This is a genomic window from Janthinobacterium sp. GW821-FHT03A03 (genome assembly GCF_059421435.1).
Genome location: NZ_JBWKUZ010000006.1, coordinates 176,794 through 232,069 on the forward strand (window position 1 = coordinate 176,794; position 55,276 = coordinate 232,069).

General features: G+C 60.5%; 56 protein-coding genes and 1 pseudogene (2 of these 57 running past the window's edge). 25 read left to right on the forward strand and 32 right to left on the reverse strand.

From position 1 onward, the window contains the following. Window positions 1-192 carry the 3' portion of a zinc-binding alcohol dehydrogenase family protein gene (locus tag AC07VI_RS14620; RefSeq protein ID WP_492993218.1) on the forward strand. It extends 825 nt beyond the left edge of the window, so the window shows 192 of its 1,017 coding nt (coding positions 826-1,017); the start codon falls outside the window, past its left edge; it ends in the stop codon at window positions 190-192. Here AC07VI_RS14620 and AC07VI_RS14625 read toward each other — a convergent pair whose 3' ends face one another. Beyond that, window positions 193-1,461: a glycerate kinase type-2 family protein gene (locus AC07VI_RS14625; RefSeq protein ID WP_492993216.1), complete on the reverse strand. Its 1,269-nt coding sequence runs from the start codon at window positions 1,459-1,461 to the stop codon at window positions 193-195. 90 nt (window positions 1,462-1,551) lie between these two features. Here AC07VI_RS14625 and AC07VI_RS14630 point away from each other — a divergent pair, with 90 nt between their 5' ends. Then, complete coding sequence (locus tag AC07VI_RS14630) at window positions 1,552-1,905, forward strand: YnfA family protein (protein ID WP_086145802.1); 354 nt, start codon at window positions 1,552-1,554, stop codon at window positions 1,903-1,905. Here AC07VI_RS14630 and AC07VI_RS14635 read toward each other — a convergent pair whose 3' ends face one another. Continuing rightward, window positions 1,906-2,307, reverse strand: a complete 402-nt coding sequence (locus AC07VI_RS14635) for a tellurite resistance TerB family protein (protein ID WP_226936208.1) — start codon at window positions 2,305-2,307, stop codon at window positions 1,906-1,908. A gap of 63 nt (window positions 2,308-2,370) precedes the next feature. Then, on the reverse strand, window positions 2,371-3,330 hold the full coding sequence (locus AC07VI_RS14640) for a TerC family protein (RefSeq protein ID WP_492993213.1): 960 nt from the start codon (window positions 3,328-3,330) through the stop codon (window positions 2,371-2,373). Between the two features lie 156 nt (window positions 3,331-3,486). Here AC07VI_RS14640 and nhaR point away from each other — a divergent pair, with 156 nt between their 5' ends. Next, complete coding sequence (nhaR, locus tag AC07VI_RS14645; RefSeq protein WP_076570497.1) at window positions 3,487-4,386, forward strand: transcriptional activator NhaR; 900 nt, start codon at window positions 3,487-3,489, stop codon at window positions 4,384-4,386. A gap of 3 nt (window positions 4,387-4,389) precedes the next feature. On the opposite strand, the gene AC07VI_RS14650 is transcribed toward nhaR, so the two are convergent. Beyond that, a complete protein-coding gene (locus tag AC07VI_RS14650) occupies window positions 4,390-5,403 on the reverse strand; it encodes a zinc-binding alcohol dehydrogenase family protein (RefSeq protein ID WP_492993211.1) in 1,014 nt (337 codons plus the stop codon). Window positions 5,404-5,498: 95 nt separating this feature from the next. On the opposite strand from AC07VI_RS14650, the gene AC07VI_RS14655 reads away from it, so the two are divergent. Both AC07VI_RS14655 and AC07VI_RS14660 read left to right on the forward strand, forming a co-directional pair. After that, window positions 5,499-6,425, forward strand: a complete 927-nt coding sequence (locus AC07VI_RS14655) for a LysR family transcriptional regulator (protein WP_492993209.1) — start codon at window positions 5,499-5,501, stop codon at window positions 6,423-6,425. Window positions 6,426-6,502: 77 nt separating this feature from the next. Beyond that, a complete protein-coding gene (locus tag AC07VI_RS14660) occupies window positions 6,503-7,825 on the forward strand; it encodes a chloride channel protein (RefSeq protein WP_492993207.1) in 1,323 nt (440 codons plus the stop codon). Here the strand turns inward: AC07VI_RS14660 and AC07VI_RS14665 are convergent. From AC07VI_RS14665 to AC07VI_RS14680, 4 genes are all read right to left on the reverse strand, one after another. After that, window positions 7,822-8,646, reverse strand: coding sequence for a toxin-antitoxin system YwqK family antitoxin (locus AC07VI_RS14665; protein ID WP_492993205.1), 825 nt, complete (start codon window positions 8,644-8,646; stop codon window positions 7,822-7,824). The two genes, AC07VI_RS14660 and AC07VI_RS14665, sit on opposite strands and share 4 nt — an antisense overlap. A gap of 72 nt (window positions 8,647-8,718) precedes the next feature. Continuing rightward, the gene (locus AC07VI_RS14670; RefSeq protein ID WP_253251930.1) at window positions 8,719-9,207 is read right to left on the reverse strand and encodes a MarR family winged helix-turn-helix transcriptional regulator; all 489 of its coding nucleotides are present in this window, start codon (window positions 9,205-9,207) and stop codon (window positions 8,719-8,721) included. A gap of 86 nt (window positions 9,208-9,293) precedes the next feature. Beyond that, window positions 9,294-10,121, reverse strand: a complete 828-nt coding sequence (locus tag AC07VI_RS14675) for a toxin-antitoxin system YwqK family antitoxin (protein ID WP_086145807.1) — start codon at window positions 10,119-10,121, stop codon at window positions 9,294-9,296. A gap of 8 nt (window positions 10,122-10,129) precedes the next feature. Continuing rightward, window positions 10,130-11,263: a toxin-antitoxin system YwqK family antitoxin gene (locus tag AC07VI_RS14680; protein WP_086145808.1), complete on the reverse strand. Its 1,134-nt coding sequence runs from the start codon at window positions 11,261-11,263 to the stop codon at window positions 10,130-10,132. A 77-nt stretch (window positions 11,264-11,340) separates the two neighbouring features. On the opposite strand from AC07VI_RS14680, the gene AC07VI_RS14685 reads away from it, so the two are divergent. Beyond that, a complete protein-coding gene (locus AC07VI_RS14685; RefSeq protein WP_086145809.1) occupies window positions 11,341-11,736 on the forward strand; it encodes a hypothetical protein in 396 nt (131 codons plus the stop codon). A gap of 4 nt (window positions 11,737-11,740) precedes the next feature. Here the strand turns inward: AC07VI_RS14685 and msbA are convergent, their stop codons facing one another. Both msbA and AC07VI_RS14695 read right to left on the reverse strand, forming a co-directional pair. Further along, on the reverse strand, window positions 11,741-13,576 hold the full coding sequence (msbA, locus tag AC07VI_RS14690; protein ID WP_086145810.1) for a lipid A export permease/ATP-binding protein MsbA: 1,836 nt from the start codon (window positions 13,574-13,576) through the stop codon (window positions 11,741-11,743). 108 nt (window positions 13,577-13,684) lie between these two features. Beyond that, window positions 13,685-14,404, reverse strand: a complete 720-nt coding sequence (locus AC07VI_RS14695; protein WP_086145811.1) for a hypothetical protein — start codon at window positions 14,402-14,404, stop codon at window positions 13,685-13,687. Between the two features lie 146 nt (window positions 14,405-14,550). On the opposite strand from AC07VI_RS14695, the gene AC07VI_RS14700 reads away from it, so the two are divergent. Next, entirely contained in the window at window positions 14,551-15,972 is a 1,422-nt protein-coding gene (locus tag AC07VI_RS14700) for an aminotransferase-like domain-containing protein (protein WP_086145812.1), read from the forward strand. A 5-nt stretch (window positions 15,973-15,977) separates the two neighbouring features. On the opposite strand, the gene moaA is transcribed toward AC07VI_RS14700, so the two are convergent. Together moaA and AC07VI_RS14710 are read right to left on the reverse strand one after the other, a co-directional pair. Next, window positions 15,978-17,075, reverse strand: coding sequence for a GTP 3',8-cyclase MoaA (gene moaA / locus AC07VI_RS14705; RefSeq protein ID WP_086145813.1), 1,098 nt, complete (start codon window positions 17,073-17,075; stop codon window positions 15,978-15,980). Between the two features lie 102 nt (window positions 17,076-17,177). Next, entirely contained in the window at window positions 17,178-17,453 is a 276-nt protein-coding gene (locus tag AC07VI_RS14710; RefSeq protein WP_086145814.1) for a helix-turn-helix domain-containing protein, read from the reverse strand. A 197-nt stretch (window positions 17,454-17,650) separates the two neighbouring features. On the opposite strand from AC07VI_RS14710, the gene AC07VI_RS14715 reads away from it, so the two are divergent. The 6 genes from AC07VI_RS14715 to AC07VI_RS14740 are packed head-to-tail and all read left to right on the forward strand — an operon-like array spanning window position 17,651 to window position 25,166. After that, on the forward strand, window positions 17,651-19,963 hold the full coding sequence (locus tag AC07VI_RS14715; protein WP_492993199.1) for an FdhF/YdeP family oxidoreductase: 2,313 nt from the start codon (window positions 17,651-17,653) through the stop codon (window positions 19,961-19,963). A 13-nt stretch (window positions 19,964-19,976) separates the two neighbouring features. After that, on the forward strand, window positions 19,977-21,356 hold the full coding sequence (locus tag AC07VI_RS14720) for a cytochrome ubiquinol oxidase subunit I (protein ID WP_492993197.1): 1,380 nt from the start codon (window positions 19,977-19,979) through the stop codon (window positions 21,354-21,356). Between the two features lie 30 nt (window positions 21,357-21,386). Beyond that, entirely contained in the window at window positions 21,387-22,367 is a 981-nt protein-coding gene (locus tag AC07VI_RS14725; protein ID WP_492993195.1) for a cytochrome d ubiquinol oxidase subunit II, read from the forward strand. Window positions 22,368-22,380: 13 nt separating this feature from the next. Further along, a complete protein-coding gene (locus AC07VI_RS14730) occupies window positions 22,381-23,301 on the forward strand; it encodes a bestrophin family protein (protein WP_492993193.1) in 921 nt (306 codons plus the stop codon). Between the two features lie 12 nt (window positions 23,302-23,313). After that, a complete protein-coding gene (gene fdhD / locus AC07VI_RS14735) occupies window positions 23,314-24,147 on the forward strand; it encodes a formate dehydrogenase accessory sulfurtransferase FdhD (protein WP_492993191.1) in 834 nt (277 codons plus the stop codon). Window positions 24,148-24,194: 47 nt separating this feature from the next. After that, entirely contained in the window at window positions 24,195-25,166 is a 972-nt protein-coding gene (locus tag AC07VI_RS14740; RefSeq protein ID WP_492993189.1) for a ribonuclease Z, read from the forward strand. A 25-nt stretch (window positions 25,167-25,191) separates the two neighbouring features. Here AC07VI_RS14740 and AC07VI_RS14745 read toward each other — a convergent pair whose 3' ends face one another. Both AC07VI_RS14745 and AC07VI_RS14750 read right to left on the reverse strand, forming a co-directional pair. Beyond that, entirely contained in the window at window positions 25,192-25,932 is a 741-nt protein-coding gene (locus tag AC07VI_RS14745; protein ID WP_143450701.1) for a hypothetical protein, read from the reverse strand. A gap of 174 nt (window positions 25,933-26,106) precedes the next feature. Then, window positions 26,107-26,763 (reverse strand): tetratricopeptide repeat protein, encoded by a 657-nt coding sequence (locus tag AC07VI_RS14750; RefSeq protein WP_086145821.1) that lies wholly within the window; start codon window positions 26,761-26,763, stop codon window positions 26,107-26,109. A 164-nt stretch (window positions 26,764-26,927) separates the two neighbouring features. Here AC07VI_RS14750 and AC07VI_RS14755 point away from each other — a divergent pair, with 164 nt between their 5' ends. Both AC07VI_RS14755 and AC07VI_RS14760 read left to right on the forward strand, forming a co-directional pair. Next, window positions 26,928-27,587, forward strand: a complete 660-nt coding sequence (locus tag AC07VI_RS14755; RefSeq protein ID WP_492993186.1) for an XAC2610-related protein — start codon at window positions 26,928-26,930, stop codon at window positions 27,585-27,587. 49 nt (window positions 27,588-27,636) lie between these two features. Next, the gene (locus AC07VI_RS14760) at window positions 27,637-28,113 is read left to right on the forward strand and encodes a GNAT family N-acetyltransferase (protein ID WP_086145823.1); all 477 of its coding nucleotides are present in this window, start codon (window positions 27,637-27,639) and stop codon (window positions 28,111-28,113) included. 73 nt (window positions 28,114-28,186) lie between these two features. On the opposite strand, the gene AC07VI_RS14765 is transcribed toward AC07VI_RS14760, so the two are convergent. Together AC07VI_RS14765 and AC07VI_RS14770 are read right to left on the reverse strand one after the other, a co-directional pair. After that, on the reverse strand, window positions 28,187-28,684 hold the full coding sequence (locus AC07VI_RS14765; protein WP_139842487.1) for a hypothetical protein: 498 nt from the start codon (window positions 28,682-28,684) through the stop codon (window positions 28,187-28,189). Between the two features lie 112 nt (window positions 28,685-28,796). Next, complete coding sequence (locus AC07VI_RS14770) at window positions 28,797-29,414, reverse strand: TetR/AcrR family transcriptional regulator (protein ID WP_492993183.1); 618 nt, start codon at window positions 29,412-29,414, stop codon at window positions 28,797-28,799. Between the two features lie 256 nt (window positions 29,415-29,670). Between AC07VI_RS14770 and AC07VI_RS14775 the strand changes: the two genes are divergently transcribed. Next, window positions 29,671-30,816 carry an MFS transporter gene (locus tag AC07VI_RS14775; protein ID WP_492996276.1) on the forward strand — a complete coding sequence of 382 codons (1,146 nt, stop codon included), beginning with the start codon at window positions 29,671-29,673 and terminating at the stop codon, window positions 30,814-30,816. 8 nt (window positions 30,817-30,824) lie between these two features. Here the strand turns inward: AC07VI_RS14775 and AC07VI_RS14780 are convergent, their stop codons facing one another. From AC07VI_RS14780 to AC07VI_RS14795, 4 genes are all read right to left on the reverse strand, one after another. Then, window positions 30,825-31,319, reverse strand: a complete 495-nt coding sequence (locus AC07VI_RS14780; RefSeq protein ID WP_086145827.1) for a prolyl-tRNA synthetase associated domain-containing protein — start codon at window positions 31,317-31,319, stop codon at window positions 30,825-30,827. A gap of 71 nt (window positions 31,320-31,390) precedes the next feature. After that, complete coding sequence (locus tag AC07VI_RS14785; protein ID WP_086145828.1) at window positions 31,391-31,591, reverse strand: DUF3079 domain-containing protein; 201 nt, start codon at window positions 31,589-31,591, stop codon at window positions 31,391-31,393. Between the two features lie 415 nt (window positions 31,592-32,006). Beyond that, on the reverse strand, window positions 32,007-32,471 hold the full coding sequence (locus tag AC07VI_RS14790; RefSeq protein WP_492993180.1) for an immunity protein RhsI2 family protein: 465 nt from the start codon (window positions 32,469-32,471) through the stop codon (window positions 32,007-32,009). Between the two features lie 29 nt (window positions 32,472-32,500). Beyond that, a complete protein-coding gene (locus AC07VI_RS14795) occupies window positions 32,501-32,908 on the reverse strand; it encodes a GNAT family N-acetyltransferase (protein ID WP_086145830.1) in 408 nt (135 codons plus the stop codon). 432 nt (window positions 32,909-33,340) lie between these two features. Here AC07VI_RS14795 and AC07VI_RS14800 point away from each other — a divergent pair, with 432 nt between their 5' ends. From AC07VI_RS14800 to AC07VI_RS14815, 4 genes are all read left to right on the forward strand, one after another. Further along, window positions 33,341-34,087 carry a hypothetical protein gene (locus tag AC07VI_RS14800; RefSeq protein WP_099375172.1) on the forward strand — a complete coding sequence of 249 codons (747 nt, stop codon included), beginning with the start codon at window positions 33,341-33,343 and terminating at the stop codon, window positions 34,085-34,087. A 432-nt stretch (window positions 34,088-34,519) separates the two neighbouring features. Then, window positions 34,520-35,005, forward strand: a complete 486-nt coding sequence (locus tag AC07VI_RS14805; RefSeq protein WP_139842488.1) for a hypothetical protein — start codon at window positions 34,520-34,522, stop codon at window positions 35,003-35,005. Continuing rightward, on the forward strand, window positions 35,002-35,613 hold the full coding sequence (locus tag AC07VI_RS14810; RefSeq protein ID WP_492993177.1) for a hypothetical protein: 612 nt from the start codon (window positions 35,002-35,004) through the stop codon (window positions 35,611-35,613). The genes AC07VI_RS14805 and AC07VI_RS14810 overlap by 4 nt, the downstream gene beginning before the upstream one ends. 241 nt (window positions 35,614-35,854) lie before the next feature. Beyond that, on the forward strand, window positions 35,855-36,232 hold the full coding sequence (locus AC07VI_RS14815) for a cytochrome c (RefSeq protein WP_216356348.1): 378 nt from the start codon (window positions 35,855-35,857) through the stop codon (window positions 36,230-36,232). A gap of 104 nt (window positions 36,233-36,336) precedes the next feature. Here the strand turns inward: AC07VI_RS14815 and AC07VI_RS14820 are convergent, their stop codons facing one another. The 7 genes from AC07VI_RS14820 to AC07VI_RS14850 form a co-directional block, all read right to left on the reverse strand. Next, the gene (locus AC07VI_RS14820) at window positions 36,337-36,729 is read right to left on the reverse strand and encodes a GFA family protein (protein ID WP_492993175.1); all 393 of its coding nucleotides are present in this window, start codon (window positions 36,727-36,729) and stop codon (window positions 36,337-36,339) included. A gap of 383 nt (window positions 36,730-37,112) precedes the next feature. Then, entirely contained in the window at window positions 37,113-37,724 is a 612-nt protein-coding gene (locus tag AC07VI_RS14825; RefSeq protein WP_086145836.1) for a DUF4274 domain-containing protein, read from the reverse strand. Between the two features lie 190 nt (window positions 37,725-37,914). Further along, window positions 37,915-38,904 carry a PoNe immunity protein domain-containing protein gene (locus AC07VI_RS14830; protein ID WP_492993173.1) on the reverse strand — a complete coding sequence of 330 codons (990 nt, stop codon included), beginning with the start codon at window positions 38,902-38,904 and terminating at the stop codon, window positions 37,915-37,917. 55 nt (window positions 38,905-38,959) lie between these two features. Next, the gene (locus tag AC07VI_RS14835; RefSeq protein WP_492993171.1) at window positions 38,960-39,976 is read right to left on the reverse strand and encodes a hypothetical protein; all 1,017 of its coding nucleotides are present in this window, start codon (window positions 39,974-39,976) and stop codon (window positions 38,960-38,962) included. A gap of 283 nt (window positions 39,977-40,259) precedes the next feature. Further along, complete coding sequence (locus AC07VI_RS14840; protein WP_492993169.1) at window positions 40,260-41,249, reverse strand: PoNe immunity protein domain-containing protein; 990 nt, start codon at window positions 41,247-41,249, stop codon at window positions 40,260-40,262. A gap of 42 nt (window positions 41,250-41,291) precedes the next feature. Next, window positions 41,292-42,932 (reverse strand): hypothetical protein, encoded by a 1,641-nt coding sequence (locus tag AC07VI_RS14845; protein ID WP_492993167.1) that lies wholly within the window; start codon window positions 42,930-42,932, stop codon window positions 41,292-41,294. Continuing rightward, window positions 42,929-46,039, reverse strand: a complete 3,111-nt coding sequence (locus tag AC07VI_RS14850) for a type VI secretion system Vgr family protein (RefSeq protein ID WP_099375175.1) — start codon at window positions 46,037-46,039, stop codon at window positions 42,929-42,931. The genes AC07VI_RS14845 and AC07VI_RS14850 overlap by 4 nt, the downstream gene beginning before the upstream one ends. 1,096 nt (window positions 46,040-47,135) lie before the next feature. Here AC07VI_RS14850 and AC07VI_RS14855 point away from each other — a divergent pair. After that, window positions 47,136-47,885 carry a hypothetical protein gene (locus AC07VI_RS14855; RefSeq protein ID WP_086145840.1) on the forward strand — a complete coding sequence of 250 codons (750 nt, stop codon included), beginning with the start codon at window positions 47,136-47,138 and terminating at the stop codon, window positions 47,883-47,885. A gap of 312 nt (window positions 47,886-48,197) precedes the next feature. Here AC07VI_RS14855 and AC07VI_RS14860 read toward each other — a convergent pair whose 3' ends face one another. The 3 genes from AC07VI_RS14860 to AC07VI_RS14870 form a co-directional block, all read right to left on the reverse strand. Then, entirely contained in the window at window positions 48,198-49,079 is an 882-nt protein-coding gene (locus AC07VI_RS14860) for a hypothetical protein (RefSeq protein ID WP_492993164.1), read from the reverse strand. A gap of 1,113 nt (window positions 49,080-50,192) precedes the next feature. Then, window positions 50,193-50,408: a hypothetical protein gene (locus tag AC07VI_RS14865; RefSeq protein ID WP_086145841.1), complete on the reverse strand. Its 216-nt coding sequence runs from the start codon at window positions 50,406-50,408 to the stop codon at window positions 50,193-50,195. Further along, the gene (locus tag AC07VI_RS14870; protein WP_086145842.1) at window positions 50,405-50,662 is read right to left on the reverse strand and encodes a hypothetical protein; all 258 of its coding nucleotides are present in this window, start codon (window positions 50,660-50,662) and stop codon (window positions 50,405-50,407) included. The genes AC07VI_RS14865 and AC07VI_RS14870 overlap by 4 nt, the downstream gene beginning before the upstream one ends. 549 nt (window positions 50,663-51,211) lie before the next feature. On the opposite strand from AC07VI_RS14870, the gene AC07VI_RS14875 reads away from it, so the two are divergent. From AC07VI_RS14875 to AC07VI_RS14885, 3 genes are all read left to right on the forward strand, one after another. Continuing rightward, a complete protein-coding gene (locus tag AC07VI_RS14875) occupies window positions 51,212-51,406 on the forward strand; it encodes a hypothetical protein (protein ID WP_139842490.1) in 195 nt (64 codons plus the stop codon). After that, window positions 51,407-51,661 carry a hypothetical protein gene (locus tag AC07VI_RS14880; protein WP_139842491.1) on the forward strand — a complete coding sequence of 85 codons (255 nt, stop codon included), beginning with the start codon at window positions 51,407-51,409 and terminating at the stop codon, window positions 51,659-51,661. Window positions 51,662-52,397: 736 nt separating this feature from the next. Then, window positions 52,398-52,931 (forward strand): AAA family ATPase, encoded by a 534-nt coding sequence (locus tag AC07VI_RS14885; protein ID WP_492993161.1) that lies wholly within the window; start codon window positions 52,398-52,400, stop codon window positions 52,929-52,931. 246 nt (window positions 52,932-53,177) lie between these two features. On the opposite strand, the gene AC07VI_RS14890 is transcribed toward AC07VI_RS14885, so the two are convergent. After that, window positions 53,178-54,308: a chromate transporter gene (locus AC07VI_RS14890; protein ID WP_099419949.1), complete on the reverse strand. Its 1,131-nt coding sequence runs from the start codon at window positions 54,306-54,308 to the stop codon at window positions 53,178-53,180. Between the two features lie 37 nt (window positions 54,309-54,345). Continuing rightward, window positions 54,346-54,944 (reverse strand): annotated as a pseudogene (locus tag AC07VI_RS14895) (chromate resistance protein ChrB domain-containing protein); the annotation flags it as partial. 188 nt (window positions 54,945-55,132) lie between these two features. Between AC07VI_RS14895 and AC07VI_RS14900 the strand changes: the two are divergent. After that, a protein-coding gene (locus AC07VI_RS14900) for a hypothetical protein (RefSeq protein ID WP_492993159.1) crosses the window boundary here: on the forward strand, window positions 55,133-55,276 show its 5' portion. Its footprint extends 30 nt past the window's final position; 144 of the gene's 174 nt are visible here — the first part of the coding sequence; the start codon lies at window positions 55,133-55,135; its stop codon lies beyond the right edge, outside the window.

Below are 55,276 nucleotides of genomic sequence, written 5' to 3' on the forward strand. Positions count from 1 at the left end.
TTCCAGACGGCGGACATGATCCAGCAGCACGCCTTGCTGGAGGAACTGGCGCAGCTGGTGGACGCGGTCGTCATCAGGAGCACCGTGGCCGAGCGCTTCGGCACGATCAATGCGGCGAATTTGAAACGCGCGCATGCCCTGCTGGAGAGCAATACGGCGAAGGGAAAAATCGTCCTGGAAGGTTTTAACTGATCAGGTAATCAGGATGGCCCGGAAATCATTGACATTCGTCAAGGTCGGGCCAGTCACCACGCTGTCCCCCAGCGCCTGGAAGAAACCGTGGCCATCGTTGTTGTCGAGGCTGTCGCGGGGCTTGATGCCCAGCGCCCAGGCACGCTGCAAAGTGTCGGGCGCCAGAAGCGCGCCGGCGATCTCTTCCTGGCCGTCGACGCCATCCGTGTCGCCGGCCAGCGCGTGGATGCCCGGCGCGCCATCGAGCGCGAGGCCCAGCGCCAGCAAGAATTCCACGTTGCGCCCGCCGCGGCCATTGCCGCGCACGGTGACCGTCGTTTCGCCGCCCGACAGCAGCACGCACGGGGCGGGAAACGGCTGGCCCCGCATGGCCGCTTGCAGCGCGATGCCAGCCATGACCTTGCCCACGTCGCGCGCCTCGCCTTCCAGGCTGTCGCCCAATATATACGGCGTGACGCCGGCCGCGCGCGCCACGGCGGCGGCCGCTTCCAGGGCCATCTGCGGCGTGGCGACCAGGGTCGTGCGCGTGCGCGCCAGGCGCGGGTCACCGGGTTTCACGGATTCGCCGCGCCCGCTTTCCAGCGTTGCTCTTATGCTGTCCGGCAAATCCATGCCATAGCGGCGCACGATGGCCAGCGCATCGTCGCAGGTGGTGGCGTCGCCCACCGTGGGGCCGGAGGCGATATCGCCCAGCTTGTCGCCAGGCACGTCGGATATCGCCAAGGTCACCACTTGCGCCGGATGGCAGGCGGCCGCCAGGCGGCCGCCCTTGATGGCGGACAAATGGCGGCGCACGCAATTCATTTCGCCGATGGTGGCGCCGGACGCCAGCAGCGCCCGGTTCAAGGCTTGCTTGTCTTCCAGGGTGATGCCGTCCAGGGGCAAGGCCAGCAGCGAGGAGCCGCCGCCGGAGATCAGGCACAGCACCGTGTCGTCCGCCTGCAAGTTGCCAACTAATTCCAGCATGCGCCGCGCCGCCGCCATGCCGGCCGCATCCGGCACGGGATGCGACGCTTCCGCGATCTCGATGCGTGCGCAGGGCACGGCATAGCCGTAGCGCGTGACGACGAGGCCGGACAGCGGCCCCGGCCAGTGCTGTTCGACGGCCTGCGCCATGGCGGCCGAGGCCTTGCCGGCGCCGATGACGATCAAGCGCCCCTTGGGCGCGGGCGGCAGATGGGGCGGCACGCAGTGCGACGGCTGGGCCGCTGCGATGGCGGCGTGAAACATGGCTTGCAGCAAGGCGCGCGGCGCTGGGGTCGTCGTCATGGTGTGTCCTCCGGTATCCGAACCCGATCATAGCAGGGACGGCGCCGCCCGGCGGCTAGAATGGCGTCTTCACCACATCACAGGAACACCATGAGCGACGCCATCGAATGGACCAGTCTTGCCCGCACCTTCGGGCTGTTTACCGTCACGGCCGTGGCCGAACTGCTGGGCTGCTACCTGCCCATGCTGTGGCTGAGCAACAAGGGCGGCGCCTGGCTGCTGTTGCCGGCCGCTGTCAGCCTGCTGGTCTTCGTGTGGCTGCTGACCCTGCATCCGGCCGCCAGCGGACGGGTCTACGCCACGTATGGCGCCATCTACATCGCCACGGCGCTGGGCTGGCTGTGGCTGGTGGACGGCGTCACGCCCGCCTGGACCGACATCGCCGGCGTGGGCATGGCCCTGGCCGGCGCCGCCGTCATTGCCATGGGGCACAAGGCAGCGTAATTACGCCGCGTGCTGGCGGAAGTTCGTTTCCGCCGACCATGCCGTGCCGGCGCGGGCCAGCAGCACGGCTTCGCCATCGGCCAGCCAGTCGTCCGCGTCGGCAATCTTCCACATCGCTTGCAGCAGCTTGCGGCGCAGGTCCGGGTCCGTGATTTCATCGAGCAGGCTGTCGATCACGCCATGGGCCAGCTGCACGGCGCCATGCACGGTCGAGGTCAGCATGTCGTCGCACAGGTCTTGCAGCAGCCGTTGAAAAGCGGCGGGCGGCAAGTCGATATGTTCGAGGATCTTGCTGCCGTGCAAGGCCTGCAGTTCGGAGCTGTCCAGGTTGCCATCGACGATCATCATCAGGGCCAGGATACGGCCCGCTGCCTGGGGACTATTGATTTCATAAGTACGCATGATCATTCCTTCCATTGTTATTCAAGAAACGCGCCCCCGCCGTGGCGGGGCGCGCGGTACCGCTTACTTTTTGCCGCGGGTGGCGAACACGCTGGCCAGGCAGCTTGCCGCGATCAGCACGAACACCACCAGCAGCGACGCTTCGACCGGCACGTGGAACCACGGCATGACCAGCATCTTTGCGCCGATGAACACGAGCACCATCGCCAGGCCATACTTGAGCAGATGGAAGCGGTCAGCCACGTCCACCAGCAGGAAGTACAAGGCGCGCAAGCCCATGATGGCGAACAGGTTCGACGTGAAGACGATGAACGGGTCCGTCGTGATGGCGAAGATCGCCGGGATCGAGTCGACCGCGAACACCAGGTCCGTCACCTCGATCAGGATCAGCACCAGGAACAGCGGCGTGACATAGCGCAAACCGCCCTTGTTCACGAAGAAACGTTCGCCGTGGTCGCCGTCGGCCACCCGCAGGTGGCGGCGGGCAAAACGCAGCACCGGGTTGTTCGCCACGTCCGGCTCGGCGTCGGCCGCCACCAGCATGCGGAAGCCCGTCACCAGCAGGAAGGCGCCAAACAGGTACAGCACCCAGCTGAACTCGCTCACCACCCAGGCGCCGGCCATGATCATCACGGCGCGCATGATGATCGCGCCCAGCACGCCGTAAATCAGCACGCGGCGCTGGTACTGCATCGGTACCTGGAAGGCGCCGAAGATCAGCAGGAACACGAACACGTTATCGACCGACAGCGCTTTCTCGATCAGGTAGCCGGAGAAAAACTCCAGCGCCTTCTGGTTGGCGATCTCGGGTCCGGCCGTGCCGTTCAGGTACCACCACAGGCCGCCGTTGAACAGCAGGGCCAGGCTGACCCACACGAGCGACCATGTCGCCGCTTCCTTGACGCTGACCTTGTGCGCCTTGTTGCCGCCGAAGACGAACAAATCGAGCGCCAGCATCAGCAATACAAAAGCGATGAAGCCGGCCCACATGGGCGCCGTTGCAATGCTCTCCAGGCCGTTCATCGGCGGCCTCCGCTACTGCCTCTATCTCTACGCCAGCACATGATGTCTCTCCTTGCATGAATGAGCAGTCATCATAGGCGCAATTGAAACATCGAACAAATCGAATATAATGAAGAAATACATCGAAAAACTCGATGCAACAACCAAGGATCGACGATGTCCACGCTCAACTTCAAGCACTTGCGCTATTTCTGGATGGTGGCCAAGACGGGCAGCATCGCCCGCGCGGCCGAGCAGCTGCACCTGACGCCGCAATCGATTTCCGGCCAGCTCAGCGACTTTGCCGACACCCTGGGCGTGGAACTGTTCCGCCGCAGCGGGCGCAAGCTGGAATTGACGGAGACGGGCAGGCGCATCCTCAGCCATGCGGAAGAGATCTTCAGCACGGGCGACGAATTGCTGGAAATCGTGCGCGACCAGTCGCGCACGGCGACGACCACGTTTCGCGTCGGCTGCGCCGATTCCGTGTCGAAGCTGATCGCCTGCCGCCTCGTCGAACCGGCGCTGGGCCTGGCCGAGCCGCTGCGCATGATCTGCCGCGAAGGCCGGCTGGCCAGCCTGCTGGCGGACCTGGCCGTGCACCGGCTGGACCTGATCATCGCCGACCGGCCCATGCCGTCCCATTTGAGCGTGCGCGGCTACAACCACCTGCTGGGCGAAAGCGGCATGACCCTGTTCGGCACGCCGGCGCTGGCCGCCACGCTGGAAGGCGGCTTTCCCCGCTGCCTGGACGGCGCGCCGCTGCTGCTGCCGGGCGAGGATTTCGCCATCTACGGCCGCCTGCTGCAGTGGCTGGGCGAGCACAATCTGCACCCGCGCATCGTCGGCGAGTTCGACGACAGCGCCATGATGCAGGCCTTCGGCCAGTCCGGCGCCGGCCTGTTCTTCGCCCCCACCGTGATCGCGCCCCAGGTGTGCGAACAGCATGGCGTGGTGGCGCTGGGCCGGGTCGACAGCCTCGTCGAGCAGGTGTATGCGATCACCACGGAGCGCCGCCTGAGCCACCCGGCCACCATCGCCATCAGCCAGAGCGCGCGCCACGAGCTGTTCGTCTAGGCGCTACGCGGCGCCGACGACGATCTTGCCCGGCTGCCCGCCACTCTCCAGCAGCGCATGCGCGCGCCGCATGGTGGCCGCGTCCATCGGCGACAAACGCTGCCGCAGGGCAGAGCGCAGCACGCCCTGGTCCAGCAGCGCCGCCACGCGTTGCAGGATGCGGTGCTGTTCCTGCATGTCGGCGGTGGCGTACAGGGGCCGCGTAAACACCATTTCCCAGTGCAGCGACACGCTCTTGCCCTTCAGCGGCGCCGCATCGAAAACAGCGTGGTCGTCGATGACGGCCAGCTTGCCGTGCGGCGCGATGATCTGCGTCAAGGCCGCAACATGGCGCGCCGTGTGCGACAGGGCGGCAATGTGCGTGACGGGGGCGACGTGCAATGCCGCCACCTGCTCCGGCATGGGCCGCGCATGGTCGATCACATGGTGGGCGCCCATGGCGCGGCACCAGTCCGCGCTGTCGTCGCGCGAAGCCGTGGCGATCACGGTAAAACCCGTCAGCCGGCGCGCCAGCTGGGTCAGCATCGATCCGACGCCGCCCGCGCCGCCCAGCACCAGCAGGCTGCCCCGCTCCCGCCTGTCGCCGGGCGCAATGGCAAAACGCTCGAACAGCAGCTGCCACGCCGTCAGCGCCGCCAGCGGCACGGCCGCCGCCTGCGCAAAATCGAGCGTAGCCGGCATGCGCGCGGCGATGCGCTCGTCGACCAGGTGGTATTCGGCGCTGGCGCCCGCGCGGTCGAACGAGCCCGCGTAATACACGGCCTGCCTCGGCGCGAACAGGGTCACGGCGCTGCCCACCGCGTGCACGACGCCGGCCGCATCCCAGCCCAGGGTGGCGACGGCTTGCGGCACGGCGACCAGCCCGGCCCGCACCTTGGTGTCGAGCGGATTGACGCCCACGGCGCGCACGCGCACCAGCACGTCGCGGGGGCCGGGCACGGGCATCTCGCCCTGCGTATCGAACAGGCCGTCCTGTTCGTCCACGCTGCTGCCCTTGTTGAAACCGATCATCTTCATTGCATGCTCCCAGCTAAATCTGCATGGTAGGCAGCCCCACGGGAAAGAAAAATATGCTTCAATGCGTTTCACTACTGACCAAACTGTCATGAATCATGCAAGATATCGATAATCTCTCGGGCGTGGCCCTGTTCGTGCAACTGGCCAAAGCGGGCAGCTTTGTCGCGGCCGCGCGCCAGGCCGGCATTTCGCCATCGGCCGTCAGCAAAAGCCTGGCGCGGCTCGAGCAGCGGCTGGGGGCGCGCCTGTTCCAGCGCAGCACGCGCCAGCTGAGCCTGACGGCGGAAGGCAAGCTTTTCCTGGCGCGCAGCGAACGCATCCTGGCGGAAATGCAGGCGGCGCAGGAGGAACTGGCGGGCCAGCGCGCGCCACAGGGACAGCTGCGGCTGGGCTTGCCGGAACTGGGCGGCCTGTTCCTGCCCGCCCTGGCCGCATTTTCCCAACTGCACCCCGCCATCGCGCTGGACCTCGATTTTTCCGACGCGCTGGCCGACGTCGTCGGCGACGGCTTCGACGCCGTCATCCGCATCGGCGCGCCGCGCGACTCGCGCCTGGCCGCCCGCAAGCTGGGCCAGTTCCGCTCCTGCCTCGTGGCCTCGCCCGCCTACCTGGCGCGCCATGGCACGCCGCAACACCCCCTTGATCTGCAACAACACGCCTGCCTGCACTACCGCTTCCGCCACAGCGGCAGGGTCGAAGCGTGGCAGCTGCGCCAGGACGACGGCGCGGCGCCCCTGGACTTGCCCCTGTCGATGGTGTGCAACAACGTGGAAGCGCGGCTGCACTTCGCCCGGCAAGGCCGGGGCATCGCCTGGCTGCCCGAGTGTACGGTGCAGGCGGCGCTGGCCGACGGCAGCCTGGTCGAAGTGATGAGAGACTACGCGCTCGACGGCCATCCGGCCCACGGCTGCTGGCTGCTGTGGCCGTCCGGGCCGCACCTGGCGCCGAAGGTGCGGGCCCTCGTCGATTTCCTGGCCGGAACAGACCTTTTGTTGCCGGCTGCCCACGGATCAGGCACATAAAATACATTTGGACAAATATAGCCTTATAATGGCAAGCCTCCCCGACGCCTTGCGCGCCCCTTCCTGGACTTGCCGCAATGAAGCACTTGCACGACATCCCCTCTGCCTTCAAGCATGAATTTGCCAACCCGCGCCTGTGGTGGTCGCGCGCCGTCGTCGTCGGCATGGCCGCCGTCGCGGGCCTCGTCGTCGTGGGCTTTACGTGGCTGGCGGAAACAGCGCTCGATTGTTTTCTCTTTTTTAACGGCAAGGCCTGGTGGTTCGCCCTGCTGTGGACGCCCGCTTGCGCCGCCCTGCTCGTCTGGCTGACGCGCCGCTACGCCATGGGCGCGGCCGGCTCCGGCATCCCGCAGGTGATGGCCACGCTGGACCCGGCCGTGGCGCCCGAGCAGCGCTCCTTGTTCGTCTCCCTGAAACTCAGCGCCGCGAAAATCGTCCTGACGGCGGGCGGCTTGCTGGGCGGACTCTCGCTGGGGCGCGAAGGGCCATCCGTGCAGATCGCCGCCGGCGTGATGCTGGCCGCGCGCCGCTGGCTGCCCCGTCACTCGCAGGTGAGCGCCCATTCGCTGCTGGTGGCCGGTGGCGCGGCCGGCATCGCGGCCGCCTTCAACACGCCGCTGGCGGGCGTTATGTTCGCCATCGAAGAACTGTCGCGCTCGCCCGAGCAACGCAACAGCGGCTTGATTGTCGCCGGCATCGTGCTGGCAGGCATGATGGCCGTCTCCATCCACGGCAACGCCACCCACTTCGGCATCATCCATCCCGGCCCCATCGGCCTGGCGCTGGCCCTGCCAGGCTTGCTGGTGACCCTGGTGGCGGGCGTGGCCGGCGGCCTGTTCGCGCGCCTGCTATTGGCCTCCGCCCGGGGCAATCCGCTGGGAAAATTATCGGCGTGGAGAAAGCACCGGCCCGTGCTGTTCGCCGCCGCCTGCGGTTTGCTGGTGGCGGCCATCGGCATCGCCAGCCACGGCGCCACCTTCGGCAGCGGCACCGTGGCCACGCGCGCCATGCTCGAAGGTTCCAGCGATGCGGCGCCGGCCTTTGTCGCCTTCAAATACGTGGCGACGTGGCTGACCGTGTGGTCGGGCGTGCCGGCCGGCATCTTCGCGCCGTCGCTGGCCATCGGCGCCGGCATCGGGCATGACATTGCGCAATTGCTGCACTATCCGCATGCACCGGCCCTGATCGCGCTGGGCATGGTGGGTTTCCTGGCCGCCGCCACGCAGGCGCCGCTGACGGCGTTCATCATTGTCATGGAAATGGTCGACGGCCACGGCATGGTGCTCAGCCTGATGGCTTGCGCCGTGGTGGCCAGCACCGTCTCGCGCGTGCTCAGCGAACCGCTGTACGGGGCGCTGGCGCAGCTGCAGCTGCAGCGGCTGCCGGCGCCGCCGAACTAGAAATGGCTGCAGGGGCGCAGCAAGCGGCCGTCCTGCCATGCGCAAACGGTGCGCGTGCCATCCTCGGCCCAGCTGCGCTCCAGGCCGTGCTTTTCCCCATGCACGTAATGGAGGTGCGATTTTTCGCGGCCGTCCGGCCACCAGGCCTGATGCAGGCCGGTGCGCTGCCCGTCCAGATACATCCCCCGCTCGGCCAGCCGGCCATTCGGATGAAACGCCTCCGCCTCGCCCGACAGCACGCCATCGGCAAAATGGGCGCGGTTGCTGACCTGGCCTTGCTCGTCAAAGCTCAGGTACTCGCCATCGGCGGGCTGGCCCGCCTGGTAGCGCAATTCACGGCTCAGTTGGCCATTTGCATGGTAGTGGCTATGCAAGCCCTCGTACTCGCCGTCGCGGTAAGCCTTGCGGCTTTTTAGCGTGCCATCCGCGTACCAGGCGACGTTGACGCCGTCGAAATCGCCCTCGCCATTGCGCTCTTCGAGCAGGCCCAGCTGGCCATCGGCGAAATACACGCTGCGCTGATGAACATAGTTGAGCCGCGTCGTATCCGCGTCGCGCAGCCAGGCATCCATGTGCAGCTTGCCTGGCGGCTGCGCGAAATGCAGCTGCCAATGCCAGGCCTGGCGGGCCGCATCGTGGCGCAGCGGCGCGCGCTGCTCGTAGATGGCGGCGGCACGTTCGACGGCTTGGTAGTCGGCGTCGAAATACAGGATGGCCGGCGACGGCTCGGCAGGCAAGGCTGGGGAGGCCAAGGCATAGACCATGGAAAAAGGTGAACCGGCCAGGACGGCGGCCAGCAGAACGGAATTGAGTATCTTCAATGCATGCTTTCATCAACGCTGCGATAGCGCCGATGATAAGGGCTAACAGTGTGGTCCAGCCACACGCTAGCCCTACATGGTGAAAGGAAACGGCTGCAGCCCCGCCTTGCGGTCATCGGGGGCGACGACGGCCAGCAAGGCCCTCAAGCCCCGGTTCAGATGCGCCAGGCTGTCGGCATCGAGCTGGCCCAGGGCGCTGGGCAGCAAGCCGCGTGCCGGCTGGGGCGCGCCGGCGATGACGGCCTGGCCTTCGGCCGTCAGGGTCAGCGTGACCACGCGCTGGTCGGGCTGGTCGCGCGCCTTGCGCACATAGCTTTTTTTCACCAGCGCATCGACCAGGTTGCTGGCCGTCGTCTGGTGGATGGACATCCTGGCAGCCAGTTCGCCCATGCGCAGCCCCGGCAGCTCCAGCAATTCCTGCATCACCCACAATTGCGCGCCCGACACGCCGCACTGCTTCTCGATCTGCGCCGAGTGCCGCTGCGCCGCGCGCATGACGACACGCATGTTTTGCAAGGCCAGGCTTTGCGCCTTGACCATCGCCGATACTTCCGCTTCCACCACCGTTGCCTCCAGTTATCAGATCCGGCATCGCGCCTGCTGGCGGACCGGAATCCCTGCATGATACCTGCAAAGGCGGGCGGCTCCTAGCGCATGGACACTGGCTCTCCGGCTTGCCACGCCTGTTCCAGCACCAGCTTGCCGGACGGGTCCCACTGGCGCTCGACGCCGTGCTTCTTGCCGTGCACATACGGCACGAGCTGCTGCAGGCTGCCGTCGGCGTACCAGCTTTGCAGCAAGCCGTGACGCTGGCCGTCGCGCATGGGCGTGACCTGGGCGCGCACGCCGTCGTCATGCCACTGCGTCAGGTCGCCCTGCTCGCGCCCCTGCGCATCCTGTTGCCAGGCAATGGCCGGCTGGCCGTTGGCGCCCCACTTCTGCATGCGCAGCAACTTGCCCTTGCGGTACAGCGCCTTCTGCGCCAATTGACCATTGTCATGGCTTTCAAACGACCAGCCGTCGGGCTCGCCATTGCGCCACATCATGCTGGCGAGTACCTTGCCATCGGGCGCCAGGGTGACGGCCTCGCCATCCTGCTGGTCATGGATGAAATGACTGCGCTGGAACAGCTTGCCGTCGGCGTAAAACAATTGCTGCAGCCCATGCATCCTGCCGCCCTTCAGGAAGGCGCGGCTGCTCACCTTGCCATTCGGGCCATACGACACATACTCGCCATCGGCCATCTGCTGGCCGTGGTAGCGGATGCGGTTCATCAGCTGGCCATTCTCATGGTAGGTCTCGGCAATGCGGTCGCGCCCGTTCGGCAGCAGGGTCACTTTTTGCTTGAGCCGGCCGCTGTCATAGAACGATGTGCCGCCAGCCGGCGCCTGCGCCTGCGCCGCCAGCGGCAGCACCGTCAGGAGCGCCGCCAGCAGCGCCAGGCGCAGGGTCCGTATGGTCAGTCGATATGGCATGCGGCCCCCTACTGCGCCGCCACCGGCTGGCCATCGTGCCAGGCCTGCTCCAGCACCAGCTTGCCCGTCTTGTCCCATTGGCGCTCGACGCCGTGCTTCTTGCCGTGTTCGTAAGGCACGATCTGCCGCAGGCTGCCGTCGCTGTACCAGGTCTGCAGCAAGCCGTGGCGCCGGCCCTCGACAAACGGCGTCACGCTGGCGCGCACGCCGTTGGCATGCCAGTCCGTCGTGTCGCCGTGGTCGCGCCCCTGCTCGTCTTTCTGCCACGCAAAAATGGGCCGGCCATTCGGGCCCCACGTTTGCAAGCTGAGCACGGCACCTTTCCGGTACAGCGTCCTGTTCGACACGACGCCATTGCCATGGCTTTCAAACGACCAGCCGTCGGGCTGGCCGTGCACCCACACGGTCCGGGCCAGCACGCTGCCGTCCTCGGCATACATGACAAACTCGCCCTCGCGCTTGCCATCGACGTGCCGTCCCCTTCGGAACAGCTTGCCATCGGCATAAAACGATTCCTCCAGGCCATCCATCTGGCCATTGCGCCGGTACGAGCGGTTGCTGACGGCGCCATTCGCGCCATACGACACGTGCTCGCCATCGGCCATCTCGTCGCCGTGATACAGCGTGCGGCTCATCAGCTGGCCGTTCTTGTGATACGTTTCCGAGATGCTGTCGCGCCCGTTCGGCAGCGCCGTCACCTTCTGCTGGATCTGGCCATTCTCGAAGTACACGCAGCCGCCCAGCAGCTCCTCGCCCTGGGCATTGAAGTAGGTTTCGCGCAGCAACTGGCCATTTTCGTAGTAATACTTGCGAAAACGCACGAACTTGATCTGGCTCAAATCCAGGTCCGTGGCATAGGTTTCAAAGGCCAGCACGCCCGGCGTGTCGGGAAATTCGAGCCGCACATGCCAGGCGCCCAGCGCCTCGTCGCGCACGGGCGGCGTGCGCAGCGCATACGCGGCGCGGCGCTGATTGCTGGGCATGAAATTTTCATCCAGATACATGGTGTGGTCTTCCTCCTGCAAGGTTGGCGTTGGCGCTGGCGACTGCGCCGCCGGCTGTTCCTGTGCCGCCAGCGGCAAGGCCAGGGCCATGCCCAACAGTGCGGCCAGTGCCGCGCGCGTCGTCTGTGGTGTGTGCATTGTGTTCCGTTGCAATGATATTGTGCGGCTGCCATCATAATGGAAAGCAACGTTTTCCCCCGTCACGAAAGAAAGCCATGCACTTGCCAGCCGCCCCGAGCGACACCCAGATACTGGACATCATCGATGCCTGGATCGCCGACCTCGCGCGCGGCGATTACGCGTGCGCCCATGCGCGCACGGCGCACGACGCGTATTACGGCTGGACGCCGGCGCTGCTGCGCGCTGTGATCGAAGGCTATGGTTCGCCGCAGCCGTATGCGGATGGCCGGGTCTACCGGGTCACCCCGGCGGCGCTGGCCAGCGGCACGCCGCACGAGCGCTGCGTCGAACGCCCGGACGGCCAGGATGGCGGCATGGTGATCGCCGAAGCGCGCCATTCCCTGCCCCTGAACGGCGTTTGGTCGGATCTGACTGCCACCTTTCGCGTGGAGGGCGCCAGGCTGGTATTACAGGAAATTCACGTGTTCTAAGGGTCTAGGCCGCGCCATCCTTGACGGGCGACAACTGGCTCGCATGCAACCGCGCATACGCGCCGCCCTGCCGCAGCAGGTCGGCATGGCTGCCCGACTCGACCAGGCGGCCGCCCTGCATGACGACGATGCGGTCGGCGCTTTCGATGGTGGACAGCCTGTGGGCGATGACGATGGTGGTGCGGTTGCGCATCAGCACTTCCAGCGCCGCCTGCACGGAACGCTCCGATTCCGTGTCCAGCGCGCTGGTCGCTTCGTCCAGCAGCAGGATCGGCGCATCCTTGTACAGGGCGCGCGCGATGGCCAGGCGCTGGCGTTGCCCGCCCGACAGGCGCGAACCGTTCTGGCCCGCCTGGGTTTCGTAGCCTTGCGGCAACTGCATGATGAAGTCGTGGGCGTAGGCGGCGCGCGCCGACGCTTCGATTCTGTCCTGGTCCGGGGCCGGGTCGCCGTAGGCGATATTGGCCGCCATCGTGTCGTTGAACAAAATCACATCCTGGCTGACGAGGGCGAACTGGCGCCGCAGGGCCAGCAGCGCGTAGTCGCGCAAGTCTACGCCGTCGAGCAAAATCCGGCCGCCGCTGACGTCATAGAAGCGCGGCAGCAGGCCCAGCAAGGTCGTCTTGCCGCCGCCCGAGCCGCCCACCAGGGCCACCGTTTCGCCGGCGCGGATGTCGAGCGTGATATCGCTCAAGGCCGTGGGCGCATCGGGATCGTCGCTGTTGTAGCGGAAGTGCACGTTCTGCAGGGACAGATTGCCCTGCACGGCCGCCGGGGCGATGCTGCCCGGGTCCGGCTCCAGCGGCGTGTCGATCAGGCCGAAGACGGACTCGGCCGCCGCCAGGCCCCGCTGCAGCGGCTCATTGATTTTCGTCAAATTCTTGATCGGCGACTGCATCGCCATCAGCGCGCCCATGAAGGCAACAAAAGCGCCCGGCGTGATGGCGCCGCTTTGCGCGCGCAGCATGGCGAAGTAGATCACGGACGACAGGGTAATGCCGACGAGCATCATGATGAAGCCGGAATTCATGGCCGAGGTGGCAGCATGCTTGACGGCCAGCTGGCGGTTGCGCTTGACGACGTCGACGAAGCGCGCCTGCTCGTAATCCTGGCCGCCGAAGATTTTCACCACGCGCTGGCCGCCTATGCTTTCGTCGAGCACGGAAGTGAGTTCGCCCACGGCTTGCTGCGAACTCTTGCTCAGGTGGCGCATGCGGCGCCCCGCCAGGGTCACGACGACGGCCACGATGGGCATCGACGCCATGCAGAACACGGCCAGTTTCACGTCGATGCTGAACAATAAAATCAGGTAGCCGATGGTGGCGACGGAATCGCGCACCATCACATTGAGCACGTTCAAGCCCGCCTGCGACACCTGGCTGGCGTCGAAGGCCACGCGCGACTGCGTCAGGCTGGTGGTGGTGGTGTCGAAAAAACGGCTGGGCAGGCGCATGATGGTGGCGAACATCTTTTCGCGCAAATCGGCCTGCACGCGGCTCGATAGCCAGACGGAACCGTAGTCGCCGGCAAAACTGGACACCATGCGCAGCACGGCCAGGCCCAGGATGGTGGCGGGGATCACCCAGATATCCACCTGCCCCGCCTGCGCCGGCAGAAAACGGTCGACCCAGCCCTGCAGCATGCCCATCACGCCGGATACGGGCGCGACCTGCGTGCTAGCCGTCGTGCGCATGGCGTCGACGACGTTTTGCAACTGGCGGATCAGCAATACATCGGTGGCGGACGCGACGCCCACGGCCAGCAAGGTGGCGGCAACGATGGCGCCGTAGCGGCGAAACTGACTGGCCAGGCGGAAAAACAGAAGGCGGCTTTGCTGCATGCAGGTGACAAAAGTGAGGGTAAAGCGTGATTCTAACCGCTGCCAGACTTAGCTATGAGAAAGTCGTCGCCTTGCCGGCGCAGGACCGGCAAGGAAAGGCACGGGCGATCAGCTCTTCGCCACTTTCCAGGCGGCAGTGCCGGCCTGGCACACTTTCAGCTTCAGGGTCTGTTCCTGGCCCTTGGCGCTCAAGCCTACCTGCACCTTGCGGCACGTTTGCGCGTCCGTCTTTTGCGTGTCGCTGGCCGTGATCTCGGCGGCGATGCGCACGGAATTGCGCAAGCCTTCATTGCTCCATTGCACCGTTTCGCCATCCTTTTTCTCGTTCAGGACGTCAGTGACGGCTTTCACGAAGACGGGCTTGTCATTCTTGTTCAGGTAAGCCATCGGCGTATCGGCCAGGAAACCCAGGCCGACGGCCGAAGCGGAGGCGCACAGGACGGCGCTGCCGAGGATCAGGGCGGAAAACAGTGGTTTGGTAGGGATACGCATCGGAAGACTCCTGGTAAGAAAGTAAATAAGGGGCAATTGTACGGGCAAGCGGGCCTGGCCAGGGTCCGCAGGCGAAATGTCCATTTTCTGCAAGGCGTCGAGACTGGGCAGGAAACAGATCGCCGACGACAGCGCCGTGGAAAAATCGGGCGGCCTGTGCGTACTGGCAACGCCGTCCTCGCCCACGCCAGACATTTGCCGCAGCATGCCCATGGTCACCGCGATGTCGCGGCCGAACTGCTGGCGGCCCGCATGCGCTGCGCAATAGCCGTCGCGTCTTTGCTCTTGCGTCTTCACCGTGATCTTAAACCAGCTCTGCCCGAATGGCTCTTTCATTTCAACAACAAAGGCATGCAAGCTTATTCAAAGCACCACTTTCCATACCAATAGTGATAAATTGCAACAAACCAGGGGCGCGCCCGCATGAATTAAACGATAATGCAATGACGTAGAGCAAGATCTGAACCACTGGACAACATCGCATGAAACTGTATGAAAAGCTCGTCGGCGACATCGAGCAACTGGTCGCCCAAGGCGTGCTCTTGCCCGGCGAACGCATCCCCTCGGTGCGCCAGACCAGCCAGCAGCACAAGCTGAGCATCACCACGGTGCTGCGCGCCTACGTCAAGCTGGAAAGCATGGGCGTGATCGAAAGCCGGCCCCAGTCCGGCTACTTCGTGCGGCCCCGCGCCGGCGACGGCGAAGCTGCCGGCCTGTGCATGCAGGCCTCGCAGCCGAGCACCGTGCCGGCCGAAGTGCACGTGAGCCGCCTGGTGCTGTCGACGCTGCGCTCGATCGGCTTGCACGAGGCGATACCGCTGGGCTCGCCCTACCCCGATCCTTCGCTGTTCCCGTGGGAACGCATCAACCAGTACGCGAGCGCCGTGGCGCGCCGCAACCGCGACTGGAGCGTGACGGACGACCTGCCGCCGGGCAACCCGCAACTGATACGCGAAATCGCCCGCCGCTACCTGGAAAACGGCCTGGCCGTCGATCCCGACGAAATCATCGTCACCGTGGGCGCCACGGAAGCGATCAACCTGTGCCTGCAAGCCGTGGCCAGGCCGGGCGACACCATCGCCGTCGAATCGCCCACCTTCTACGCCATGCTGCTGGCCGTCGAGCGGCTGGGCATGAAGGTGGTGGAGGTGTCCACCGATCCGTATGACGGCATCTGCATCGAAGCGCTGGCCGACATCATGGCCCGGCAAGCGATCGCCGCCGTCATGGTGATGCCGAACTTCCAGAATCCGCTGGGTTTCCAGATGTCGGACCAGCGCAAGCGGGCCCTGGTCCAGCTGCTGGAGCAGCACGACGTGCCCGCCATCGAAAACGGCGTCTACAACGAACTGTATTACGGCGACGCCCACCCGTCCTCGCTCAAATCGTTCGACCGCAAGGGCCTGGTGCTGCACTGTTCCTCGTTTTCCAAGAGCCTCAGCGCCGCGCAGCGCGTGGGCTGGGCCCTGGCCGGACGCTACCGCGGCAAGGTGGAGGAACTCAAATTCCTCAACACGCTCACCACCTCCTCGTTCCCGCAGCTGGCCATCGCCGAATACCTGCAGAACGACGGCTACGAACAGCATCTGCGCCGCATCCGCAAGGCCTATGCCCAGCAGGCGCGCATCATGGCCGCCGCCGTGCAGCGCTTCTTTCCTGCCGGCACCAAGGTCTCGCAACCGCAGGGCGGCTATGTGCTGTGGGTGGAGTTGCCGGGCAAGGTCGACGCCATGCAGCTGTACCGGCGCGCGCTGGAATGCAAGATCACCGTGGGACCGGGACGCATGTTTTCCGTCAGCCAGGCCTACAGGCATTGCATCCGCCTCAACTACAGCTATCCGTGGAACGCGGGCGTGGAACAGGCCATTATTCTGCTCGGTAAACTGATCACCGAGTTTTTATAAACCCATCATCCGCCCACCAGCGACATGCGCACGGTGCGATACTGCTTGCGCTGGCCGCCGCCGGCCTGGGCCAGTGCGCCGCGCACTTCCGAGTAGCGGTCGCCACGGCGCTGCCAGTGCCGGCGCAACAGCGCTTCCAGCCCGCCCGGGCCTTGCGCAGGATCAAGGTGGGGCCGCAGGGCCAGGCCGTCCTGGGCGAACAGGCAGGTAAACAGCTTGCCGTCCGACGAGACGCGCACGCGGCTGCAGTCGCCGCAGAACGGCTGCGACACGCTGGAAATGAAGCCCACTTCGCCGCCGCCGTCGAGATAACTGTAGCGGCTGGCCGTCTCGTGCGAGATCGGCTTGCCTTCGCCCAGCGCCACGAGGGGAAATGCTGCCGCGATCAGCGCGCGCGCTTCATCCGACGGGACGACATGCGTGCGCGACCAGGCGCCGATGCCGCCCACGTCCATGAATTCGATCAGGCGCAGGATCACGCCCGTGTGGCGGAAATGGCGCGCCAGCGGCACGATCTGGCTGTCGTTGACGCCTTTCTGCACGACCATGTTGACCTTCACGGGGTGCAAGCCCACGGCTTGCGCCACCGCTATGCCGTGCAGCACTTTCTCGACGGGAAAATCGACGCCGTTCATGCGCTGGAAAATGCCGTTGTCCAGGCTGTCGAGGCTGACCGTGACCCGCTCCAGGCCCGCCTCCTTCAGCGAGCGCGCCTTGGCCGCCAGCAAGCTGCCATTCGTCGTCAGCGCGATGCTCACGGCGCGCCCGTCCGGCGTGGCGAGCCGCGCCAGGCGCTCGATCAGCTGTTCCAGGTTCTTGCGCAGCAGCGGCTCGCCGCCCGTGATGCGGATTTTATCGACGCCCAGGCGCACGAAGGCGCGCGCCATCGTTTCGATCTGCTCGAAAGACAAGCGCTCGCTCGAAGGCAGGAACGGGTAATCGCCGGGGTACAGTTCGGCCGGCATGCAATACGTGCAGCGGAAGTTGCACTGGTCGATGACGGAAATGCGCAAGTCCGTCAGGGGGCGGCCCAGCATGTCCACGCACGGTTCAATATGGTCTGGCTGCCGGAGCGCCGGCTGCGGATACAGGATGGTGTTCATGGTGCTTCCCCTCGATAGGCATACGTCAGGACGTAGCATAGGGCGAATGGGGGCAGGCCAGGAGGTACAGTCCGGCGCCGGGCGATAGAGTACAGACGCGATCTAATCCGCTGACGGTGCAGCAAAGACGCTGGCGCACAGCTCGGCGCCCGCCGCGCTCAAGGATGCGCTGCCGCCGCCGCTCTCCGCCGTGGCGAGTGTCACCAGTCCCGCGCTGGACAGCGCATTGAGCTGGCGCAACAAAGTGCTCATCTGTACCCCTGCCCGCTTGGCCAGCTTGGCCAGCGACCACGGTTTCCCGGGCGCTTCCTGGCGCGCCTGCCACAGCAGCGCCAGCAACGCTATCAGCGCCGCGTCGATTCCGTCTTCTTGCTCCATGTTCTACCCCGTTCACGATCCGGCATGCACGCTGCACTGCCCTCGTTTGCATCATAAATCAGGGACCTTGCCGGCGCGACGCAAATCGCCCGCGCCCCATCTGTACTCTGTTTTTTTGTCCGGAACTGTGCGCCTACGGGGCGGCCCGCCGCCCCTACCATGTGATTGTCCCATCGCATATCATCAGGAGAGTCATCATGAGCAAGCCAAAGTCCGACGCGCGCATCGCGCCCTACACCCATGCCGCGGCCGGCTGGGGAGCACTCAAATACGTGGCCATCAACCTGTTCAAGGAAAAAGTCAGCGCAGGCAACTACCGCTCGCTGTTCGAGCAAAACCAGCCCGACGGCTTCGACTGCCCCGGCTGCGCCTGGCCAGACCGCGAACACGCGTCGACGTTTGAATTCTGCGAAAACGGCGTCAAGGCCGTGGCCGCCGAATCGACGAGCAAGCGCGTGCGCCCCGAGTTTTTCCAGGAACACACGGTCACCGCATTGATGGAGCAGTCGGACTATGATCTGGAACAACATGGCCGTTTGACGGATCCCATGGTGTACGACGCGGCCAGCGACAAATACCAGGCCATTGCCTGGGACGATGCGTATGCCCTGGTGGCGCGCCATTTGCACGCGCTGGACGACCCGGACCAGGCCGCCTTCTACACGTCTGGCCGCGCCAGCAACGAAGCGGCCTTTTTGTACCAGCTGTTCGTGCGCGCCTACGGCACCAACAACTTCCCCGACTGCTCCAACCTGTGCCACGAAGCGACGAGCCGCGGCTTGCCGGAAACGGTGGGCATCGGCAAGGGCACGGTGCTGCTCGACGACTTCGAGCATGCGGACACCCTGCTGCTGTTCGGCCAGAACCCGGCCACCAACCACCCGCGCATGCTGGGCGAATTGCGCGAAGCGTCGCGCCGCGGCGCCACCATCGTCTCCATCAACCCGCTGCACGAACGGGGCCTGGAGCGTTTCACCAGCCCGCAGCATCCGCTGGAAATGCTCACGGGCGGCAGCACGAACATCTGTTCGCTGTTCATCTGCCCGACACTGGGCGGCGACTTTGCGCTGATCAAGGCCATGGCCAAGCGCGTCGTCGAGCTCGATGACGAAGCCATCGCCCACGGCCAGGAGCGCGTGCTCGACTGCGCCTTCATCGCCGAGCACACGCGCGGCTTCGACGCCTTCGCCGCCGACCTGCGCGCGGAAAGCTGGGACTTGCTGCTGGCCGAATCGGGCGTGGCGCGCGACAAGATCGAGGAATTGACGCAGATCTATATCAAAGGCAAGGCCGTCATCGCCACCTGGGGCATGGGCGTGACGCAGCACAAGAATTCGCTGGCCACCGTGCAGATCCTGTCGAACTTGATGATGATGCGCGGCAATATCGGCAAGCGCGGCGCGGGCCTGTGCCCCGTGCGCGGCCACTCGAACGTGCAGGGCGACCGCACCATGGGCATCGAGGAACAGCCGAGCAAGGAATTCCTCGACCGCCTGGGCCTGGTCTTCGGTTTTGAACCGCCGCGCCACCACGGCTACGACGCCGTGGGCACGATTGAGGCCATGCTGGAGAAGAAGGTCAAAGTGTTCGTCGCCCTGGGCGGCAATTTCTCGATGGCCACGCCGGACACGCCGCGCACCTGGGACGCGCTCCGGTCGTGCGACCTGACGGTCCACATCGCCACCAAGCTCAACCGCAGCCATCTGGTGCACGGCAAGGATGCGCTGATCCTGCCGACCCTGGGCCGCACGGAAATCGACGTGCAGCAAGGCGTGGCGCAAGGCGTGACGGTGGAAGACTCGATGAGCATGGTGCACATCTCGTTCGGCATGAACCAGCCCGCCTCGCCCGATCTGCGCTCGGAAATCGCCATCGTGGCCGGCATGGCGCAGGCGACCCTGGGCAGCGAGAAGATCGACTGGCTGCGCTATGCCGGCAACTATGCGCTGATCCGCGATTCCATCGAGCAAGTATTCGACGATTTTTTCGACTACAACTTGCGCGTGGCCAAACCGGGCGGCTTCCACCTGGAAATCGCCTCGCGCGAACGCGTGTGGAAGACGGCAAGCGGCAAGGCGCAATTCCTCGTCAACGCCGTCGAGCTCGATACGCCGATCCACCGCGCTCGCCAGCAATATGGCGAACGCCTGATGGTGCTGATGACCACGCGTTCGCACGACCAGTACAACACGACGATCTACGCCATGGATGACCGCTACCGCGGCGTGTTCGGCCAGCGCAGGGTCGTTTTCATCAACAAGGACGACCTGGCCATGCTGGGCTTTGCGGCCGGCGACTGGGTCGACCTGATCGGCGTGTGGCATGACGGCATAGCACGCCGCGCCGACCGCTTCCTGCTGGTCGAGTACGACATTCCGCGCGGCTGCATCGGCGCCTACTACCCGGAAACCAATCCGCTGGTGCCGCTCGACAGCGTGGGCCACGGTTCGCGCACGCCGACCTTCAAATCCATCCCCGTGCTGCTGGCGCCTTCGGCCGCCCTCGGCTGATCAGGAGCACCCCATGTTCGGTTTCGATACCCTGGACCTGTCGCGCGCGCAATTTGCGATGACGGCCATCTTCCACATCCTGTGGCCCATCTTGACGATCAGCCTGTCGCTGTTCCTGTTCGTCGTCGAGGCGCTGTGGCTGCGCACCAGCGACCCCGTCTACTACCGCCACGCGCGCTTCTGGAGCAAGCTGCTGGTGCTCAACTTTGCCGTCGGCGTCGTCAGCGGCATTCCCCTGGAATTCCAGTTCGGCACCAACTGGGCGCCGTTTTCCCACCATTCCGGCCAGTTCATCGGCAACATCCTCGGTTTCGAGGGCGCCATGGCCTTCATGCTGGAAGCGGGCTTCATCGGCGTCATGATGTTCGGCTGGGGCCGCGTACCGAAGGGCGTGCACCTGTTTGCCACCGGCATGGTGGCGCTGGGTTCCAGCATTTCCTCGTTCTGGATCATGGTCGCCAATTCCTGGATGCAGACGCCGGCCGGCGTGCGCGTGCTTGACGGCAAGATCATCGTCACCGATTACGTGGCCGCCATCTTCAATCCCGACATGGCCTGGGCCGTGGGCCATATGTGGGTGGCCGCCGTGGAAACGGGCTTGATCGTCATCGCGGGCATTTCCGCCTGGTATATGTTCAAGCGCCGCGAACCGGCCTTCTTCGCCCGCTCGTTCAAGCTGGCGCTGATGCTGCTGCTGGTGATTGCTCCGTTGCAAGTGTGGCTCGGCGACTCGAGCGGCGTCGACGTCTTCAAGACCCAGCCCGCCAAGGGCGCGGCCATCGAAGGCCACTGGCACACGAACCGCGATGGCGAGGGTGCGGCCTGGTCCCTGCTGGCCTGGCCCAACCAGGCGGAGCAGAAGAACGACTGGTCGCTGGAAGTGCCCGGCATGCTCAGCGTGATCGCCACGCATAGCGCCACTGGCAAGATCACGGGCCTGGCCGACATCGCCCGCGCAGACCAGCCGCCCATGCTGCCGCTGCTGTACTACGCGTTTCGCGCCATGGCCGGCATCGGCATGTGGTTCGTGCTGCTGGCGTTCTGGACCTTCGTGGCCTGGCGCAAGGCGGGCGCACGGGTGGACGCGTTTTTGCGCCAGCGCAAGCTGCTGCTGGCCTGGGTGCTGACGATACCGCTGCCCTACATCGCCGTCGAGTGCGGCTGGATCGTGCGCGAAGTGGGACGCCAGCCATGGGTCGTGTACGGCTTGCTGCGCACGCGCGACGCCGTCTCCGACGTGGCGGCCCATGCCGTGGCCGGCAGCATGCTGATGTTCTATGTGTTTTACATCGTGCTGTTTGTCACCTTCTTTGTGTTTGCCAGGAAATGGTTGCAACAAGGCCCGGACGTGGCGCTGCCGCTGCCGGACGCTGCCCATGCCGTGGGGTACTGAAGTGCGCCGCTATCTGACTAGGAGTTTGTAATGGAAATGAATTCGCATGCCATGCTGGGCAATGCCTGGTTCGGCTTGATCGGCCTGATGCTGGTGTTTTACGTGGTCACGGACGGCTTCGACCTGGGCGTGGGCATCCTCAGCCTGTTCACGCGCCGCGAGCAGGAACGCAACCTGATCTTCCAGTCGATCGCCCACGTGTGGGACGCCAATGAAACCTGGCTGGTGGTGGTGGGCGGCGCCCTGTTCGGCGCGTTTCCCGGCGCCTACGCCACCCTGCTGGAAGGGCTGTACATCCCCATCATGCTGCTGATTGCCAGCCTGATCATGCGCGGCGCCTCGATCGAGTTCCGCCATGCGGCCGACAACAAGCGCCTGTGGGACCTGGTCTTCGGCGCGGGCAGCCTGCTGGCCGCCGTGGCGCAGGGCGTGGTGCTGGGCAAGGTCATCACGGGCTTGCAGCCGGGCCCGCTGAGTGCGGTTTTCACGGCCTGCACGGCGCTGGGCGTGGTGGCCGGGTACTGCCTGCTGGGCAGCACTTACCTGATCAAGAAGACGGGCGGCAGGCTGGAAGCGGCTGCGCGCCGCTACGCGACCACCAGCGTGCTGGCGACGGTCGCGGCCGCCATCGTGCTGTCGGCCGGCACCATGGTCTTCAGCGCCATCGGCCACGACCGCTGGGCGCAGCCGGGCGTGTTCGGCGTGCTGCTGGCCCTGGCCGCCGTCGCCGCCAGCGCTTTTATCTACATCCTGTGGGCCGTGCATGTGAACGGCGTGCGCGGACCGTTCCGCGGCGCCATCGTGCTGTTCCTGGCCTCGTTCGCGGGCCTGGCCATCAGCTTCTTCCCCGACCTGGTGCCGGGCAAGCTGAGCATCGCGGCGGCCGCATCAGACGAGCCGACCCTGATCTTCATGCTGATCGGCATGGGTTCCATGCTGCCGATCATGGTCGGCTACAACCTGTTCCAATACTACGTCTTCGAGGGCAAAGTCGTGCCCCGCAAGCATTGATCGGCATCAGATCATGATCATTCGGCCTACCACCAACTGGTTCCGCATGCTGTTCGTCTGGAACGGCTCGGTGCTGCAAGCCATCATCCCGCAACTGCTGCTGATGCTGCTCGTCAGTTCGCTGGCCTTGCTGACGGACGGCCGCATCTTCGGCGTCAAGATTCCGCTCGATACGGCGCCGTTTCCCATGGTCGGCATCAGCCTGGCGATCTTCCTCGGCTTTCGCAACAACGCCAGCTATGCGCGCTTCGTCGAGGCGCGGCATATCTGGGGGCAATTGCTGATCGCCGCGCGGGCCCTCGCTTCGCAGGCGCTCACGTATTTGCCGCAGGAAACAAGCGACCTGGACCACCAGTTGCTGCTGCGCCGCCTGATCGCCTTCGTCTACGCGCTCAAGCACCAGCTGCGCCAGACGGACCCGCTGGAAGACCTGGCGCGCTACCTGCCGGCCGAAGACGTGCAGCGCTTGCAGGGCGTCAACTTCAAGCCCGTCGCCGTGCTGCACGCGGTGCGCGCCATGCTGCACGAGGCCGTGCAGCGCCAGCCGGGCCAGGCGCAGCTGCTGTGGATGCTCGACACCCAGCTCAACGACCTGGCCGCCACGGTGGCAGGCTGCGAGCGCATCAAGAACACGCCGATTCCGTATCCGTACGGCGTGCTGGTGCACCGCACCGTCTATATGTACTGCTTCTTGCTGCCGCTGGGCCTGGTGGACGCCATCGGCGTGGCCACGCCCCTCATTTCCGTCTTCGTTGCCTACACCCTGTTCGCGCTGGAAGCCATCGCGCAGCAGATCGCCGAACCGTTCGGCCTGGCCCCCAGCTGCCTGGCCCTGAACGCCATGACGCGGGAAACGGAACGCTCGCTGCTGGAATTGAACGGCGAGCCGCTGCCGCCCTCGATACGGCCCTGCCCCCGCTATCAGATCGATTAACCGGAGAACAGCATGGACTTTGACACGACGACCATCGAACGCGACGGCTACCTGGACGTTCCCATGATGCGCCACCAGGCGAGCGTGGCCACGGCGGGCCGCGACATGGTGGCCGAGGAGTATCCCGTGGCCCTCGTCTACAACGGCATCGCCCACGCCGTGATGATGGCCACGCCGCGCGACCTCGAGGAATTCGCCGTCGGCTTTACCTTGACCGAAGGCATCGTCGGCAGCGTGCGCGACATCTACGACCTCGACGTGTGCTGCGGCGCGGACAGCGCGGAAGTGCGGCTGACCATCGCGCAGCCGGATTTGATCAAGCTCAAGGCCCGCCGCCGCGCGCTGACGGGGCGCACGGGCTGCGGCGTGTGCGGCATCGAAAGCCTGGCCCTGCTGGACCTGGTGCCGGAAAAGATCACGCGGCCGCTGCCGCCGCTGGTCGCCAGCAGCGCCATCCTCGGACGCGCCGCGCGCGAACTGCTGCCCTGGCAGGAGCTGATGCACAAGACGGGCGGCGTGCACGCGGCCGCCTGGTGCACGGCCGAGGGCGCGGTGGTAAAAGTGTTCGAGGACGTGGGCCGGCATAACGGCCTCGATAAACTGATCGGCTACCTGGCGCTGCACCGCATCGCCATGCACGACGGCTTCGTCTTCCTGTCGAGCCGCGCCAGCTATGAACTGGTGCGCAAGTCGGCGCGCATGCATATCGGCCTCGTCGCCACCATCTCGGCGCCCACCTCGCTGGCCATCCGCATCGCGCGCCAGGCCGGCATGCAGCTGGCCAGCTTTTGCCGCCGCGACGGCTTTGTCGACTACACGGCCGACGCCGTGCCGCCGGCAGGATGAAGCCAGCAGCATTGGCAAACGGGCAAGCCTTGCCGCATAATGCGGGCATGTTCAAACTGACTTTTCTCGGCACGTCATCCGGCGTGCCCACGCGCCACCGCAACGTCACGTCGCTGGCCCTGCAAACGACGCACAACCGCGACTGGTGGATGATCGATTGCGGCGAAGCGACGCAGCACCGGCTGCAGCGCCTGCCCCTGTCCGTGCACGACCTGGTGGGCATCTGCATCACCCACGTGCATGGCGACCACAGCTATGGCCTGCCGGGCCTGCTGGCCAGCGCTTCGATGACGGGGCGCAAGAAGCCCCTGCTGCTGATCGCCCCGGCCGCCATCAAGGCGTGGATCGACGCGACCCTGCTGCACACGGAACTGTTCCTGACGTATCCGCTGATCCACATCGACGTGAACAGCGCGCAAGTAGTCCACCAGGAAGCGGGCTTGACCGTCTCGCGCCATGCGCTGTCGCACCGCGCGCCGAGCGTCGGTTATCGTTTCGCGCTGGAAACGAGCAGATGGAAGCTGGACAAGGCGGCACTGCAGGCGGCGGGCGTGCCGCCCGGCCCCGCCTGGGGCTTATTGCAGGCGGGCCAGGATGCGCTGCTCGACGACGGCACGGTCTTGCGCGCCGCCGCTTTCCGCCAGACGGAAACGCAACGCGCCGCCGTGGTCATCGGCGGCGACAACGACACGCCGGCGTTGCTGACGGATGCCTGCACGGACGCGCAGCTGCTCGTGCATGAAGCCACCTACACGGAAGCCATGCTGCAAAAGGTGGGGCCCGGCCCCACGCACAGCTCCGTGCAGCGCGTGGCGCAATTCGCCGAATCCGTCCGCCTGCCGCATTTGATCCTCACCCACTTCAGCGCCCGCTATCACAATGCGGAAGGCATGGCCGAGCTGGAAGCGGAAGCCCGGCTGCATTACTCGGGCGAACTGTTCCTGGCGCGCGATTTCGACAGCTATGAACTCGACGCGGCGGGCGTGCTGAGCAAACCCGAGACGCCGCGCAGCAAATGAGCGGCGCGTAGCCCGGACGCGGGCGCTATTCCGCGTCCGTCCGTTCGGCCGCTTTGCCTGCCGCCGTATTGACGGCCACCGCCGTGGCATTCACGGATGTCGTGGCGGTGGTCACGCTCTTTGTCACCATGCGCGTGTAGTCGGCCACATTCACGCCCGCTTGCGTGGTATAGCCGCTCACATGCTGGCCGACTTTCACATTCCTTGTCACCGAAAAACCCGATCTGAACATTTTGCCCAGCGATGCGATCACGATGGCCAGCAGGGGCAGCGAGGCGAATAACAGCAGCAATTCGCTGAACGGATCGCTTTTGCGTGACAGCCACGCCGTCAGGAAAAGACAGAACACGCCATACGCGAGCGGGCTAAACAGGGGATGGTGGATTTCCGGCGCCAGCGCGGCGATAAACACGACAAGTATCAAGGCTGCCTTGAAAGCGATCGGCAGCAATACCTGCAATGCCGCCAGGACGCTGGCCAAGGCATACAGTATCAACAGGACATCGGCGATCCAGCCGACGACGGGAATGAAGGCGCACAGCATCAATATCCCGATCAGCAGCAACGATCCCGCAATGCCTTCCAGGATGGCGATACGATTGCGGTACAAATGTGCCGCCAGCGACAGCAGGCAGGTCGCGGCCGCCGTAAGCGCGGCCAATGGCAGCCGGTCTTCCTTGCCCGCCGCGCAATACAGCAGAACATAGGGAACCAGCAGCAGCATCAATATCGAGAACCGGAAACCGCCCTCTTTCAGCACAGTCATATTATCCATCTTTTATATAGTGATCGGCCCGCATGCGCGACTTCGCCTTGCCGGCCTGCCCATGCCGGGCACGCCATCGCTATATTGTAAATGTAAAAATTTCTCAGCGGAAATATTTATTGAATAATAAATGAACTGACGGGAAGTAGAATAATGCTGTGGCCACAATAGGAATTAATGCGGATCGGTGCCGTACTGCGCCGCGTATTCGGCCGCCAGCAGGCGCGCCGCCTGCTGCTGTGACGGCGTGAGAATTTCCAGCAGCTGGTCGCGGTTCTTGATCGATTGCGCGCTGCCCGCCTCGGCCGGCATGGCGATCCACGCATACGCCTGCACATAATCGAGCTCCACGCCCTGCCCTTGCGCGTACAGCAAGCCGTATTCATTCTGCGCCGACAGGGAGCCGGCCTCGGCCGCCTGCTTGTACCAGAACGCCGCCTCGGCGTAGTCTTGCGTTACATCAACACCCTTGCGGTAAGCCTGCGCCAGGTTGAATTGCGACTGGCCATCGCCCGCCTCGGCCGCCTGGCGCCCGTACGCCAGCGATTGCGCCATATCTTGCGTGACGCCATCGCCGCTCGCATACATCAGGGCCAAATTGGCCAGCGACGGCGGAAAGCCCGCCTGCGCGGCCGCCGTGAACAGTTCCACCGCTTTCGGCACGTCCTGTTCGACGCCATGGCCCTGGTAATACAGGCTGGCCAATAAATGCTGTCCCGCGGGATCGCCGGCCGCCGCGGCGGCGTCGAATTGCCGGAATGCCTCGGCATAATGGCCATCGTTATAAGCGAGTATGCCCGCTTCATTCAAGGATGCGGTGGAAACGGTCATAAAGATTCCTTAACTGGGGGATTTCTGGCATTGTACACAGCACTGTTCCGCACAGAATGCACGATAGGAGAACGGTGTGGCGCATTGCCCGGATCCTGCGTTATGATCATTGACTGCACGATTTAATCCCGGCATCAGAACAGTGCCAGCTCAAGTATATCTCCATGAAACTGATTGCTTTGCTTTTATCCCTGCTTTCCACCTCCGCTTATGGCGGCACGCTGCATCTGGACAAAGCCGCGACAGGAACAGTGCGGCAAGCGGCCGATATCCGCTATGTCAATCACGATGAAAAACAGACTTACCGGCTGAAAACCGGCAAGCAGTGGCTCAATGGCAGTTGCAGCAGCAGCGGCATGGGCAATTTGCACGCGCTGCTGCTGGACATGAATTTCGACGGCCATGCCGACCTGTGGGTCACCGGTTATACGGATAGCCAGGGACGCATCCGCTGTTCCGACGTGTGGCTGTGGGATACGCAGGCAAAACAATACAGTTTCAACAAAGACTTATCCGCGATTCCGAATCTCGATATCAGCATCGCCGAGCAAAGAATCGAAGGCGGCATCGCCAATTGCGGCTGCGCGGCGCAATGCTTTTATGAAGACAGCTATGCGTGGCGGGCCGGTGGATTAATCACTATCGCCCGGCGCGCACAGGATTGCGAGCGTTATCGCGAATATGGCTTGAATGAAAAGAATGACTTGATCCTGATCAAAGACGAAATCATCGATAGCGGCAATTCCGACCAGCAGGCCATCGAACATACCAAAGCCTACGACTGGCGGCGCCATGGACAAATCATGCGCAAACCCTGGGAGTGAGCTTGCCCCACCTTAACTTGCCATTGATACGGCACTATAAATAAAACACATGACGACACATCCAGCCTCCATTACCTTCCATGCCGCCAGGGAAGAAGACACGCCGGCCTTCATCGCCTTGCGCGGCAAGACGCGGGAAAACGCCGTTTCCAAAGAACGCCTGGCGGAAGTGGGCATCACGGCCGATTCCTGGGCGGACATGATGCGCTCGGGCAGCCTGCCCGGCCACGTCTGCCATGACGACGGCCAGCTGGCCGGCTACTGCTTTGGCGCGCGCGACACGGGCGAAATCGTCGTCCTGGCCCTGCTGCCGCAATTTGAAGGGCAAGGCATCGGCAAGACCCTGCTGGACCGGGTCATGGCGGACCTGCGTGCCCAGGGCCACCAGCGGCTGTTCCTCGGCTGCTCCAGCGACCCGGCCTCGCGCTCGTACGGCTTTTACCGCTACCTGGGCTGGACGGCGACGGGCGAGACGGACAAGTATGGCGACGACGTGCTGGAGTTTATGTTCAACACAGAGACATAAGTGACAAGCAAGTGCGGCGCAGGCCCGGCCATGCTGCCGCAGCCTGGCTGCGCCGCCGCAGTTGGCAGTCAGATCAGTCGAACATCACTTGCACGGTGATGAACGCTTGGCCATTGCTGCTGGCCTTGCACAATCTGCCGATCTCCATTCCCATCGGACCTGGCCCAAGCAGGCCCGCAATCGTCTTGATTCTTTCCGGCGGCGAATTGGGCATCAGTCTTTGCACTTCCGCCAGCGTTGCTTCCGGGGTTTCTTTAGGGAATATGTTCTGGGCTTCGCAAACAAAGGCGATGGCCCGATTCTGGTAATTACCAGCCAATCCCACGGAAAGCTGGTCATCGATACCTTTGAGTACCGTGCTTCCATCGATTTTCAAGCTATACACATCATGCGAAAAATTACCGCCTGCAACGCATACCTGCGACTTGCTGGCCTCATCCGCGACGCATACTTCCTTGCCGGGCTTGGCCGAGATCAGATATTGCTTTTCTTCCGCCGCATACGTTGCCGATACGCCAGCGATATAAAACAAGGTTGATGCCAATACAGTTTTTTTGAATTGAGACAACATGGACACTCCATTAAAAGTATGTCCATATTATAATTTCAAAAATTTCCCAGTGGAAATATTTATCAATCAATGCAATAGATCATACCCGGCAAGCGTCTGATGAATCAGCCGGCTATTCAACACCGCGATTGGCATCCCACACGCGCAGGATCTGCGTAATGGCGGCGTCAAACACGGCGTAACTCACGCCGTCGCGGGCCTGGATAGCCACGCCCGATAAAAAACTGTCGAACACGGCCGCCAGCGCCGCCGCATGCGTAGCAGTGGGCAATTCGCCGCTAGCCATGCCCCGCTCGACGCAATGCACGAAGCCGGCGCGGGTGCGCGCGCGCGAAGCGGTGAGCGGTGCGGCCACGGCCGCATGTTCGGCCGTCGGCGCGCTCATGCAGCCAAGCGCCACCATGCAGCCGGGCGGGTGGCCCGGCTCGGACTGCATGCGGGCCGACTGGCGCAAGGCCTGCTCGATGGCCGCGCGCGGCGCCAGGCCGTCGTCCCACAAACACTCCGTCACGCGCGCAAAGGTGTCCAGATAGCATTGCGCCGCTTCGCGGAACAGCGCTTCCTTCGAGCCGAACGCCGCATAAAAGCTGGGCGCGGAAATGCCGCCGCCCAGGCTCGCCTTGAGCTGGCTCAAGGACGTCGATTCATACCCTTGCTGCCAGAATAAAAACATGGCCTGCTCGACGGCTGCCTGCCGGTCGAACGTGCGCGGCCGTCCCATTTGCGCCATCCTTCGCTCCTTCTCATCTCCTTATTTACCACTTACATACTACTCGATACAGAAGTCATTGACAACGCGGCACGCCATCGCCTATATTTATACCGATCGATACATATATGCCGCCACGGCGGTCAGGGGCACTCCTGCGCCCGGCTATCTCGTCACACTTCCAAGGATCGTTGCTTTGAATCACGCCACACTCACCAACGGAGCCAGCCCCGCGCTGGCCGACCGCCTCCCCGTTTCGGGTTTATTAGCCCTGGCCATGACGGGTTTCATCTGCATCGTCACGGAAACCTTGCCTGCCGGCCTGCTGCCGCAGATCAGCGCGGGGCTCGGCATCAGCGCCGCGCTGGCCGGACAAATGGTCACGGCCTATGCGCTCGGTTCCCTGCTGGCGGCCATACCGCTGACCATCGCCACGCGCGGCTGGCGCCGCCGCAACGTGCTGCTGCTGACCATCATTGGCTTTCTCGTATTCAATACCGTCACGGCCCTGTCCTCGCACTACTGGCTGACCCTGGCGGCCCGCTTCTTTGCCGGCATGGCGGCCGGGCTGGCGTGGAGCTTGCTGGCTGGCTATGCGCGGCGCATGGTGGCGCCGCAGCAGCAAGGCCGCGCCCTGGCGCTGGCCATGGTGGGCGCGCCCGTCGCCCTGTCCCTGGGCGTGCCGCTGGGCACCTTGCTCGGTTCATTGGTCGGCTGGCGCGCCGCCATCTGGATCATTTCCGCCCTGACAGTCATCCTGATCGGGTGGGTGCTGGCCAAAGTGCCGGACTACCCGGGCCAGTCCGCGCATGAGCGCATGCCCCTGCGCCGCGTCTTCACGACGCCGGGCGTGCGCCCCGTGCTGGCCGTCGTCATCGCCTGGATGCTGGCGCACAACATTCTTTATACATACATCGCCCCGTTCGTCGCGCCGGCCGGACTGGCGGCCAGAGTCGACCTGGTGCTGCTCGTCTTCGGCGCCGCAGCCATGGCCGGCATCTGGATCACGGGGAAATTGGTCGAGCGCCACTTGCGCGCCACCGTGCTGGCCAGCCTGGCGACCTTCGCCGCCACGGCCCTGGTGCTGGGCGTCGCGTCGCACTTGCCTGCCGTCATCTATGTCGGCATGGCCGTCTGGGGCCTGAGCTTTGGCGGCGCGGCAACGCTGTTGCAGACGGCATTGGCCGACACGGCCGGCAGCGGCGCCGACGTGGCCCTGTCGATGAACATGGTGGCGTGGAATGGCGCGATTGCGGCCGCGGGCGTGGCCGGCGGCGCCCTGCTGGAAGCCTGGGGCGCGGACGCTTTCCCGTGGGCCATGGTGGCTTTGCTCTTGCTCGCTTTCCTGGTCGCCTGGTCGGCCCGCGCGCACGGCTTCCGGCCGGGACGGCGCAGCGGCGGCGCGCCCGTGGCCGGACACTGAAACGGCGTTCAGCCCGCCGCCGGCACGTCCAGAATGCGGGGTGCGTGTCCCGTGTGCGCGAGGAAACTGACCAGGGTGGCATGCGACAGCGCCACCGTGGCCGTGTTGCGCAGCGGATGGGCTTGTATATGGCCAGCATCCCACACGGCCTGGTCCAGTACCAGCTCCACCGACTGCACCTCGTCATGGATCAGCGCAAACAGGCTGACAGAGCCGGGCGTAATGCCCAGGTGCCGCAGCAAACGCTCGGGCGAGGCCATGCTCAGCTTACTCGCTGGCAACAGCCGCCCCAGCGCCGCCAGGTCGACGCGCTTGTCGAAGGGTACGATGACAAGCACATGCCGGCGTCCCTTCTCGTCACGCACGAACAGGTTTTTTACCATCAGGCCGGGCATGGCCGGCACATGCATCAGTGCTTCATCGATGGTGTGCACGGCAGGATGCTCGACGAACTGGACTTCGCCGGCGCTGCTTGCCAGCCAGCGGGACAGGGTTTCTTGCATGCGGATTTCCTCGGTTCGGACGAACGTGCGATGAGGAGATTGTAGCGGCGCCCGGCGTGGTGCGCATGCCGTCACGGCTGGTTCTCGTCCTTGTCGGACTTCTCGGCCGCCGCCAGCCCCCAGTCATTCCAGCCCTCGCCAAACAGTTCGACGGGATGCTGGGTGCGTTCGGAACCATTGCCGCAGCGCATGGCATCCGGCGGACAATACTTGTCGCAGCCCCAGCAGATGCGCTCGGGGTTCCTGGGATTCAAGGGAAAGGGCTTGGCCATGGGAGGGCGATGGGGTCAGTTGAGGTCTCTTCGACGACTGTAGACCTGGCGCGGGAGGCGGTCAAATGAATTTCAGTGGGGAATTCGCTTAGGTCAAGCTTGCAAAGATTGCTGCGGCGGCAGCTTGCACCGCAGGTTCACCCAAGAGACCAGCGGATGTCATTCCCTGTCATACCAGGTCACCGCAGCATTGGCACCCTGATCCCCGCCTCTTTCATTGCACGTAGAAAATCTTCCACTGCCAAACGGAAATTTCCTGACACATCCCTGGTGTTGGTGCAGCCTGGAAATCTTCGCCCCCATTTTTCACCACTGAGTTCGTCGTCCGTCTCGCCACCATCATCAAACATCCTTGATTTAATGCAAACTTGGAGGGATGGTGTTGACAGGAAACAGGAGGCTTGTGTCAGCGCTATCAAGTGGATATAGACGCCTTATCCCGCAGAAACAGACACTTCCAGCACGATCCGCGCGTAATCGACACGCCGTCCGCCGCCGGCTGCGCCTTGAGCTCATCCAGCGCATAAGTCATCGTCACCGTGGCGCCGGGAACGAACAGCTTGCTATCCTGCCTGCGCTGCGTGTAGATGCTTTCGTCCACTGCCGAGCCATCCGCCAGGCGCAAGGTGATGCTGTTGGCTTGATCGCCCCGCCGGCTGTCCTGGCCCGCGAAATACCTTCGTTCGACGATGCCCGTCAAGGTTTGCGTCTGGAGGCGCCCGGCCTCGATGCTTTGCCACCACGCTACGGAGGCGAACAGGCCGTGGCCGCCTTTCAGGCCCATGCGGGGCCTGGAACTGTCGAGGGTGAGGGCTTGGGTCCGGGTGACGCGGCCGGGGTCGTTTGCCAGGGCGTCGGCGAGGGTGTAGACGGTTTTCATCAGGGGCAGGATTTCCTGGCAGCACTCGCTCAATGTTTGCGCCGGATCACGTAGGCATTGGCGGCAGCGTCAAAACCGAGCGCCGGATAGTAGGACATGGCGTCGGGCGCGGAGAGCAGTATCAGCGACACCTCGTCGCCGATGATCGCCTGGGTGCGCCTGACCAGCTCCTTGCCGATGCCCAGGCCCTGGTATTGCTTGTCTACCGCCAGATCCGACAGATAGCAGCAATACGCATGATCGGTCAGCGAGCGGGCCAGGCCCGCAAGCTGCCCATCCACCCATGCCGACAGCAAGAGACAGGGCGCGGCGAACATGCGCGCGATTCTCGGCAGATCGCCAGTCGGCCGCTTGATTCCAGATCGATCGAAGACGCGAACCACATCAAGCGGATCAAGGGGAAAGTCATGACGGTATTCAACGGTGATGTTTTTCATTCGTTCAAAGGCGCGGGACGATCACGCATGAGGTTGCGGGTTGATGATACGGACGCGGCAGCTTCTGGCCAATCTCGCTCACATGCGTCCAGGCATTCCATCGTATTGCCATTGTGGGGGCCGGGAGCAAACTCTTTATAACAAGCAACAATGTAACAAGCAACAATGATACAGGCGGCTGCGGGCGACGCATCACGAGCAGGAATGCCGCAGCGCTCGCTACCAGCAAGCTGTGCGGATTTTAGCCGGCATCCAGGGGGCTGCCACGGCGCCGGCCGCGTTTCCGGCGTCCGCGGCGAAACTCGCCGGACGCCGACATGGCCCCGCAAGGCAGCCAGGGCGCCGCCTCCCATCTGTTAAAATATATCCCAATTCTTACCAGATTAGCATGAACAATCTGAGATTCTCAAATATAAGGAATGTGCTTAGCTAATGAAAGCCATGATATTCTGCACCAGCTTTATAAAAGATGCCCAATCGTGGGAAAGTCGCTACCAACGGTGGCTTGACTACTACGAAAACATCCCGATCAATGCCGAAAAAAAGATAATGATCGACGATGGCTCGCCATTTCTTCCGCCTGCCGACATTATCAATACGATCTCGCATGACGCCCCGCTGGCCGCCAATGACGACAAAAACCTCATCATTCACTTTGATAACAACCTGGGACGACAAAGCGGGGCTGACTACCCTGGCTGGTGGCGCAGCTTTCTCCACTCCGTTCAGGTGGCAAATGAATTAGGCGTGGATAAAATCATCCATATCGAATCGGACGCCTATATCATGACGCCCCGCCTGGTAAAATTCATCAATGAAATAGAATCAGGCTGGAACGTCCTGTGGTCTCCGCGCTATCGTTTTCCGGAAACCGCCCTGCAAGTCATCTGCCGGGATCAATTCGCCACCTTTGAGAAATTCAAGAACGACACGCCAGGCCTGAAATTCCCGGATATTGCGGAAAGATTGCTGCCGTTTACGGCGGTACACAAGCAGTTCAAAGGCGACCGCTACAGCGATTTCACGAAAAACAGATGGATATTCCGTTCGCGAAAATTCAACGGCATTCCACTCTTCAAGCGGGAATTTTTCTGGGAAAAAATACCAGCCGATGCGGACTTCGTCACGCAAGGCATCAGCCGTCAAGAATTCGTCTACCGGCGCGATGAATTAGCTTAGACGCTGCACGGTGGGCAATCGCCAACGCGCCTGGCCGTCAACAGCCGGGCGTTATGCGGTTTCCAGGAACTGTTTCAAAAAACCGGCCCCGCCACCAGGCCAGCCATCCACGCACCAGCGTGGCGATGCACCCGGGTCAGCCCCGGATGCGGCATAGCAATCGCTCTTGTCCGTCTGTGCGGGCGCAATCCGCTCACGCGGGCTGGCGCAGGACGGGAGCGCGCAAAGCGCTTGCGACGTGTGCCGGCGGCAACGGCACCGAGCAAAGGTGCTGGGCACCAGCCCAACCCGTAGGCGGGACGCCAGCGCCATGCGCGGCAGAGGGCAGATGGCATCCCGTCGTGCAAGCATTGCAGCGTGTCGCAAACGTTCAAGACCTGCGTCAACGCGCAAACGATACTACCTTCATCAGTTGCCTACCGAGGGAGTTTCATGCACACAGCCGCCATGCCCGTCTTGCGCGCCATCGCCGACTTGCCGCCCCCGCCCGCCCTGCCGTTTCCCGGCAATGCGCACCAGCCAAACCCGCGCGCCATCCGCCTCGCCTTTGCTGAGCACGTCCATACGCTGCTCAAAGGCGACGACAAGCGGCAGGAAGATATCAGCGATGCAAGGGCCGGGGTGGCCCGCCTTGCGCAGATGCCCGCCCCTTGCCGGCGCTGCTTGCGGCGTCGCGCGGACCGGCGCCTGGAACGCGGCGCACGCGCCCTGCAAGGGGCCACGGACGGTTTTATCGCCCGGGCGGCCCGGGCAGCCGATCCGGCGCCGCGCGCCCAGCCTGTCAAGCTGCAGCAAGCCATGCTGCTGCTGGACGGCGACATGGCTCGGCTTCGGCCCCGGACTGGCGCCGCGCCGCTGGCGATAATCTTGCGCCAGCGCAACAAAGGCGGAAGCGACCTCGCTCCGGAGTGCATATGAGCATACGCAAGCTGCACCGCCTGTCGGCCTGTGTCCTGGCCGCCTTTATTCTGCTGCATCTTGGCAATCATCTGGCCGCCATTGCCGGCGCCCACGCGCACGTCGCCTACATGGAGGCGATCCGGCCCCTGTATCGCAATGCCGTGGTCGAGCCGGTGCTGCTGGCGTGCGTGTTGTTTCAATGTGGCAGCGGAACATGGATGGTGCTGCGCAACTGGAAGAAACGCGCCGGGCTGCCAGCGTGGCTGCAGGCCGGCACGGGCATCTATCTGGCCCTGTTCCTGCTGTTGCATGTCGGTGCCGTCCTGTTCGGCCGCGCCGCACTTGGGCTCGACACCAATTTTTACTACGCGGCGGCCGGTTTTGTCCTGATGCCCTATGCATGGTTCTTTGCGCCGTATTACTTCCTCGCCATGTTCGCCCTGTTCGCGCACCTGGGTTGCGCCGCCTACTGGCAAGTCCAGGTGCGCTCGCCCCTGGTGCGCAGGCTCGCCCTGGGCGTTCCGGCGGTCGCCGGCCTGGTGTTCGCCCTGCTGATCAACCTGGCTCTGGCGGGCAAGCTCCACGCACTCGACATTCCCGCGAAATACCTGATCATTTACCAATAAACGCAGCGGCCAGGCGCCCTGCGGCATTCGGGTGTCCGGCAAGCTTTTATTGCCGCATACCTGCATACATTATCCATGCAAAACAAATCCGGACATGGCTGCGCGAAATACGCAGCGGCACCACGGGGAGAATCCCGGCAGATATAATGATGGAATGAGCAGCCGGGACAAATCCCCGAAAAATACATTCCGGGCGTTGTCCCCGGTTCCGACCTGACTGATACAACAAGACTGCATGAAAATGAAAATATTATTCGCCGCTTCGCTGGGAATTCTGTCGCTGATGCAAACGCCATTATCCTTCGCAGAGAATATCAACGGAAAGAATCTTTATGTACAGAGATGCGCCGTATGCCATGGAACAGATATCAAAGGAACAGGAGCATTGGCAAATAAAAGCAATCCCCCCACGCCTGACCTGACGACATCCGCTTTCAAGAAGCGCCTGAAGGATTATCCTGGCGTTATAGTGTCATCGGTAATACTCCGTCCCAATGGCGACCTGATTCCAAAAACCTTGCGGGAGAATGGCGTAAAGATACCGCCCTACGCCTGGAGGGTTCAGGATTTTCGCGACTTGAATCAATATATGAGTGGGGTGATTTTAAAGAGCCGATGAGGGGGGCAGGAAACCAGGAGCCGGAGCCTGTCATTTTGCGCCGGGATTCCAGTTCACAATCTCAAGAACGCGGTAAAAACCAGTCACATGACTGGCTTTTTTTATTATGCCGGACTTTCCTGAAATTGTTTTGCATTATCACAAATCTCATACCATGCCGGCTTGGAAGCAACATGAACATGAAACTGTATTCTTGCCCCGGGGTCGTCATCCAGGCAGTCAAGGGATATGGGAAATGAATCATTCTCCGAGCCGACTTCCCCCAACGAAGTGCCGCAGTTTTTGCAAAAAGTTCTTGCATATTTAAAGGGAGGCTCAGGCTCATATCGCTGAATAAATTCCCGCCCCTCCAGCAAGGTAAATGAATTTTTCTCCACGAAGGCCAGGGCACTCGCTCCCGACTTCCGGCAACGAGAACAGTGGCACATGCCCATCATGCTTGGGGGCGATGCCAATTCAAACTTTACCGAGCCGCAGCAGCAACTGCCTTTGATCATGATCAGTCCTTTTTGAACGTTGATACTGTATCTTTACACAGTATTTCCAAAAAAGCAATGCATGCATGGATAGTCTTTCAGGCCCTGATCGCAAGCACGGTGCGGGCGAAAGGGTCTGATGCGCTGGGCGTTGCGGAAGCCGGCGCAGTCGGAAAGCTGATCAGAACCACGAATGCGCGCAGCGGCAGCGGTTGGTGGATTCGCGGGGCGCGCTGGCGCCCTGCTGTGCAATGCGAATAGACAAGTCTCATGCGGCTTTAGATGCAATGCACCAGCCGCACCTGCTGAAATACCTAAGTACAGATATCGGTGAATAAATACTATGCAGAGATTGGCTTGTAGAAATCCCTGCGCGTACATTCCTATAGCGCAAGCTTAGCTCTTCACAAGTGTACCCGGAGTTCAATTGGAATATTTATCAATGGCTTCACTGAATAATCTGGCTTGCGATCAAGGAAACAGGCGACGTCGGGAACTGGGAGGGTCTGTGCAAATGTCCCCAGCTTTGTCTTGCATTCGATTTTACTGAGCAACACCGCATGCGCATGGGATAGGGCATTGACGTCCTTGCAAGCAAGATCGAGTGTCTCGTACCGCGCATAGTGATCGCCCGGCTGATTGGCCCAGTAGATACACAGCGCTGTAGCAAATTCACAATTGGGATGCGCTATGATCTGCGTGAGAAGCCATATGCCACTATCATAATTATGATGCTGGACGATGGCATGAAGCTGACATCCAGACAGTGCCGAGAGATCGTTTTCCACTTCTTTTTTGAACGCTTGCATACCTATCGCTCTCTGCCGAGCATAAAAGTGATAAAAGTCGTCCTCCTCGTTACCTTCCATAGCGCTGTCAAAAACCGACTGACTCATGTCGTGGTAATAACTGTCGCCGGCACATTTTCCTTTCAGGGCCAGGATTAAGATATCTTGTTCAGCATCCGAACCGTTCGGCTGCTTAAGTCCCAGCGCTTTGGCCAGTTTTGTTAACATTTGCACTCCTTGGAATATTCTATTTGACTAAGTGACAGCAAGGGCTATCCATTCCCGTGCCCAGCCAGCTTGACCGCTTCCTCGCGAAGTTGCGGCGTGTATGTTTGCTCGCTTCATCAATTCCCCCGTGGGAGAAGTTTACTAAACAGGCGCGGCCGAAAAAGCCTGGGTACCTCACCCCTCTGTTCGCTTATGGAGATAATTGCTCACTACTCCATTGCCAGATGGTCGCGCCATACTGTGTATCGGCGGATACCGGCATGATCTCGCCTTGTTCGAAATGACGAAGACTGCCGGGTATAGCAGGGGTGAACCAGTACCCAGCCTGGGGACATGGGCTGCCGCCTTCAACACGCAGTTTTTCTGGCGCTGTGGACATAGGTCCAGCTTGTTTATCGAGCTTTCTGGCGTAGTCCACCAGGTCTTTTGGATACACGATATGCTCTCGGAAACTGCGGTCTTCCAGCTCCAAAAGATATACTGCTGCTGCAGCTTCGATGGCCCAATAGCCAAAATACGCGCCGCAACCTTCTGCGCTCATGCTCAAATGACTGTCGTGCCACGGCGCCTTTTTCATGGACTTATACCAAACCTTCAGATAGGCCTCGATGTCCTGAATGCTTTCCTCTGGCGTGTCACGATAAAAGCTATTGATGATGTCGCGATACGGCGCGTCGTGGTACCACTCGTCGACTTCGTAACGATCCTTGAGTTCATAGGCAAACAAATCCTCATAGAGCGTGTCTTTGCCGGCAAATGCGCCGTCAAGCATCGCCGCCAGTCGTGGCAATAAGTCACGGCGATGTAGAAGATAGCAAAGGCCAATGAGTTGCATTGCGCGCTCGTAATCGTCTATTTCGGCAAAGCGTAAGGGTGGGAAAAGTGGGTCGTTTGCATATTCCTGTTCGTATTTGGCATTTCTCTCAAACGCATCAACGACTTTCGTAAGACCATTACGCAAAATATCTAGCGATTCGCCAGCCGTGTAGCTCAACAAAAAGTTTGAAAATATGTCATCGGCGAGCACAGATGAAATACGGCTTCGGTCGTTTGCGTCGTTGTTTGGTTCGGATAAAGCTTGCAAAATCCGAGGAAGTCCTTTTTCATTGAAATATTTAATTTCATTGTTGTAGGCCAGTTCATTCAGGAATTGTTGGCGACGTTTTTCATGGAATTGCATAGTATTTACCCGATAAAACTGCGTGTTAGTTGCGTTATTACTTGAGGTCTAACATTCAAGGTTCCAGCGGCAGACCGAGTTTCGCGTGTTTATGATTGACTGCGGCTTTTACTTCTCGCTCATCGTGTCGATGTGTGGATGGGATGTCGTGATCAGCATGTTTCTCATGCTTGTCTCGTTCATCCTCTAATAATGCCTTCTCATGTTCTGCGGCTGAGGGTAGGTAAAACGGTGTATAGAAAAGATGGCGCGAATAAACTTTTGTCCCATTGATTCGAATCTCTTCAACAATTTCGCGAGCATCAGCAATAACTCCAAATTTCACGGCATCTTTAATGTTCTTCGTAATCCATTTTTGACTCATTTGAACGAGCGGTTGTTCAACGCTGTTGTTTGTCTGCCGTGCTGACGTAGGAGCGGTACTCGCCGCGGTCTGCTTCGGCTGCGCTTGCTTGCCGCCTGAAGGCTTTCCGCCCCCTCCTTTCCCGACCGGTTTGCCGCCTGGTTTCCCCGCCCCAGCGGAATCACTGCCCTCGCTCGTATCCGGCTCCAACAGTTCCTCTGACTTTGGCAGCGCCGCGTCCTTGATCCGCCGGGCATTGTCCAACAGCTTGCCCTTTACGCCCGGCTTACTGGCGGCATTCTTCGGTGCCTTTCCCACCTTCGACGCCTTCGACTCCACAATCGCGTACGGCTTGCCGCCATTGTGCGGGTCCCCCATTTGCACTTTCCACACGCCATCAATGCCTGTGCCATGCGCTTTCAGGGCGAACAATGGATTGAGCCGGGTCGCTTCGTTGAGTTTGCCAGGAAAGGTCTTGCTGGGCTTTTCCTTCCACTCGCCTTGCATGCCCATGTCGTGCCGGCTCCAGTCCTTGCCCCAACCGTATTTTTCATACAGAAAATAATCGGTAATATGCTCACCTACAATGCCGGTCAGGCTTTTGCTGACACCTTCGGCGACGCTGGTACCGATCGAGGCATTGACCGTATTGTTCGATGCGGTAAGCGTAGGGGCGTTGTGGCCGGTTTCGGCGACTTTGGGATCATTCTTTTCCGGCTTCTTTTCCACCGGATTGACCTTGCCTTGCGGACCGATGGCTTGCGCCGCATTGTTGCGTTGCTCACCACGCTTCGGGGTCTAGCCGCCCGCACACCTATCGGCGCGCCACCAAGCGACGATGCAGGCGGCAATTGGGCTCCGCGATCATAGAAGGCTGTTCGGAGCGTACATCGGCCTACCGCTGCTCACCGCTCCGGCGTGTATGTTTGCTCGCCTCATCAATTCCCCCGTGGGAGAAGTTTACTAAACAGGCGCGGCCGAAAAAGCCTGGGTACCTCACCCCTCTGTTCGCTTATGGAGATAATTGCTCACTACTCCATTGCCAGATGGTCGCGCCATACTGTGTATCGGCGGATACCGGCATGATCTCGCCTTGTTCGAAATGACGAAGACTGCCGGGTATAGCAGGGGTGAACCAGTACCCAGCCTGGGGACATGGGCTGCCGCCTTCAACACGCAGTTTTTCTGGCGCTGTGGACATAGGTGCAGCTTGTTTATCGAGCTTTCTGGCGTAGTCCACCAGGTCTTTTGGATACACGATATGCTCTCGGAAACTGCGGTCTTCCAGCTCCAAAAGATATACTGCTGCTGCAGCTTCGATGGCCCAATAGCCAAAATACGCGCCGCAACCTTCTGCGCTCATGTTCAAATGACTGTCGTGCCAAGGCGCCTTTTTCATGGACTTATACCAAACCTTCAGATAGGCCTCGATGTCCTGAATGCTTTCCTCTGGCGTGTCACGATAAAAGCTATTGATGATGTCGCGATACGGCGCGTCGTGGTACCACTCGTCGACTTCGTAACGATCCTTGAGTTCATAGGCAAACAAATCCTCATAGAGCGTGTCTTTGCCGGCAAATGCGCCGTCAAGCATCGCCGCCAGTCGTGGCAATAAGTCACGGCGATGTAGAAGATAGCAAAGGCCAATGAGTTGCATTGCGCGCTCGTAATCGTCTATTTCGGCAAAGCGCAACGGCGGAAACGCTGAGTCATGTTGATATTCCCTAACATATTTAGTTGATTGCTCATGAACCTTTATAATTTCGGTAAGATTCTCACGCAACACATGCAATGATTCGCCTGCGGTGTAGCTCAATAAATAATTTGTAAACGTATAGTCGGCGATTGCTGCTGACACAAGACTGCGGCCCAGTGCATCATTACTTGGATCGCCTAGTTCGCGTGACAATTCCGCGTGCGCAGTAGTGATAAAAAAAGTCGTCGTTTTTTCAAAAGCCGTTTCATTTAAGAATTGCTGCCTACGTTTTTCATGAAATTGCATAATATTTACCTGATTATGATCGGTGCTAGATGCGGAATTGTTCTATGGCTCAAGTGCCAAACCAAGTTTAGTATGCTTATGATTAACAGCCGCTCTCACTTCTTGTTCGTCGTGACGATGCGTTGATGGTATATCATGATCGGCATGTTTCTCGTGTTTCTCTCGTTCATCCTCCAGCAGTGCCTTCTCATGCGCTGCGGCTGAAGGTAGATAAAATGGCGTATAGAATAAATGGCGAGAGTAGACTTTCGTTCGCTTACTAATTATGTCTAAAGCAATTGCCTCATCCTTAACTGCAATGCGGATATTCTTTGAAATCCACTCCTGACTCATCTGCACAAGAGGTTGCTCCGCATCACTCTTCGATGTAATTGACGCTACACCAACCGGCGCATCCTGCTTCGGCTGCGCTTGCTTACCGCCACCCGAAGGCTTCCCATTCCCCTTGCCTTCTTTCCAACCTGGCTTTCCGACCGGTTTGCCGCCTGGTTTCCCCGCCCCAGCGGAATCACTGCCCTCGCTCGTATCCGGCTCCAACAGTTCCTCTGACTTTGGCAGCGCCGCGTCCTTGATCCGCCGGGCATTGTCCAACAGCTTGCCCTTTACGCCCGGCTTACTGGCGGCATTCTTCGGTGCCTTTCCCACCTTCGACGCCTTCGACTCCACAATCGCGTACGGCTTGCCGCCATTGTGCGGGTCCCCGATTTGCACTTTCCACACGCCATCAATGCCTGTGCCATGCGCTTTCAGGGCGAACAATGGATTGAGCCGGGTCGCTTCGTTGAGTTTGCCAGGAAAGGTCTTGCTGGGCTTTTCCTTCCACTCGCCTTGCATGCCCATGTCGTGCCGGCTCCAGTCCTTGCCCCAACCGTATTTTTCATACAGAAAATAATCGGTAATATGCTCACCTATAATGCCGGTCAGGCTTTTGCTGACACCTTCGGCGACGCTGGTACCGATCGAGGCATTGACCGTATTGTTCGATGCGGTAAGCGTAGGGGCGTTGTGGCCGGTTTCGGCGACTTTGGGATCATTCTTTTCCGGCTTCTTTTCCACCGGATTGACCTTGCCTTGCGGACCGGCGGCTTGCGCCGCATTGTTGCGTTGCTTGGTCTTCCAGTGAGTCAGCTTGAGCGTGACAAGCATCACCATGGCCGGCAACTGGGAGCGCACCGTGCTCATGCAGGTGCTCAAGGCGAGCCGTCCTTCGGCGGGCAGGTTGTCGTAAAGCCATGAACCTTCGATCGCACTCTGGACCGTGCCAAGCTGATTTTTCAGGCCGACCGCATCGAATAATTTGTCGAGCAAGAATTCCGGACTGGTGTGGATGCCGACCTTGTCGCAGACCATGCGCAGCACGTCGAACAGAATCGGAGCAAAGCGCTCCGGATGCTTGTTGACGATGCGGATCGTTTTCTTGACGCCGCCGCCCGCACCCGGTATCCAGCCCACCAGTGCCAGGACCAGGTCGAATTTGGCTTCCATCTGGTCTTCCGCCGACGTGCTGTTGTGGAGGGTCAGCATGCATGTGATGGTGTCGTAGATATTGATCGCCTGCCCCAGGAAGGGGACGAGTCCGGTGGCGACGGCGACGCTGATCTCTTCGATGGCACTGGTGATGGCCGCGCTGTCGGTTGGTGTCTCAGCCGCTTGAGGTGCGCTGGTCGCAGGTGCGTCGCTCATTGGATATCCCTTCCAGCCATGCTGTGCAGCAGCGACTCGACATCATCTGGATCGGTGGGGTGGCCGTGTTTTTTCAACTCGTTTAGCACGTTTTCCAAGGTGGTCTTTCCGGCGTCTTTGGCGCTGTCTGCCATGAACGGTTTGGGGTCTTCGCCGAAATAGACCTTGACCGCGCCCTGCGGAATGTTTTCCAGGCGAGCGTGGCCTTTGCCGTCCAGCTTGCCTACACGTGAGGTGCCGTCAGCGAATTCGGCACGGTACGCGCCGCCAGCGACCGGCGTCAAATCGGGCCAGTGATGGTTAAATTCGATGAAGTTCTTGATCTGGTCGATCTTAGGGAGCGGCGGCAGGACGGAAGTGGCGGCAGAAGGCCCAGCCAGCTCCTTCATGCTGGCCTTGAACGTCATCGCCCCCGGTCCGTGGATCATGATGTTGCCGCCTTCGAGCTTGATATAGGCGCCTTGTGAGGTCAGCAGCACATGTTCCTTGGCCGCGATGGACACGCTCTTGGTGATGCTCGCCACCGTGATGGCCTTGTCGGCCGTGATGCGCGTTTCGTCCGACTGGCTTTGGCTGGACACCTTGCCGCTGGCCGCGTGCAGCCTGATGCCCGTTTCCTGGTTCGGCTTGTCCTTGCTGTCGGCCTTGCCATACGTGAACAGGCTGATGCCGCCCATGACGGCATACAGGCTGTTGCCTTGGGCAGCAAAGTTGATGTCCTGGCCGGCCGTGATGCTGCTGGTGTTGCCTGCGCTGATGATCGCGTCGGCCGGGGTGGTCGCCGCGATGCCGGCGGGGCTCGACAACTGCAGATGGGGCTCGGCGTAGGCCGTCACCTTGCCCGCGCGGCCGGCACTGTCGCCGCTGGGCGCATTGCTCTCTGTGGCCTCGATGACGGTGACGCTGTGCGCCATCTGCACGGTCGGTGGCAGCTTCTCGGGCGCAGGTTCGGCCTGGCCCTTGCCATCCTTGAGCATGGCATTGTGCTTTTGCGCCGTTGTCGCCAGCGCCGTCTGCAATTGCAGGCTCTGGTCGATCTGCGCTTTTGCCTCGCGCGAATCGAGTTGGCTACCGTTGGCATTGACCAGCGCGTCGGTCGACAGCAACAGGCCGGAACCGGCTCGAATGGCGGCGCCGTGCTCCGTCTTGAGCTCGGCGCCGAATCCCACGGGGTTGAGGCGCTGGTTATCGGTCTGGTGACGCAGATGGCCCATGTTCAATTCGGCCGTGCCCTGGTGACGATGGGCGTGGCGCTGCAGTGCCACGCGCGACTGTCCCGCCGTGTCATCAAATACCAGCTGGCTGTACGCACCGCTGCCGTTTTGACTGGTGTGCATTGCCTGCGTCTTGAAACCCGACAGTACTGCGGGATGCGCATGCGCGCCGGCTCCACCCGGGAACCATGCTGGTGCGTTGCCGGTCGAAACGCCCGCGCCCTGTGCCACGTGGTTGTTCTGGGCGTCGTCCTGTCCTTTGCCGTTGTACAGGCTTCCAATGACCACGGGGCGGTCGATGTCGCCGTCCAGGAAATCAATCATGACTTCACTGCCGACGCGTGGCACGGCGACCGAGCCCCAGTTGGCGCCCGCGACCGGCGCCATCGGCGTGGCTATGCGCACCCACGTACCTGACTTCTCGTTTGCCGGCGCACCTGCGTGGCCGTCGGGCGATGGATGGTTCAGGCGGCTGTGGCTCAGGTCGTTCTCGCCCGCGCCACGCTGCCAATGAAACTGCACCTTGATGCGATGATCGCGGTCCGTGTAGGTGGCCGCGCCGGCCGGTCCGACCACGATTGCGGTCTGCTGCCCGCGGACGGTGGGACGGGGATGCAGAAGTTGGCCATGCCCATCCTGCCCGCTGCTGCGATAGGGGGTCTTGCTGCGGATGGCGTCGATACGGTTGCGGTAGACGGGACGTTCGCCCTTCTCCGTTCCCACTGCATGCAGACTATTCTTGCACTCTTTCTGAATAAGGGCGTCGAGCATGCTCTGGCCCAGTCGTTCGGTGATTTCCGTTTTCGCCTCGAAACTCAGGTTATTGTGGGCGAGGTGCACCACGCGCACGATGACAAAGGTGCGCGCATCGCCGCTGCCGGTGGCACCGGCGGCGTCGAGCTGCGCTTGCCCATTGAGTGTGATGGTCGTGCCGGCCGAGAGCGTGCGCACGGTACCTGCGCCGATGTGCGTTTCACGCAGCGCGTCCAGCGCCTGCATCTGCTTGTCGGCGATGCGCTGGCCCTGCTCCTTCGACTCGTAGGCGTATGCGCCGGGCGTGTCGCGGCTGACCAGCGGAGTACCGCCGTCACCATTGGCACTGACCGAACTCACCGGTCGCGATCCGGTCGTGCGGTAGTCCCAACTCGACAAATCGATGGCGTTCGTTTGCAAACGCACGCTGGTGCGCCAGCGGTCGATGCTGTCCTCTTTCATTACCGCGCCAGGCTGCGTGAAATTGACCGTGGCCTGAGCATTTGGTTTGAAACTGCCATTATGGTCGGCGATGACCATTGTGTGGGAGCCAAGGGTGGCGCTTTCAGCATTGCCGGCGTGCTCGAAATAGTAGAACAAGCCCTCTTCGCGCATCAGGCGCTCGACGAACGCCATATTACTTTCCTGATACTGGCAAGTCAGCGATCTGATCGGATACACGTCTCTGTCAAGTATGTCGTAGCGCCACGCCGGCACCAAGGGCCCCACGTTCTGCCAACCACCGAAGATCGCGTCGAGAATGTCGAATACGGTCTTGTCCTGGAATATTCGGCTATCGCGGCCATGAGCCAGGAACGCGTACCAGGGGCCAATTGTGAAAACGTAGCGCGCGAAACCGCCGTCGGCACCGGCCCGTTCAGCCGAAGTGATATGGCCGTGGAACGGGCGTTTGTCATCACGACTCGTGGCCGTGAGCAGTTCAAGCAGAACCGGCTGCCCATGCAGGGATTTGAGTGTAATTCCCGCGTCGGTCGAGAGCGCCGTGACCTTGAATGCGTAGCACTCGCTCAGTCCTTCCTCGCCGCGAAAGCATTCGGCAAGAAGCTTGTCGCGGCCAATCGGCGTGCTGAACGTCAGCAAGCGCGTATTTTGAGTGAAGCTGTTGAGCAGCGCTGACATAGGGGAAATGCTCCTGGGAGGCGAGTCGATCACATCTAGATATTGGTGGCGAAAAAGTCCAAGGCTGTATTAAATCACAGAAATGTTATCTATATGGTTACGATACGAGATCGAGCTTGCTTCGTGTCAAGAACATTGGCTATTGGGCCCCATTCAACTATCGTGGGTAACGTGTCGCGCTTCAAATCGGCGCTGCACAACGGCGCGAAAAAACTGCTAAGCATTGGTGCATTGCCCCATGACAAGTTTCACGCTCTTGAGGTAAACGATCACGCGGCGGCGGAAGTAAGTCGGCTACCAAGGCGGTGCAGGTCCGAGCGTATCGGATTATCGGCAAACCTATCCTTCCAGATCGTTGGCGTGAGCTGATGCACCATGGTCGTCGGGTGCTGGCCGACCCGCTGCAGCTCGTCCACGAAGTAATCGATAAGCGTCTTACCAGCACCGTCTGGAGTGCCTGAGCGTCGTCACCCATGATCCAATTTTGGTACGACACTCGCGCCCACAAATTCTGATTATGAACACAAATTTTCAATCGACCATTTCAAAGAGCGCACGCGGCCACTATCACCAGCATCCGCTTGGGCGTGCGGGTCCGGTCCGCCATTCGGACACGAACTGATGCGTCGAGTACGGTGAAAGCTGGCTCAGTCGACAAGCTGATTGGAGCCACGAACGCGCGCCTGCGGCGCGCGAGGCTGCCGCGCAGCGGCAGCAGGTGGAGGATTCGGGGCGGGCTGGGCCGGCAGGCCCAGCCCTTCGAATCTCACGCGCAAGGCGCGAAGGCGCCCTGCTCGCTTCCGCCAGGCAATAAAAAACCGCCCGAAGGCGGTTTCTTTATTTCTAGGCGGAGGCGGCGTAATGCAAATATCTATGTTTTTGGCGACTCTCAAGCCGCTATGCGCCAACCGTACCTACCAGGCTACCTAGCGATAAAAATCGCCACAAAAAGTCTTTGTGAGCCTGCACCCCTGGCGATTTTACTATGCAAATCAAATGCAAGCTGAAATGGCGCGCAGCCGCATGCTCTCGCGCACGCTAGCCGCATGACCGCGCGCATGGCATCATGCGCGCAGAACATTCACTATGGTGACACATGGAGCAATTTCATTTCCTGGTAGGCGAATTCAAAAAGAATAGCCCATTTATTCCTGCCGCCGCCAGCGAGCAGCTGTTTGCCTGGTTTGAGCAGGTGGGCGAGCGCGTCGATCGCTACGGCAGCAAGACCGGCAAGGTCGTCAAGTTTTCGCAGAAAAACTACGAGAAAACCCTGTTCGCACCTGATGCCGACAGCATCAGCCTGTATTCGCCTCGGGTCGTACCACCCGACGATATAGACGAGTGGGCGAACTGCGACGTTCTTGCCCTGTATTCACATAGCTGTTCGCTGATGCTGGCTGTCCACGCCAGCAAGCTGCCGCTGGCGCAGCTGTTTCAAGGCGCAGAGAATATACCCGGCTTGCTCGATCATTGCGATTATGTGTACGGCTACAGCGAAACGCTGGGCTATGGTACGGGTTACGCCGGCGGCTACCGGATAATCGATGAAGCACATCCGTGGGTACCGGCCAGTTCCGATCCTGGCAATAACTGGGGTGCCATCAAGCGCAACGGGCTGCAGTATGAGCATATCCGCGACGTGTATCCCATCAATATTTTCAGCCAGTCCAGGCTCGACGCGCTACCGCCGGAGCGTCAACAGGCATTGCGCAAGGCGCTGCAGGCATATGGCAGCAGTAATACGCAAGACGGCAGGACGCACTGGATTTTAAGCGGCGAGGAACAGGCGACGGCCCGGAGCGACCTGCAAGCGCACGCCATGCTGGGTTCCTTGATCGACCGTTAACCCCATGAGCACGCAACCGGCAAGGGCCGCAACCTGTTGCCGCTTGCATTCCGAACCAGTAGCCCTAGACTGGTCCAAAGTGGACTTCGTGCGCGGCGGGTTCGACTCCCGCCGTGTCCACCACCGAATTGTTTAAAATCAAGTAGTTAGCAAGAAGAAGGCTGTTATTATTTGAGTTGTTTCTGGGCTGTTTTAGCCCAGGAGTGACAACAGAATGACAGCTTTTTTTCCGCCCTTCAAACTAATCCCTCTCGCCTTCACGCTAGCATTTCCCCAGTCTGACGGGCACTCTCGAAAGGTATGAAGTCACAATCAAAATTTTGCTGAGGCTTCGTTTTCAGTTCGCCGCTCAGCCTCCAACCTTTGTGGTTCACTCATATCCACCTTCATGCTTTCGTCCATCGTCTCAGAGTCAACGATACGAAAACTATAACCATTTGCCAAGTCTCCCTGGTAATAAATCACTGCTGATATGTACTTACCACCGATAATTTCCCTATCTTTGTAAGGGAAACGGCTAGGACGATAGATTCCTACGGGAGTCCGCAGCCCTCCCCAAAGAAACGAAATAAATCTCGACTCAGGATTCATATGAGATGCAGGAACGGCATCTCCAGACGTTATTCTAGGCTGTCCATACTTTGCCACAAGCATAACAATAAGACTATCTCGATTAATTGCGGGACTAAAACCCTGGTCAACAAAAACACTGGCCAGAAGGTCTCCTTGTGCTTTGCCAGAAAAAATAAAACGCGCTGATATACAATTTTGTTGCAAGTCACTAGTATCAGCGGAGCGACATGAATTATCTATAATTCCTTGATCATCCCCAGCCATGATCGCAAGAATATCAAATGAATTATCTCTAGACTCCAATTTAACGTGCGGAAATTCATTTCCCGCCAATTGCAACACTTTATCCGACGCATCGCCGAGAGAAATATTGCGATACTGCAGCATCGCTTCAGCTCCAACGCTTAGAGGAAGACCCAGTAAATAGATCGGCAAAAATCGCCGCACGCACCAAGAAAGATTTATCATTTTCATAGCCATAAAATATTTAATTATTGCATCACACACATAATTTTGTCGATCCGACAATATAAAAATGCCTTCAAACCAAAGCGGACAATTAACGAAGCCATACATATTACTCGCACGTCCATGCTTTGCGCCGACCTGTTCGAATGGCATGCGGTGAACACTGCATTAATCTGTGGCGCAAATACGCCGCAAGCTGCCGCGCCGCTCGCCTGCCTCGAATAGATGTGGGCCACAGGGCCGCAACACAGTCCCGCCAGGACGCGAAAACACCCATTCCATGCCCATCAAAAAAAACGCTCAAAGTGCGCCAAAATGCGTCAAAACGCATGTCCCTCTTCGCCCGCCGCGCCAGTCCTCATGCGCGTTTGGCCATGGCTTAAATTTGAGTCAAAAGAGCCCTATATAGCGGGCAGGTGTGGAGGGGGGACAACTGCGCGCGCCGGGCCGAAACTGGCTTTTTTTTGCTCCAAGAGCAACATCAATCGTCGGGACGTGAAAAAGCCGCCTCGTGGGCGGCTTTTACGGTGGCTGGGGCGCGCTGGCGTGGCTGGCCTGTCGCGGCTCCGCCCCGCCGGCTATCGCAGCGTGACGGTCATCCTGCGCGGCCGGCGCGCGCGTTGTAAGCCTGCTCCTTGTCGTAGTCGTCGCGGCAGTCCACATTAGGGGCCAGAGTCAGGTCTGTCATTCGGACACGGACTGATGCGTCGGGTGCTGTGAAAGCTGGCTCAGTTAAAGACCTAATTAGAACCACGAACGCGCGCCTGCCGCGCAGCAGCAGCGGTTGGAGGATTCGGGGAGGGCTGGGCCGGTAGGCCCAGCCCTTCGAATCTCACACGCAGGGCGCGAAGGCGCCCTGCGTGTGAGATTCGAATAACTAGGATTTATGGGTCCTACAGCGTCAAAATAACATCCATACCTACTAACCTACCTACAGAGGGAAATTAGCATGAAAAAGACTTACGTGCCGGAACTCACCTGCGAAGACGCCAGGCGCGAACATACATGGATGATGCAGCAGCGTATTTCCCCTATGGATGGTGTGCGATAGTTTATAAAAGCTACGCTAAAAGTTGCGCCGTTCGATCTTACGCAAAACGCCAGGGTCTGATACTGTTTCGCGGGGCCGCGAACTCCATGTGCGCAGCGCATCCTCATGCGCGCGGGCCGGTAGCGCAACTGCCCACTCCATGCCATCGCGGCATGAAGTGGGACCCGAATGACGCCACGGCGGTGGAGCTGTGGCGGCACGTCTGACACCGGACGTCAGGAGCGCGGGATAACCTTGTGCAATTTGCGCAGCATTTCAGCGTGGTCGGTCACTTTGCTCAAGTCGTCGTCCACCTCGACCTGATGCGCCAAATGCCCTTTTTGAATGAGCACGCCCCCTTCCATGTCGCCTTGCTTTGCTTTCAGTACATGGCCCTGGATGGCAGCCACCAAGCCGCCGTTCTCATCGGTTACAACGGTCATCTTGGTCATGACATCCCCCCGCCTTGCAGATTGTGCCAGCAGCCACCCGGGCCTCTATTGGTGATGGTAACGAAATAGGTGGCGATGCCGTCGTTATCTAACTGCTTGCACTGCTGGTCCGCCAGATGGACCGCTTTGCCATTGGGGCGTTTGATATCGGCAGAGGCGAATTGAGTTCCGCGATCGCCGCCAAAACTGTACCACCAGTTAACATGCTGGCCTTGCGCCAAGAATATTAATGGTCCAAAGTTATTGAAAGCCATATTAGTTCTCCATCCATAAAATTGGTGAATCACTGTGTTAAATGGCGCATAGGTATCAGTAAAAATGCGCCCACCTACCCGCCGGAGTAGACTTATATACTCCGGCCTCCCCTCTTGCAGAACAACAAGAGATTGAATATATATAAATTAAATATAGCCCACTCAATATTAATATTTAAATGCTATAACATTTGCCGCCATTTTTAGTATGTATGATGGCATCCATCCTCATCAACAGTGCAGAATTCCATAGTAGTTCTAACTTGCCGATTGATTCTATTGAATAGTCACTTCTGACGCCGCCACTGATAGCCAGGAGCAGATGCACTTCAACGTCATGCCCTGCGCCTAAGCATCCATACGTCGATCGTACCTACTACACTGCCTACGCATAAAAATCGGTACAAAAAGTCTTTGTGTACCTGCACGCCAGTGCATGGAGGAAAGTTGCGTCAGAACGGGTTTCCGATGAACAAGGCAACAATGCATTGCAAAAAAAACAAACACAGGGTACGCCAAAATGGTTGCCAACTAATTAACGGAGCTGAAGTGAAAACAGTATCCCCGTATGAAATTATTTCCGCTGACGCTGTAGTGCCAGGAGAACTCATCTTGTTGACGATTGATGAGCAAACTACTACCGCATTCGCGTTTCAAGACGCCAGTGAGGACGTGGGATTCTTACTCTTGGAAGGTAATCACATCGATGAGGTTGAGTACCTTGAGAGAAGGAAAGTGCAATGATTGATTCAATCTGTTTACATGGAACTACCAAGAGGTGCAAGTGGCTGGGCGGGTCAGCAGCGCCCCGAAGGCCCTTTGCTGGTAGCTATAGATGGAGAGAAAACCTATTTCATTTATCAAAGATACGGACAAGCAAATGCTGTTGATATTGATACTGGTCTAGTAAGTGATGCTCCTAGAAACCCACTGTATCTGCACAAATGGGCGATTTATGAGAACGAATCCCACGAACTGCTTCTGCAAGGCGGCGCCTAAACATCGTGCGAGCATCTGTACAAGCTAACCCACAGTCTCGTGCGGCGCTCATAGTTCCCCTATATCCGTTTCCCTTCACGTAGGAGGGGCCAGGGTCAGGTCCGCCATTCGGACACGGACTGATGCGTCGGGTGCTGTGAAAGCTGGCTCAGTTGAAGACCTAATTAGAACCACGAACGCGCGCCTGCGGCGCGCGGGGCTGCCGCGCAGCGGCAGCGGTTGGAGGATTCGGGGAGGGCTGGGCCGGTAGGCCCAGCCCTTCGAATCTCACACGCAGCGCGCGAAGGCGCCCTGCTCGCTTCCGCCAGGAAATAAAAAACCGCCCGAAGGCGGTTTCTTTATTTCCTGGCGGAAGCGGTGAGATTCGAACTCACGAACAGTTTAACCCGTCGCTAGTTTTCAAGTCTCCAAAATTTTCCATTTATATCAATAGGTTAGGATAAATTCCGTTCCGCACGCAATGTTTTTCTAGCGTCTTGCCACCCCCAGCTTATGCCACCCGAAACAGGCGATGCGGAAACGATTTGCTCCGAGCGGTGACTCTAAGATACAGTGATGATGCAATAGCGTATTTCCCCAGTGAAAACCTATTGGAAATTCGAAAAGTTACGCCAAAAACTACGCCAATTAACATAGAGATGAGCACTCAAAAATAAGGGAAATCTTGGGCTAAATTACGTTAGCACCTCTTTATTTTGTGGCAAAGATACCAATCAACCATCTTGGAAGTTAAGCAATGAAATCAGTCTTCCTCAACGGCACCGTTGGTGTTGGAAAGTCAACCACCGCCGAACACCTGGGCGCACACCTCATCGCACACAAAATTCCGCACGCTGTTATCGATCTGGACAGCATTAGGCAGCTCTGGCCAGCGCCTGAAGGCGATCCATTCAGCCTGGAGATTGAACTCTTAAACCTCGCAGCCCTTGCCGCAAACTTTGAGCGTGCCGGAGCACAATGCCTCGTGATGGCCGGCGTCATCGAAAACGCAAGTACCGCGGCACGTTATCGCGCTGCCTTGCGCGACGGGCAGCTCTCAATCTGTCGCCTTACAGCTCCGGCCGGAACAGTAGAACAGCGGTTACGGTCCAGGCATGTCAACGATGCGGAAGGACTTCAGTGGCATCTGCACCGAAGCATAGAGCTCGATTCAATTCTCCACGCTGCAAACGTGGATGACGTGGTGATTGATAGCGCTGAAAAATCGCCCGATGAAATCGCAAAAAAGGTTTTTGCGGTTCTAGGATGGACAACGAACGTAGTCCTGTAAGTTCAGCCAACTTGTACAGGTGCCTCTCCTTGCATCCAGATTTCATAGTATTCTAAAAATAATACACCTATTGAAAACCATGACGCGGTTTCGATTCCCGCCGTCTCCACCACCGAATTGTTTAGAATCAAGTAGTTAGCAAGAAGAAGGCTGTCATTATTTGGGTTGTTTCTGGGCTGTTTTAGCCTAGGAATGACAACAAAATGACAGCCTTTTTTTATCGCCAGGAAAAACTATCCTACAACTTTAGTGATGCAGCAAAGGGTACACAATCAAACCCACGAGCGCCGCAGCAGCTACAACCACAGGTTCCTGTAATTTCTTGAACCTCCATAGCAACGCCACCGTTGCCACTGCAATCAAAACAGTCGGGATATCGATGATCGAGCGCCGAGCAATCACGACCACCGAGCCTGTAATCGCTCCAATCGCTGCGGCCGTAATGCCATCAACAAATGCAAGCACTCCAGGCACCTTGCCATACTTCTTGAAGTACGGCGCCGGTATCACCGTAAACAGGTAGCACGGGATAAAGGTAGCCAGCGCAGCAACCGTCGCGCCAGGCAAGCCAGCAATCAAGTAACCGATGAAGCCGACAGTGATGACCACCGGTCCCGGAGTAATCATGGCGACGGCCACTGCATCAATAAACTGTTTGTCCGTCAGCCAGTGATGCTCAGTTACTACACCGCCATACAGGAAGGGCACAATGGCCAGCCCCGAGCCGAAGACGAATGCGCCAGCCTTGGCGAAGAAGATACCAATTTGTGTCAACAGCGGAAAGTCCAGCACTTCGAAGACGGCCGGTGCCGCTGGCATCTGCGTCAAACCAATCACGTGCAAACTGCCCTTGGATAGCCACTTGGGCGGCGCGCGCACCAACCAGACCAGCACGCCGGCGGCGATAAACAGCCAGGCCACTTCGGATTCTGTCACTATGGTCACCCCGGCCAGCAACAGATAAATTGCCCACAACAATTTGTCCTTGCCGATACTCTTCGCCGTCAACTTCTTAGCGCTCATTGCAATGATGCCGATCACGGCTGCGCCAACGCCATAAAACACCGCTTGCATCCACGAGAGGCCACCGAAGCGTACATAGGCCCAGCCGAGCGCAACAACCATCAAGAAGGAAGGCATAACGAAAGCCAGGCCAGCCAGCGTTGCGCCACGAATACGGTAATGGACATAACCCATATAGATGCCAAGCTGAGCCGCCAGCGGACCCGGCGCTAGTTGAGCCAGCGCCAAGCCCTCCTTGTAATCAGCCTCCGATATCCATTTTCGCCCCTCAACTAGATCGCGGTGCATATAGCCAACCAGGGCAATGGGACCACCAAAGCCAAGGCTCCCAAGGCGCAGCATGTACAAAATCATCTGCCACAACGTGTAATTGGCCTGGACTACCGTAGGGTTACTCGTTTTCAAGAGCGCCTCCTGATGATTTTGCCGTTCCGGCCGGCGCATCGATTGAAAAATGAACGTGTAACGAGTCGAGTACGACACTCATTCGGCCAGCAGTTGGTCGTCGTCAGTGCAGCGCTGGCGAGCACCAGCCAGCATCGCCTCAAAGCCGCTCGCTTCGGGGACGAAAACGCCGCCGACATCAAGCGCATGCACCATCCGCCCAAGACGGGCCAGACCCCGTTCACGCTCCAGCCCGAAGCTGGCCACCAACACCTCGAAAGTGACGCGTTCGCCGACGTGCGTGAATGCTGCGCGGTCGAAGTCAAAACCTAATGCGTCCGACGGGCAATCGATGGGCACTTCCAACCAAAGGAAACGCGCATTCGGGTCGATGAAGCGGCGAATCAGCCAGGCGCTGGCGACGCGGTCGACCCACAGATAACGCCGGGTAGCCCAGGTACGTCCCTGATGCGACGCCAACTCACAGCGTTGCACTGCGGCGTCAACCGCCTGTGGCTCACCGGGAGAGAGCAACGTTTGCGCCACGTTAACAAAATCCATCCAGACTGCCTCCGCATGGGTGGATGACTCATTGGCGAAATAGTCTCCAAAATTTTCTATTTATATCAATGGCTTACAATAAATTCTATTCCGCACTCAACTTTTTTGTAGTGCCTTGCCCGCCCCCGCTAGCGCCACCCGACACAGGCGATGCGGAAACGATTTTCTCCGAGGATAGTTTCGCATTGGCAGCACGTATCTGAACGCTCACCAGCCATCATCACCAGGGCGACATGCTGCAGCTCAATTACGGCAGCGTGGTCGTCGGCTGTCAGGTCATCGTGCTGATCGATCAATCACAGCGGCTGGCTGACTGGGCATCATCAGGCACCCACTACTTCGGTGCCAAGGAGGATGAAGAACCATCAGCAATAATC

Excerpts from the sequence above, each read along its gene's own strand:
- AC07VI_RS14625 (WP_492993216.1), bottom strand. The coding sequence starts at position 1,461 with ATGACGACGACCCCAGCGCCGCGCGCCTTGCTGCAAGCCATGTTTCAC.
- AC07VI_RS14630 (WP_086145802.1), top strand. The coding sequence starts at position 1,552 with ATGAGCGACGCCATCGAATGGACCAGTCTTGCCCGCACCTTCGGGCTG.
- AC07VI_RS14635 (WP_226936208.1), bottom strand. The coding sequence starts at position 2,307 with ATGCGTACTTATGAAATCAATAGTCCCCAGGCAGCGGGCCGTATCCTG.
- AC07VI_RS14640 (WP_492993213.1), bottom strand. The coding sequence starts at position 3,330 with ATGAACGGCCTGGAGAGCATTGCAACGGCGCCCATGTGGGCCGGCTTC.
- nhaR (WP_076570497.1), top strand. The coding sequence starts at position 3,487 with ATGTCCACGCTCAACTTCAAGCACTTGCGCTATTTCTGGATGGTGGCC.
- AC07VI_RS14650 (WP_492993211.1), bottom strand. The coding sequence starts at position 5,403 with ATGAAGATGATCGGTTTCAACAAGGGCAGCAGCGTGGACGAACAGGAC.
- AC07VI_RS14655 (WP_492993209.1), top strand. The coding sequence starts at position 5,499 with ATGCAAGATATCGATAATCTCTCGGGCGTGGCCCTGTTCGTGCAACTG.
- AC07VI_RS14660 (WP_492993207.1), top strand. The coding sequence starts at position 6,503 with ATGAAGCACTTGCACGACATCCCCTCTGCCTTCAAGCATGAATTTGCC.
- AC07VI_RS14675 (WP_086145807.1), bottom strand. The coding sequence starts at position 10,121 with ATGCCATATCGACTGACCATACGGACCCTGCGCCTGGCGCTGCTGGCG.
- AC07VI_RS14680 (WP_086145808.1), bottom strand. The coding sequence starts at position 11,263 with ATGCACACACCACAGACGACGCGCGCGGCACTGGCCGCACTGTTGGGC.
- AC07VI_RS14685 (WP_086145809.1), top strand. The coding sequence starts at position 11,341 with ATGCACTTGCCAGCCGCCCCGAGCGACACCCAGATACTGGACATCATC.
- msbA (WP_086145810.1), bottom strand. The coding sequence starts at position 13,576 with ATGCAGCAAAGCCGCCTTCTGTTTTTCCGCCTGGCCAGTCAGTTTCGC.
- AC07VI_RS14695 (WP_086145811.1), bottom strand. The coding sequence starts at position 14,404 with ATGAAAGAGCCATTCGGGCAGAGCTGGTTTAAGATCACGGTGAAGACG.
- AC07VI_RS14700 (WP_086145812.1), top strand. The coding sequence starts at position 14,551 with ATGAAACTGTATGAAAAGCTCGTCGGCGACATCGAGCAACTGGTCGCC.
- moaA (WP_086145813.1), bottom strand. The coding sequence starts at position 17,075 with ATGAACACCATCCTGTATCCGCAGCCGGCGCTCCGGCAGCCAGACCAT.
- AC07VI_RS14710 (WP_086145814.1), bottom strand. The coding sequence starts at position 17,453 with ATGGAGCAAGAAGACGGAATCGACGCGGCGCTGATAGCGTTGCTGGCG.
- AC07VI_RS14715 (WP_492993199.1), top strand. The coding sequence starts at position 17,651 with ATGAGCAAGCCAAAGTCCGACGCGCGCATCGCGCCCTACACCCATGCC.
- AC07VI_RS14720 (WP_492993197.1), top strand. The coding sequence starts at position 19,977 with ATGTTCGGTTTCGATACCCTGGACCTGTCGCGCGCGCAATTTGCGATG.
- AC07VI_RS14725 (WP_492993195.1), top strand. The coding sequence starts at position 21,387 with ATGGAAATGAATTCGCATGCCATGCTGGGCAATGCCTGGTTCGGCTTG.
- AC07VI_RS14730 (WP_492993193.1), top strand. The coding sequence starts at position 22,381 with ATGATCATTCGGCCTACCACCAACTGGTTCCGCATGCTGTTCGTCTGG.
- fdhD (WP_492993191.1), top strand. The coding sequence starts at position 23,314 with ATGGACTTTGACACGACGACCATCGAACGCGACGGCTACCTGGACGTT.
- AC07VI_RS14740 (WP_492993189.1), top strand. The coding sequence starts at position 24,195 with ATGTTCAAACTGACTTTTCTCGGCACGTCATCCGGCGTGCCCACGCGC.
- AC07VI_RS14745 (WP_143450701.1), bottom strand. The coding sequence starts at position 25,932 with ATGACTGTGCTGAAAGAGGGCGGTTTCCGGTTCTCGATATTGATGCTG.
- AC07VI_RS14750 (WP_086145821.1), bottom strand. The coding sequence starts at position 26,763 with ATGACCGTTTCCACCGCATCCTTGAATGAAGCGGGCATACTCGCTTAT.
- AC07VI_RS14755 (WP_492993186.1), top strand. The coding sequence starts at position 26,928 with ATGAAACTGATTGCTTTGCTTTTATCCCTGCTTTCCACCTCCGCTTAT.
- AC07VI_RS14760 (WP_086145823.1), top strand. The coding sequence starts at position 27,637 with ATGACGACACATCCAGCCTCCATTACCTTCCATGCCGCCAGGGAAGAA.
- AC07VI_RS14765 (WP_139842487.1), bottom strand. The coding sequence starts at position 28,684 with ATGTTGTCTCAATTCAAAAAAACTGTATTGGCATCAACCTTGTTTTAT.
- AC07VI_RS14770 (WP_492993183.1), bottom strand. The coding sequence starts at position 29,414 with ATGGCGCAAATGGGACGGCCGCGCACGTTCGACCGGCAGGCAGCCGTC.
- AC07VI_RS14775 (WP_492996276.1), top strand. The coding sequence starts at position 29,671 with ATGACGGGTTTCATCTGCATCGTCACGGAAACCTTGCCTGCCGGCCTG.
- AC07VI_RS14780 (WP_086145827.1), bottom strand. The coding sequence starts at position 31,319 with ATGCAAGAAACCCTGTCCCGCTGGCTGGCAAGCAGCGCCGGCGAAGTC.
- AC07VI_RS14785 (WP_086145828.1), bottom strand. The coding sequence starts at position 31,591 with ATGGCCAAGCCCTTTCCCTTGAATCCCAGGAACCCCGAGCGCATCTGC.
- AC07VI_RS14790 (WP_492993180.1), bottom strand. The coding sequence starts at position 32,471 with ATGAAAACCGTCTACACCCTCGCCGACGCCCTGGCAAACGACCCCGGC.
- AC07VI_RS14795 (WP_086145830.1), bottom strand. The coding sequence starts at position 32,908 with ATGAAAAACATCACCGTTGAATACCGTCATGACTTTCCCCTTGATCCG.
- AC07VI_RS14800 (WP_099375172.1), top strand. The coding sequence starts at position 33,341 with ATGAAAGCCATGATATTCTGCACCAGCTTTATAAAAGATGCCCAATCG.
- AC07VI_RS14805 (WP_139842488.1), top strand. The coding sequence starts at position 34,520 with ATGCACACAGCCGCCATGCCCGTCTTGCGCGCCATCGCCGACTTGCCG.
- AC07VI_RS14810 (WP_492993177.1), top strand. The coding sequence starts at position 35,002 with ATGAGCATACGCAAGCTGCACCGCCTGTCGGCCTGTGTCCTGGCCGCC.
- AC07VI_RS14815 (WP_216356348.1), top strand. The coding sequence starts at position 35,855 with ATGAAAATATTATTCGCCGCTTCGCTGGGAATTCTGTCGCTGATGCAA.
- AC07VI_RS14820 (WP_492993175.1), bottom strand. The coding sequence starts at position 36,729 with ATGATCAAAGGCAGTTGCTGCTGCGGCTCGGTAAAGTTTGAATTGGCA.
- AC07VI_RS14825 (WP_086145836.1), bottom strand. The coding sequence starts at position 37,724 with ATGTTAACAAAACTGGCCAAAGCGCTGGGACTTAAGCAGCCGAACGGT.
- AC07VI_RS14830 (WP_492993173.1), bottom strand. The coding sequence starts at position 38,904 with ATGCAATTCCATGAAAAACGTCGCCAACAATTCCTGAATGAACTGGCC.
- AC07VI_RS14840 (WP_492993169.1), bottom strand. The coding sequence starts at position 41,249 with ATGCAATTTCATGAAAAACGTAGGCAGCAATTCTTAAATGAAACGGCT.
- AC07VI_RS14845 (WP_492993167.1), bottom strand. The coding sequence starts at position 42,932 with ATGAGCGACGCACCTGCGACCAGCGCACCTCAAGCGGCTGAGACACCA.
- AC07VI_RS14850 (WP_099375175.1), bottom strand. The coding sequence starts at position 46,039 with ATGTCAGCGCTGCTCAACAGCTTCACTCAAAATACGCGCTTGCTGACG.
- AC07VI_RS14855 (WP_086145840.1), top strand. The coding sequence starts at position 47,136 with ATGGAGCAATTTCATTTCCTGGTAGGCGAATTCAAAAAGAATAGCCCA.
- AC07VI_RS14860 (WP_492993164.1), bottom strand. The coding sequence starts at position 49,079 with ATGCCATTCGAACAGGTCGGCGCAAAGCATGGACGTGCGAGTAATATG.
- AC07VI_RS14865 (WP_086145841.1), bottom strand. The coding sequence starts at position 50,408 with ATGACCAAGATGACCGTTGTAACCGATGAGAACGGCGGCTTGGTGGCT.
- AC07VI_RS14870 (WP_086145842.1), bottom strand. The coding sequence starts at position 50,662 with ATGGCTTTCAATAACTTTGGACCATTAATATTCTTGGCGCAAGGCCAG.
- AC07VI_RS14885 (WP_492993161.1), top strand. The coding sequence starts at position 52,398 with ATGAAATCAGTCTTCCTCAACGGCACCGTTGGTGTTGGAAAGTCAACC.
- AC07VI_RS14890 (WP_099419949.1), bottom strand. The coding sequence starts at position 54,308 with ATGATTTTGTACATGCTGCGCCTTGGGAGCCTTGGCTTTGGTGGTCCC.